The sequence below is a fragment of the Streptomyces araujoniae genome (assembly GCF_050871195.1).
Taxonomy (GTDB): Bacteria; Actinomycetota; Actinomycetes; order Streptomycetales; family Streptomycetaceae; genus Streptomyces; species Streptomyces bacillaris.
The window spans coordinates 5,914,603-5,972,273 of the sequence record NZ_CP194070.1 but is presented as its reverse complement, the minus strand read 5'-3'; the positions used below and the strand labels follow the sequence as shown (position 1 = coordinate 5,972,273).

Below are 57,671 nucleotides of genomic sequence, written 5' to 3'. Positions count from 1 at the left end.
GTAGACGTCGCCGCCACAGCGCGAGAAGTCGTCCTCCTCGATCGCGTGCACGATGGGGATGCGCACCCGGGTGGAGCTGCTGACTTCCTCGACCGTCAGACCTGCGGCGATACGAGCCTGCTGAAGGGCACGACCGATCGAAGGCCGGTCGTCTTCGGGGGAGTTGCCGATGGACACGGGGGCGCCTTTCGAGCGTGAGCCACCTGCTGGATGTTCAGTCTAGGGGGGGTACGAAAGGGAGGGGCAACCGGGAGGGACGACTTTGTACGCCATCGGGTTCGCCGGGCGGTCCGGTGGACCTCTCCGCGGGCGGAGCGGGACCGGGACCGTGCCCCTGTCGAGGACTGGGCAACCTGGAGTGGGCCGAACAGGGTAGCGGGTTACGGGCTGGGCAGGAGGGCGGTGGAGCATCGTTCCACCCCTCCCTCCAACTGGACGTATGACCGCGCGAAACGGTTGCCCACAGAACCTTTACGGATGGATTCACCTGTACGGAGTCGGCCCGCCGCTGCCGGCGGCGGGCCACCCCTGTAGAACCGGCCACCCTCAGGGAGCGGATTCCCCGCGGATGACGGCCAACACCCCGTCCAGCTCGTCGGGTTTCACCAGGACGTCGCGCGCCTTGGATCCCTCGCTGGGGCCGACGATGGAGCGCGACTCCATCAGGTCCATCAGCCGGCCCGCCTTCGCGAACCCGACCCGCAGCTTGCGCTGGAGCATCGAGGTGGACCCGAACTGGGTGGAGACGACCAGCTCGGCGGCCTGGCAGAGCAGGTCCAGGTCGTCGCCGATGTCCTCGTCGATCTCCTTCTTCTGCTTCGAGCCGACCACGACGTCGTCCCGGAAGACCGGGGCCATCTGGTCCTTGCAGTGCTGGACGACGGCCGCGACCTCGTCCTCGGTGACGAAGGCACCCTGCATACGGGTGGGTTTGTTGGCTCCCATCGGGAGGAACAGCCCGTCGCCCTTGCCGATGAGCTTCTCGGCACCGGGCTGGTCGAGGATGACCCGGCTGTCGGCGAGGGAGGAGGTGGCGAAGGCGAGCCGGGAGGGGACGTTGGCCTTGATGAGCCCGGTGACCACGTCGACCGAGGGGCGCTGGGTGGCGAGCACCAGGTGGATGCCGGCGGCGCGGGCGAGCTGGGTGATGCGGACGATGGAGTCCTCGACGTCACGCGGGGCGACCATCATCAGGTCGGCCAGCTCGTCGACGATCACCAGCAGGTACGGGTACGGCGACAGCTCCCGCTCGCTGCCCTCGGGGAGCTTGACCTTCCCTTCCCGTACGGCCTTGTTGAAGTCGTCGATGTGCCGGTAGCCGAAGGCGGCCAGGTCGTCGTAGCGCAGATCCATCTCCCGTACGACCCACTGGAGTGCCTCGGCGGCCTTCTTGGGGTTGGTGATGATCGGCGTGATCAGGTGCGGGATGCCCTCGTACGCGGTCAGCTCGACGCGCTTGGGGTCGACGAGGACCATCCGGACGTCCTCCGGGGTCGCCCGCACCATGATCGAGGTGATCAGGCAGTTGATGCAGGACGACTTTCCGGACCCGGTGGCTCCGGCCACCAGCATGTGCGGCATCTTCGCCAGGCTGTGCATGACGTAGCCGCCCTCGACGTCCTTGCCGAAGGCGACCATCATCGGGTCGTCGTCCTCGGAGAGCCGCAGCACGTCCCCCAGGTTGACCATCTCGCGGTCGCTGTTGGGGATCTCGATACCGACCGCCGACTTCCCCGGGATCGGCGAGATGATCCGTACGTCCGGACTGGCCACCGCGTAGGCGATGTTCTTGGTCAGCGCGGTGATCTTCTCGACCTTCACGGCCGGGCCCAGCTCCACCTCGTAGCGGGTGACCGTCGGCCCCCGGGTGAAGCCGGTGACCGCCGCGTCCACCTTGAACTCGGTGAAGACGGTGGTGAGCGACTCGACCACCAGGTCGTTGGCGGCGCTGCGGGTCTTGCCCGGCCCGCCGCGCTCCAGCAGGTCGAGCGAGGGGAGGGAGTAGGTGATGTCGCCGGAGAGCTGGAGCTGTTCGGCGCGGGCGGGCAGTCCGGGCGAGGCCTCGGGGGCCGGCTTGGTGAGGTCGGGCACTCCCCCGGAGCGCTCGGCCGCCTCGTCCGGCTCCGGTGCGGTCTTCCGGACGCCCGGCCTGGGCCGCTCGGCCTCCCGGGCTCCGGGCACGGGCGTGCCGGCACGCTCCCGGTCCCGGTCCACCGAGACGCCCTGGGTCAGGTCCGCGACGACCGGCGAGGGCGGCATGCCGTTGAGTACGGCCCCGTCCAGCGCGGCGGCCGCGGCGGCGGCGACGTCCACCGCGTCCAGAGGCCGGTTCATCGCGGGCTGGGCGGCGGGCCTGCGGGGCCTCCTGCGCTTGGAGAGGGCCTCCTCCTCGGCGCTGTCGTGGTCGTACACGGCATCGGGGTCCTGACGGCGGGCGGAGCCGCGCCGCGTCCCGGCGGGCAGCGCCTCGCGCCACTGCTCCTCGTACCGCTCGTCGTCGTGCTCGTCGCCCTCACCGGGCTCGTACGCCGGTTCCACGATGCCGAGCCGGACGCCGAGCTGGCGCAGCCGGCGCGGGATGGCGTTGACGGGGGTCGCGGTGACGACGAGGAGCCCGAAGACGGTGAGCAGCACGAGCAGCGGTACGGCGAGGACCTCGCCCATCATGAAGATCAGCGGTTTGGAGACGGCCCAGCCGACCAGCCCGCCCGCGTCCTGCATCGCCTCCGTGCCGTCCTCGCGGCCCGGCGAACCGCAGGCGATGTGGACCTGGCCGAGCACGCCGAGGACCAGGGCGGAGAGCCCGATGACGATCCGGCCGTTGGCCTCGGGCCGCTCCGGATACAGGATGAGCCGTACGGCCATGGCGCCGAGCAGTATCGGCGCGAGCAGGTCGAGCCGGCCGAACGCCCCAGTCACCAGCATCTCGACCAGGTCGCCGACGGGCCCCTGGAGGTTGGACCAGGTGCCGGCGGCGACGATCAGCGCGAGGCCCAGGAGCAGGAGCGCGAGGCCGTCCTTGCGGTGGGCGGGGTCAAGTCCCTTCGCACCGCGCCCTATGGAGCGGAACACCGCTCCGACGCCGTGGGCGGTGCCGAGCCAGACGGCGCGCACCAGCCGGTAGACGCCGTTGGTGGGGGACGGTGCGGGTTTGGGCGCGGGCCGCCTGGCCGCCGCCTTCTTGGCGGGCGCCTTCTTCGCGGGCGCGGCCGACTTCTTCGGGGCGGTCTTCCCGCCGGGCGCGGCTTTCTTCGCCGGCCCTGGTGTACGGCCGACGCGCTTCGCGGTGCCCGCTGTGGACTGGGAACCCTTGCCGGACGTACGTGAGGCCATGGTGCCGAGGTTACCGCTGTCCACGCCCGTGAACACGTTCGCCTACTGGTTCACCCGACCGTGTCGCCGCCCGCTGCCCGGGAACTGACAAGCCCTCATGCCGAGGTCCGCGGCCGAAGGCCCGGGGGTGTGCGCGCCCGTTGCCGGAGATCTACGGCTGGTTCTGCGCGGGCAGGATGCCGGCACCGCTGCCCGTGCCCGGCTCCAGTGCGTCGAGCGCACGGCGCAGGCCGGTCAGCTTGCGTTCGAGATGGGCCGCGGTGGCGACGGCCGCCGCGTCGGCGGACTCGTCGTCGAGCTGCTTGGAGAGGGCTTCCGCCTGCTCCTCGACCGCCGCGAGCCGCGCGGAGAGTTCGGCCAGCAGACCGGCGGGCTCCTTCTCGTGCGCCCCGCCCGCGTGGCCGTCGCCCTCCAGCTGAAGCCGCAGGAGCGCGGCCTGCTCGCGGAGCTTGCAGTTCTTCATGTACAGCTCGACGAAGACGGAGACCTTGGCGCGCAGCACCCACGGGTCGAACGGCTTGGAGATGTAGTCCACGGCACCGGCCGCGTATCCCCGGAAGGTGTGGTGCGGGCCGTGGTTGATCGCGGTGAGGAAGATGATCGGGATGTCCCGGGTCCGCTCACGCCGCTTGATGTGGGCGGCGGTCTCGAAACCGTCCATGCCCGGCATCTGGACATCCAGCAGGATGACCGCGAAGTCATCCGTGAGCAGCGCTTTGAGCGCCTCCTCCCCTGACGATGCCCGGACCAGTGTCTGATCGAGCGCAGAGAGGATGGCCTCCAGCGCCAGCAGATTCTCCGGCCGGTCATCGACCAGGAGGATCTTGGCCTTCTGCACCATGGCCCGCCCTCCTCGCCCCGGAAATGCACCGGGTGCCGCCCCAGGGGACGACTCCCTTACGCCGTCCGTCCTTGTGCCGGTCATGGTAGCCGCACCCCGCCCGTCACCACACCCTGTCACCGCGATGTCACTGTGCACATACCGCAAACGCGGTGGGAGACCAGAAGGTTCCCCGGATGCAGCGGTTTCACACCCGTTCGCGCACAGTCGGTCAGCAACTCACGCCAATTCACGATGGATCCGATCACTCTCCGTGCATCCACCGCTCCATCACCGCAAGCAGATGATCAGGGTCGACCGGCTTCGTCACATAGTCGGAAGCGCCGCAGTCGATCGCCTTCTCCCGGTCGCCCTTCATCGCCTTCGCCGTGAGCGCGACGATCGGCAGCCCGGCGAACTGCGGCATCCGCCGGATCGCGGTCGTGGTCGCGTACCCGTCCATCTCGGGCATCATGATGTCCATCAGGACGACCGTCACATCGTCGTGCTGCTCCAGGACTTCGATCCCCTCACGGCCGTTCTCGGCGTACAGCACGGAGAGTCCGTGTTGCTCCAGCACGCTGGTGAGCGCGAAGACGTTGCGGATGTCGTCGTCGACGATGAGCACCTTCTCACCGCGGAACCGGAACGTCCGCCTGGGCTCCGCAGCCTCCTCCGACGCACCCGCACCGCCCTGCACCCACTCCTCCTGCGGAACGGTCTCGCCCTGCGCCCGGCCGGCGGGCAGCGCCGGCCGCCTGGCCGCGTCCCCGAGGGCCTTGCGGCGGCGCCGGAAGACCCCCGCGGAATTGGCCGGGTCACCGAGCGGGGCGGACTCGCCGCCCTGGGGCGCCTGCCCGTTCTCGGTGCCGGCGCCCACTGCCTCGCCGGAACCGGAACCCACCTGCGGGAAGCCCTGCGGGGGCAGTTCGGCGCGGTGCAGCGGCAGGTACAGGGTGAAGGTCGACCCCCGGCCCGGCTCGCTCGCCGCGTGGATCTCGCCGCCGAGCAGCCGCGCGATTTCCCGGCTGATGGAGAGGCCGAGCCCCGTACCGCCGTACTTGCGGCTCGTCGTGCCGTCCGCCTGCTTGAACGCCTCGAAGATCACCAGCATCTTGCTGGAGGCGATCCCGATCCCGGTGTCGGTCACCGAGAACGCGATCAGATCGGCGTCCGCGTCCCGCAGCGAACCCGCCTCCAGCAGATGCTCCCGGATCGCGTTCGGCACATCGGCCCCGGCCGGCCGGATCACCAGCTCCACCGCCCCGCTGTCGGTGAACTTCACCGCGTTGGACAGCAGGTTGCGCAGCACCTGGAGGAGGCGCTGTTCGTCGGTGTGCAGGGTGGCCGGAAGCTCCGGCGAGACCCGTACGGAGAAGTCGAGCCCCTTCTCCGCGGTGAGCGGGCGGAAGGTCGCCTCCACGTAGTCGACCAGCTGCACCAGCGCGATACGGGTCGGGCTGACGTCCATCTTGCCCGCCTCGACCTTCGACAGGTCGAGGATGTCGTTGATCAGCTGGAGCAGGTCGGAACCGGCCCCGTGGATCGTCTCGGCGAACTCCACCTGCTTCGGCGAGAGATTGCCCTCGGCGTTGTCCGCCAGCAGCTTGGCCAGGATCAGCAGCGAGTTGAGCGGGGTGCGCAGCTCGTGCGACATGTTCGCCAGGAACTCGGACTTGTAGCGCATCGAGACCGCGAGCTGCTCGGCGCGCTCCTCCAGCACCTGCCGCGCCTCCTCGATCTCGGTGTTCTTCACCTCGATGTCGCGGTTCTGCTGGGCCAGCAGCTCGGCCTTCTCCTCCAGTTCGGCGTTGGACGCCTGGAGGGCCTTCTGCCGGTTCTCCAACTCCTGCGATCGGTCGCGCAGTTGCTCGGTCAGCTCCTGCGACTGCTCAAGGAGCTTCTCCGTCTTGGTGTTGACGCTGATGGTGTTCACGCTCGTCGCGATCATCTCGGCGAGCTGGTTGAGGAAGTCCCGCTGGATATGCGTGAACGGCTGGAAGGAGGCCAGCTCGATCACCCCGAGCACCTTGCCCTCGAACAGCACCGGCAGCACGATCACATGGGCGGGCGGCGCCTCCCCGAGACCGGAGGAGATCTTCAGATAGCCCGGCGGCACGTTGTCGACCTGGATCGTCCGCTTCTCCTCGGCCGCCGTCCCGATGAGCGTCTCGCCGGGGCGGAACGAGGTCGGCATCGACCCGGCGGAGTAGCCGTAACTCCCCCGCATCCGCAGCTCGTACGCACCGTCGTCGCCGTTGTCCGGACCCACCTCGTCCGAGTCGCCCGGAGACATGGCCAGGAAAAACGCGCCGTGCTGGGCGGAGACCACCGGCGTCAGCTCGCTCATGATCAGGGAGGCCACGTCGTCCAGATCGCGGCGGCCCTGCATCAGACCGGAGATACGGGCCAGGTTGCCCTTGAGCCAGTCCTGCTCCTTGTTGGCGAGCGTGGTGTCGCGCAGGTTGGCGATCATGGTGTTGATGTTGTCCTGGAGGACCTGGATCTCCCCGGCCGCGTCCACGTCGATCTTCAGGTTGAGATCGCCGCGCGTCACCGCCGTGGCGACGGCCGCGATGGCGCGCACCTGGCGGGTCAGGTTCCCGGCCATCTCGTTCACCGACTCGGTGAGGTCGCGCCAGGTCCCGTCCACGTCCCGCACCCGCGCCTGACCGCCCAGCTGCCCTTCCGTACCCACCTCACGGGCGACCCTGGTCACCTGGTCGGCGAAGGACGAGAGCTGGTCGACCATCGTGTTGATGGTGTTCTTCAGCTCCAGGATCTCGCCGCGCGCGTCGATGTCGATCTTCTTCGTCAGGTCGCCCTTGGCGATGGCCGTGGTGACCGTGGCGATCTGCCGCACCTGCCCGGTCAGGTTGGAGGCCATCGAGTTCACGGACTCCGTGAGGTCCTTCCAGGTCCCCGAGACGCCGGGCACCCGGGCCTGGCCGCCCAGCTCACCCTCCGTACCCACCTCGCGGGCCACGCGCGTGACCTCGTCCGCGAACGAGGAGAGCGTCGTCACCATGGTGTTGACGGTGTCGGCCAGCTCCGCGACCTCGCCGCGCGCCTCCACGGTGACCTTCTTCGTCAGATCGCCGTTGGCGACCGCGGAGGAGACCCGGGAGATGTTCCGCACCTGGCTGGTCAGGTTGTTGGCCATCAGGTTGACGTTGTCGCTGAGGTCCTTCCAGATGCCGGTCGCCCCGCGCACCCGCGCCTGACCGCCGAGAATCCCCTCGGTGCCCACCTCACGGGCCACCCGCGTGACCTCGTCCGCGAAGTTCAGCAGCTGGTCGACCATCGTGTTGACGGTCGTCACCAGTTCGAGGATCTCGCCCTTGGCGTCGACGGTGATCTTCTTGGAGAGATCGCCCTTGGCGACCGCGGTCGTGACCTCCGCGATGTTCCGGACCTGGAGGGTCAGGTTGTTGGCCATGCCGTTGACGGACTGGGTGAGGTCCTTCCACGTACCGGAGACGCCCTGCACCTCGGCCTGGCCGCCGAGGATCCCCTCCGTGCCCACCTCGCGGGCGACCCGCGTCACCTGCTCCGCGAAGTTCGAGAGCTGGTCCACCATCGTGTTGAGGGTGTTCTTCAGCTCCAGGATCTCGCCCCGGGCGTCCACGTCGATCTTCTGCGACAGGTCACCCCGCGCCACTGCCGTGGCGACCTGCGCGATGTTACGGACCTGAGCGGTCAGGTTCCCCGCCATCCCGTTCACCGAATCGGTGAGATCGCGCCACACTCCGGCCACACCGGGCACCTGCGCCTGGCCGCCCAGCCGCCCGTCCGTACCCACCTCACGGGCGACCCTGGTCACCTGGTCGGCGAAGGCGGAGAGCTGGTCGACCATGGTGTTGATCGTGTTCTTCAGCTCCAGGATCTCGCCCCGGGCGTCCACGTCGATCTTCTGCGACAGGTCGCCCCGCGCCACCGCCGTCGTCACCTGGACGATCTGCCGCACCTGGGAGGTGAGGTTGCCGGCCATGAAGTTGACGGAGTCCGTCAGCTCCTTCCACGTACCGGAGACACCGTCCACCCGGGCCTGACCGCCGAGACGGCCCTCGGTGCCCACGTCCCGGGCCATCCGCGTCACCTGGTCCGCGAAGCTGGAGAGCTGCGCCACCATCGTGTTGACGGTGTTCTTCAGCTCCAGCATCTCCCCGGCCACGTCCACGGTGACCTTCTGGGACAGGTCACCGTTGGCCACGGCCGTGGTGACCTGCGCGATGTCCCGCACCTGTCCGGTGAGGTTGCGGAAGGCGGTGTTCACCGAGTCGGTGAGGTCCTTCCACGTCCCCGCGGCCCCCGGCACCTCGGCCTGACCGCCGAGCCGGCCCTCGACGCCGACCTCCCGGGCCACGCGGGTCACCTCGGAACCGAACGACTGGAGCTGGTCCACCATCGTGTTGACGGTGTTCTTCAGCTCCAGCATCTCCCCGGCCACGTCGACCGTGACCTTCTGCGACATGTCACCACTGGCCACCGCCGTGGTCACCTGCGCGATGTCCCGCACCTGCGTGGTCAGGTTCCGGAAGACCGTGTTCACCGAGTCGGTGAGGTCCTTCCACGTCCCCGCGGCCCCCGGCACCTGCGCCTGACCGCCGAGGAGACCCTCACCACCGACCTCGCTCGCCACACGTGTCACTTCGTCCGCGAAGGTGCGCAGCGTCTCGGTCATCTGGTTGATCGTCTCGGCGAGCTGGGCGACCTCGCCGCGCGCGCTCACCGTGACCTTCTGCGTCAGGTCACCACTGGCGACCGCCGTCGTCACCTCGGCGATCCCGCGCACCTGGGAGGTGAGGTTGCCCGCCATCGTGTTGACGGAGTCCGTGAGGTCCTTCCACACCCCGGCCACACCCGGCACGGTCGCCTGACCGCCCAGCTCGCCTTCGGTACCCACCTCACGGGCGACGCGCGTCACCTCGGAGGAGAACGACGAGAGCTGGTCGACCATCGTGTTGACGGTGTTCTTCAGCTGGAGCATCTCACCGGCCACATGGACGGTGACCTTCCGCGACAGGTCCCCCTTGGCGACCGCCGTCGTCACCAGCGCGATGTCCCGCACCTGGGCGGTGAGCCGGTACGCCATCGTGTTGACGGAGTCCGTGAGGTCCTTCCAGGAGCCGGACATCCCGCGCACCTGGGCCTGGCCCCCGAGCTTGCCCTCGGTACCGACCTCCACGGCGACGCGCGTCACCTGCTCGGTGAAGACCGACAGCTGGTCGACGAGGTTGTTGACCGTACGGGCGACCTTCAGGAACTCGCCGCGCAGGGGCCGTACCGTCTCGTCCGTCGTGTGCGACCGCAGCTCCATCCGCTGCTCCAGGTCACCGTCGGCCACCGCCGACAGCACCCGGCCCACCTCGGAGACCGGCCGCGCGAGATCGTCGACCAGCTCGTTGGACGCGTCGATCGCGGCCGCCCAGGAGCCCTCCAGGGCCCCCGTCTCCAGCCGCTCGGTCAGCTTGCCCTCACGCCCGACCACCCGCCGCACCCGCGCCAGCTCGCCGGTGAGATGCAGATTGCGGTCCGCGACCTCGTTGAAGACCGCCGCGATCTCCGTCATCACGCCGTCGCCGGAGACGGTCAGCCGCCTGCGGAAATTGCCGTCGCGCATCGCCACGAGACCAGCCAGCAGTCTGTTCAGAGCTGCCGCGTCGACCTCGACGGTGCCATTGCGCTGCTTTTTCACGGACTGTCCGCCTTTTGTACGCGTATGAGAACCCCGCGCCGCCACGCCAGACTCCACCGTGTCCCTCCCGCAGGGGTTGACCGTTTCGCTCGGGCCTATCCGGAAGCTTGCCCAGTTCCACTTTGGCTCACCGCCACAGCACACCGTCAACGGGTGACCGGGCGGACGTCAAATCGTTGCAACGTACCAGGCCGGAACAGGTCGGCGGGCAACCTCCCCCACTCGCACCCCGTCCCTGCCACCGGGGTGCATACTCGTGCGCCCGCGCACGACCCGTACCGTCCTGTCCCGATCTCGGCCCTCGTGTACCCGGCACCCTTGACGAACGTCTAGCCTGGCAAGCGAATCGAAGCGGCGAGAAACGGGCACAGGACTCGGGGAAGCGACGAGACACCATATGGGGAGTGCTGTGATCACCGCGCGCGCGGCCGCCACCTTCGAACCGGTCGGGCGCTCTGTCGCGACCGCCCGCGCCTTCGTCCGGGACACCCTCCAGGGGTGGGGGTACAACGATGTCGTCGACGACGCCGTCGTCCTCACCAGCGAGTTGGTGACCAACGCCGTGATCCACGCGGGCACGGCGGCCGACGTCCTCTGCCTCCGCTCCGAGGACGGCGTACGTGTCGAGGTCGCCGACCACTATCCGGAGCGCGAGGTCCCGCTCCAGAGCACCGGGCTCGACTTCGGCTCCCCGGACCGTGAGAACGGCCGGGGTCTGCTGCTCTGCGCGGCCCTGGCCGCCCGCTGGGGCGTCGAGTACACCCCCACGCGCAAACATGTCTGGTTTCAGCTGGACCTCCCCGAGCGCCCGGTCGGCATCCGGTCCGCCGGACCCCTGCTGCCGACCGCGCTGCTGCCGGTGGCGGACCAGCGGGTACGGGTAGCCGTCGTCCAGATCGACCACTCCGGCTCGATCGCCGCGTGGAACGACGACGCGGCCTTCCTCTTCGGCCACGCCCCGGACCAGGTCGCCGGCAAGCAGCTCACCGACTTCGTGGCGTGGCCGCACACCCCGGGCACCAACACCGGCATCGCGGACGCGCTCCGGCTCTCCCGCTGGGAGGGCAGCTACGGCATCCGCTGCGCCGACGGCCGGACCATCCCCGTCTACGCCTCGCACCTGCGGGTCCGCGACACCGACGGCGAACCGTCCACGGTCTGTCTCCTCGTCCGCGACCACGAGCGGGCCGTCCTGCAGTCCCCGGTCCGCGCCCCGGTCTCCGACTCCTCCGCCGAGAACCGCACCACGGACCCGTTCGAGGTCTTCATCGGCTCCCCCGCCCCCGACGACCTGGACGGCCTGCTCCAGCGGACGGTCGAGCGGGCCCGCGACATGCTCGACGCGGACGCCGCGTTCCTCCTGCTGGCCACGGACGACGAGACCGAGCTGGAGGTCCGGGCCACGACCGGCCTGCCCTCCGCCCGCCAGCGCTTCGCCAGGGTGCCCGTGGAAGCCGGTACGGGCCGCTACGGTTCCGCCCGCATGCCGGCCGTCCACGAGGACCTCACGGCCGTCCCCGGCGCCGTCCCGCTCCTCACCGACACGGGGATGCGCTCGGTCGTCACGGTCCCGCTCAAGGTCGAGGGCCGGCTGACCGGCTCCCTCGGCGTCGCGGCCGAGGCCCCGGGGCGCTACTCGAACGAGGAGGCCCTGCGCCTCCAGTTCGCCGCCGACCGCATCGCCCTGGCCGTCGAGTCCGCCCGCCTCGGTGAGCTGGAACGGCTCCGCCGCGGCTCCCTCTCCTTCCTGGTCGAGGCCTCCGACCTGCTGGCCGGAACCCTGGACCGCGACCAGACGCTAGCGCTGATGGCCCAGATGACGGTCCCGACCCTGGCCACCTGGTGCGCGGTCTACACGATCGCGGACCAGTCCTCCGACCCGTACCTCTCGTACGTGCTCCACGAGGACGAGGACCTGATCGACGGCCTCAAGGCCCTGCTCTCCAAGATCTCCCCGCCCGACCCGGTCCCGACGCCGGGCGCCCGTATCTGGGCCGCCCCGTCCGAGGCCGGCCACCGCGCGGCTCTCTCCACCTCCACCCGCAGCCTGGACCACGACGCGCCGCTGAGCATGTCCACGGCCACCCGCACGATCCTGGCCACGGCCCAGGCGGTCGGCGGCGAGACGGTGGTCCTGCCGCTGGTCGCCCGGAACCGCGTGATCGGCATGCTGACGCTCGGCAAGCCCTCGGACGACCACTTCCGCCAGGAGATCCTGGAGCTGGCCGAGGACCTCTCCCGCCGGGCCGCCCTGGCCCTGGACAACGCCCGGCTGTACTCGGAGCGCATGGCCATCAGCCAGTCCCTCCAGCGCAGCCTGCTGCCTCCGGGCCTCCCCGACGTGCCGAACGTCGAGATCGAGGTCATCTACCGCGCCGCGGGCGAGGGCAACGAGGTCGGCGGCGACTTCTACGACGTCTTCCCGATCCGCGACGGCGCGTACGGCTTCGCCATCGGCGACGTCTGCGGTACGGGCCCCGAGGCGGCCGCCGTCACCGGCCTGGCCCGCCACGCCCTGCGCCTGCTGGCCCGCGAGGGCTTCCCCGGCCCGGCGGTCCTGGAGCGTCTCAACGCGGCGATCCTCGACGAGGGCGCCCGCAGCCGCTTCCTCACCCTCCTGTACGGCGAGCTGTGGCCCCAGGAGGACGGCAGCGCCCTCCTGAAGGTGGTCTGCGCCGGACACCCGCTGCCGCTGCGCCTGCGCCAGGACGGCACCGTGGAACCCGCCGCCGAACCGCAGCCCCTGCTCGGCGTCCTGGACGACCTGGAGCTGTACGAGCAGGAGGTCACCCTCGACCCGGGCGACGTCCTCCTCTGCGTCACGGACGGCGTCACCGAACGCCGCGAGGGCACCCGCATGCTCGGCGACGACGGCCTCGCGGACGTCCTGTCGACCTGTACGGGCCTGACGGCCGGAGCGGTCGCCGCACGCATCCTGCGGGCGGTGGAGCGCTTCGCGGCGGAGCCCGCCTCGGACGACATGGCCATCCTGGCGATGCGCGTCCCGGAACCGCCCCTCGCCTGAGGCCGGAACCACCCAACGACAAGAAAGGCCCCCACCGAATGGTGGGGGCCTTTCCTTTTCTCTGAGCCCCAATGCGGAATCGAACCGCAGACCTTCTCCTTACCATGGAGACGCTCTACCGACTGAGCTATTGGGGCCTTGCTGCGCTGTGGCAACGAGGTAAACCATACACGGGATCAGGGGATGTGCATAATCGCTCCCGGCCGGCTCCGAGGCACCTCTCCAGCAGCTCGCCCACCCGCTTCCCCTTCCTTCTCTCTCCCTCACCTGACCGGCAAGCGAGGGGCCTGTTCATCCCGTATCGGGTCCGGAAACGCAGAAAAGCCCCGCACCACAAGGGTGCGGGGCTTTCCCACAAAAATTGTTCGGCGGCGTCCTACTCTCCCACAGGGTCCCCCCTGCAGTACCATCGGCGCTGAAAGGCTTAGCTTCCGGGTTCGGAATGTAACCGGGCGTTTCCCTAACGCAATGACCACCGAAACACTATGAAACTATGAACACCGGGCAATATCACGGCTGTTCGTTATTTCAGAACTAACACAGTGGACGCGAGCAACTGAGGACAAGCCCTCGGCCTATTAGTACCAGTCAGCTCCACCCCTCACAGGGCTTCCACATCTGGCCTATCAACCCAGTCGTCTACTGGGAGCCTTAACCCCTCAAAGGAGGTGGGAATACTCATCTCGAAGCAGGCTTCCCGCTTAGATGCTTTCAGCGGTTATCCTTTCCGAACGTAGCCAACCAGCCATGCCCTTGGCAGAACAACTGGCACACCAGAGGTTCGTCCGTCCCGGTCCTCTCGTACTAGGGACAGCCCTTCTCAATATTCCTACGCGCACAGCGGATAGGGACCGAACTGTCTCACGACGTTCTAAACCCAGCTCGCGTACCGCTTTAATGGGCGAACAGCCCAACCCTTGGGACCGACTCCAGCCCCAGGATGCGACGAGCCGACATCGAGGTGCCAAACCATCCCGTCGATATGGACTCTTGGGGAAGATCAGCCTGTTATCCCCGGGGTACCTTTTATCCGTTGAGCGACAGCGCTTCCACAAGCCACTGCCGGATCACTAGTCCCGACTTTCGTCCCTGCTCGACCCGTCGGTCTCACAGTCAAGCTCCCTTGTGCACTTACACTCAACACCTGATTACCAACCAGGCTGAGGGAACCTTTGGGCGCCTCCGTTACCCTTTAGGAGGCAACCGCCCCAGTTAAACTACCCATCAGACACTGTCCCTGATCCGGATCACGGACCCAGGTTAGACATCCAGCACGACCAGAGTGGTATTTCAACGACGACTCCACAACCACTGGCGTGGCCGCTTCACAGTCTCCCACCTATCCTACACAAGCCGAACCGAACACCAATATCAAACTATAGTAAAGGTCCCGGGGTCTTTCCGTCCTGCTGCGCGAAACGAGCATCTTTACTCGTAGTGCAATTTCACCGGGCCTATGGTTGAGACAGTCGAGAAGTCGTTACGCCATTCGTGCAGGTCGGAACTTACCCGACAAGGAATTTCGCTACCTTAGGATGGTTATAGTTACCACCGCCGTTTACTGGCGCTTAAGTTCTCAGCTTCGCCACCCCGAAGAGCAGCTAACCGGTCCCCTTAACGTTCCAGCACCGGGCAGGCGTCAGTCCGTATACATCGCCTTACGGCTTCGCACGGACCTGTGTTTTTAGTAAACAGTCGCTTCTCGCTGGTCTCTGCGGCCACCCCCAGCTCACGGAGCAAGTCCGATCACCAGGCGTGGCCCCCCTTCTCCCGAAGTTACGGGGGCATTTTGCCGAGTTCCTTAACCATAGTTCACCCGAACGCCTCGGTATTCTCTACCTGACCACCTGAGTCGGTTTAGGGTACGGGCCGCCATGAAACTCGCTAGAGGCTTTTCTCGACAGCATAGGATCATCCACTTCACCACAATCGGCTCGGCATCAGGTCTCAGACTATATGCACGACGGATTTGCCTACCGTGCGTCCTACACCCTTACCCCGGGACAACCACCGCCCGGGCTGGACTACCTTCCTGCGTCACCCCATCGCTTACCTACTACAAGTCTGGTTCATCGGCTCCACCACTACCCTCAACTCCGAAGAGATCGGGCCGGCTTCACGGACTTAGCATCGCCTGATTCAGTACTGGGCGTTTCAAAGCGGGTACCGGAATATCAACCGGTTGTCCATCGACTACGCCTGTCGGCCTCGCCTTAGGTCCCGACTTACCCTGGGCAGATCAGCTTGACCCAGGAACCCTTAGTCAATCGGCGCACACGTTTCTCACGTGTGTATCGCTACTCATGCCTGCATTCTCACTCGTGAACCGTCCACCACTGCCTTCCGGCGCGGCTTCACCCGGCACACGACGCTCCCCTACCCATCCCAGCCCCCGTTGGGGGTACATGCTGGAATGACACGACTTCGGCGGTACGCTTGAGCCCCGCTACATTGTCGGCGCGGAATCACTTGACCAGTGAGCTATTACGCACTCTTTCAAGGGTGGCTGCTTCTAAGCCAACCTCCTGGTTGTCTCTGCGACTCCACATCCTTTCCCACTTAGCGTACGCTTAGGGGCCTTAGTCGATGCTCTGGGCTGTTTCCCTCTCGACCATGGAGCTTATCCCCCACAGTCTCACTGCCGCGCTCTCACTTACCGGCATTCGGAGTTTGGCTAAGGTCAGTAACCCGGTAGGGCCCATCGCCTATCCAGTGCTCTACCTCCGGCAAGAAACACACGACGCTGCACCTAAATGCATTTCGGGGAGAACCAGCTATCACGGAGTTTGATTGGCCTTTCACCCCTAACCACAGGTCATCCCCCAGGTTTTCAACCCTGGTGGGTTCGGTCCTCCACGAAGTCTTACCTCCGCTTCAACCTGCCCATGGCTAGATCACTCCGCTTCGGGTCTAGAGCGTGCAACTCAAACGCCCTGTTCGGACTCGCTTTCGCTACGGCTTCCCCACACGGGTTAACCTCGCTACACACCGCTAACTCGCAGGCTCATTCTTCAAAAGGCACGCAGTCACGACTGACAGCACAAGTGCTGCCAGCGACGCTCCCACGGCTTGTAGGCACACGGTTTCAGGTACTATTTCACTCCGCTCCCGCGGTACTTTTCACCATTCCCTCACGGTACTATCCGCTATCGGTCACCAGGGAATATTTAGGCTTAGCGGGTGGTCCCGCCAGATTCACACGGGATTTCTCGGGCCCCGTGCTACTTGGGTGGTTCTCAAACGAGCCGTTGATGTTTCAGCTACGGGGGTCTTACCCTCTACGCCGGACCTTTCGCATGTCCTTCGCCTACACCAACGGTTTCTGACTCGCCTCACAGCCGGCAGACTGTGAAAGAGAACTCCCACAACCCCGCATACGCAACCCCTGCCGGGTATCACACGTAAACGGTTTGGCCTCATCCAGTTTCGCTCGCCACTACTCCCGGAATCACGGTTGTTTTCTCTTCCTGAGGGTACTGAGATGTTTCACTTCCCCTCGTTCCCTCCACACTGCCTATGTGTTCAGCAGCGGGTGACAGCCCATGACGACTGCCGGGTTTCCCCATTCGGAAACCCCCGGATCAAAGCTTGGTTGACAGCTCCCCGGGGACTATCGTGGCCTCCCACGTCCTTCATCGGTTCCTGGTGCCAAGGCATCCACCGTGCGCCCTTAAAAACTTGGCCACAGATGCTCGCGTCCACTGTGCAGTTCTCAAACAACGACCAGCCACCCACCACCCCACCCCAACAGGGGCAAGTTCACTGGGACCGGATCAGAAGGCAGACCAAACGGCCGCACCCTCAGACACCCAACAACGTGCCCGACACGATCCCTCACCTCCTGTGTTCCACGCCGAAGCAGTACTGACAGAAACCGATAGACCGTGCCGAATAGTCAACGTTCCACCCATGAGCAACCAGCACCGGACACTCGCCGGTGTACTGGCCCCTGACCAGGCAAAGCCTGGTAAGAAGTGCTCCTTAGAAAGGAGGTGATCCAGCCGCACCTTCCGGTACGGCTACCTTGTTACGACTTCGTCCCAATCGCCAGTCCCACCTTCGACAGCTCCCTCCCACAAGGGGTTGGGCCACCGGCTTCGGGTGTTACCGACTTTCGTGACGTGACGGGCGGTGTGTACAAGGCCCGGGAACGTATTCACCGCAGCAATGCTGATCTGCGATTACTAGCAACTCCGACTTCATGGGGTCGAGTTGCAGACCCCAATCCGAACTGAGACCGGCTTTTTGAGATTCGCTCCGCCTCACGGCATCGCAGCTCATTGTACCGGCCATTGTAGCACGTGTGCAGCCCAAGACATAAGGGGCATGATGACTTGACGTCGTCCCCACCTTCCTCCGAGTTGACCCCGGCAGTCTCCTGTGAGTCCCCATCACCCCGAAAGGCATGCTGGCAACACAGAACAAGGGTTGCGCTCGTTGCGGGACTTAACCCAACATCTCACGACACGAGCTGACGACAGCCATGCACCACCTGTATACCGACCACAAGGGGGGCACCATCTCTGATGCTTTCCGGTATATGTCAAGCCTTGGTAAGGTTCTTCGCGTTGCGTCGAATTAAGCCACATGCTCCGCTGCTTGTGCGGGCCCCCGTCAATTCCTTTGAGTTTTAGCCTTGCGGCCGTACTCCCCAGGCGGGGAACTTAATGCGTTAGCTGCGGCACCGACGACGTGGAATGTCGCCAACACCTAGTTCCCAACGTTTACGGCGTGGACTACCAGGGTATCTAATCCTGTTCGCTCCCCACGCTTTCGCTCCTCAGCGTCAGTAATGGCCCAGAGATCCGCCTTCGCCACCGGTGTTCCTCCTGATATCTGCGCATTTCACCGCTACACCAGGAATTCCGATCTCCCCTACCACACTCTAGCTAGCCCGTATCGAATGCAGACCCGGGGTTAAGCCCCGGGCTTTCACATCCGACGTGACAAGCCGCCTACGAGCTCTTTACGCCCAATAATTCCGGACAACGCTTGCGCCCTACGTATTACCGCGGCTGCTGGCACGTAGTTAGCCGGCGCTTCTTCTGCAGGTACCGTCACTTGCGCTTCTTCCCTGCTGAAAGAGGTTTACAACCCGAAGGCCGTCATCCCTCACGCGGCGTCGCTGCATCAGGCTTTCGCCCATTGTGCAATATTCCCCACTGCTGCCTCCCGTAGGAGTCTGGGCCGTGTCTCAGTCCCAGTGTGGCCGGTCGCCCTCTCAGGCCGGCTACCCGTCGTCGCCTTGGTAGGCCATTACCCCACCAACAAGCTGATAGGCCGCGGGCTCATCCTTCACCGCCGGAGCTTTCAACCCCCACCCATGCAGGCAGAAGTATTATCCGGTATTAGACCCCGTTTCCAGGGCTTGTCCCAGAGTGAAGGGCAGATTGCCCACGTGTTACTCACCCGTTCGCCACTAATCCACCCCGAAAGGCTTCATCGTTCGACTTGCATGTGTTAAGCACGCCGCCAGCGTTCGTCCTGAGCCAGGATCAAACTCTCCGTGAATGTTTACCCGTAATCGGGTGCACACATCACGAGAGCGGAACAACAAGGTCGGAATAAGACCCGTCGTTCACAGCGTCCTCGCTGTGTATCGCCTACCACCACCACATGGTGACCGTAGGACTTTTCAAAGGAACCACCAACCTGCCGAAACAGGCCGGGGTATCAACATATCTGGCGTTGACTTTTGGCACGCTGTTGAGTTCTCAAGGAACGGACGCTTCCTTCGGTCCCGTATCACCGGGCCCCTCCGGGCGCTTCCCTTCATTCACTTCTCTGTCCTGCTGTCTTGCGTTTCCGACTCTATCAGACGCTTTCCAGTGTCCGAACCCGGTCGAAGCGGGGTGCTTTCGAGGTTCTTCGCTTTCGCGTTTTCCCTTTCCGGCGGTTCCAACTTTACCAGACTCTTTTTCGTTCCGTTTCCGGTCCGAATTCGATTTCCGGTGGCCAGTGGAGTGGCCTTGCCTTTCGGCGGATCCGACTTTATCAGAGATTCTGAGTCGGAATTCCCGCCCCGTGCAGGGTGGTCCGGGCACACAAGTGCGCGCGGTGCTTCCCGTTCAGGCGGAGACGTCAACGTACTGGAGCGGGGCTCCCCGATGCAAATCGAGGGCCCCGCTCCAGGTCAGGCGGTCGTGAGGGTCAGACCTCGACGACGACCGGAAGGATCATCGGGCGCCGGCGGTAGGTGTCGGACACCCACTTGCCGACGACCCGGCGGACCATCTGCTGGAGCTGGTGGGGCTCCAGCACACCGTCCTGGGCCGACTTGTCCAGGGCTTCCTGGATCTTCGGGGTGACGCCGGTGAAGGCGCTGTCGTCGATGCCGGAGCCCCGGGCCTGGATGTGGGGGCCGCCCACGATCTTGCCGGTGGTGCTGTCGACCACGATGAAGACCGAGATGATGCCCTCGTCACCGAGGATGCGGCGGTCCTTGAGCGAGGTCTCGGTGACATCACCGACGGAGAGGCCGTCGACGTAGACGTAACCGGCCTGGACCTTTCCGACGATCTTGGCCTTGCCGTCGATGAGGTCGACGACCACGCCGTCCTCCGCGATGACGATGTGGTCCTTGGGCACGCCGGTGAGGGCTCCCAGTTCGGCGTTGGCCCGCAAGTGGCGCCATTCGCCGTGGACCGGCATCAGGTTCTTCGGCTTGCAGATGTTGTAGAAGTACAGCAGCTCGCCGGCCGAGGCGTGGCCCGAGACGTGGACCTTGGCGTTGCCCTTGTGGACGACGTTGGCGCCCCAGCGGGTCAGGCCGTTGATCACGCGGTAGACCGCGTTCTCGTTGCCGGGGATGAGGGACGACGCCAGGATCACCGTGTCACCGGGGACGATCCGGATCTGGTGGTCGCGGTTGGCCATGCGGGAGAGGGCCGCCATCGGCTCGCCCTGCGATCCCGTGCAGACCAGCACGACCTCGTCGTCCGGGAGGTCGTCGAGGGTCTTGACGTCCACCACCAGGCCGGCCGGGACCTTCAGATAGCCGAGGTCGCGGGCGATGCCCATGTTCCGGACCATCGAGCGGCCGACGAAGGCGACCCGGCGGCCGTACTCGTGGGCGGCGTCCAGGATCTGCTGGATGCGGTGCACATGGCTGGCGAAGCTCGCCACGATGATGCGCTTCTGGGCGTTGGCGAAGACCGTGCGCAGGACGTTGGAGATGTCCCGCTCCGGCGGCACGAAGCCGGGGACCTCGGCGTTCGTGGAGTCGGAGAGGAGGAGGTCGATGCCCTCCTCGCTGAGGCGCGCGAACGCGTGCAGGTCGGTGAGCCGGCCGTCCAGCGGGAGCTGGTCCATCTTGAAGTCACCGGTGGCCACGGCCATGCCCGCGGGGGTGCGGATGGCGACGGCCAGCGCGTCCGGGATGGAGTGGTTGACCGCGATGAACTCGCAGTCGAAGACGCCGATCCGCTCACGCTGCCCTTCCTGCACCTCAAGGGTGTAGGGGCGGATGCGGTGCTCCTGGAGCTTCGCCTCGATGAGGGCCAGCGTCAGCTTGGAGCCGATGAGGGGGATGTCCGGCTTCAGTCGCAGCAGGTACGGGACGCCACCGATGTGGTCCTCGTGGCCGTGCGTGAGGACGATGCCCTCGATGTCGTCCAGGCGGTCCCGGATCGTGGTGAAGTCCGGCAGGATCAGGTCGATGCCGGGCTGCTCGTCCTCGGGGAAGAGGACACCGCAGTCGACGATGAGCAGGCGGCCGCCGTACTCGAAGACCGTCATGTTGCGGCCGATCTCGCCGAGACCGCCGAGGGGGGTGACCCTCAGGGCGCCCTTCGGGAGCTTCGGCGGGGTACCGAGTTCAGGGTGCGGATGGCTCAAAAGACTCTCCTTAACCACACGCGCCACGTACCGCTGAGGCACGTGGCGCGCATGTCATTCGTGCACTTGCTGTTGTCTTGGGGTCGTGCTCCTGCGAGGTGCCTCGCTCGTTCTTCTCATTCAGTTGTGAAGTCCGTGGTTACAGCTGTACCCCACCGGCGGCCAGGTCGATCTTGAGCTGGGCCGTCTCCTGGGCGGTGAGTTCCACCAGGGGGAGGCGCAGCGGACCGGCCGGGAGGCCCTGGAGGGTCAGGGCGGCCTTGGTGGTGATCACACCCTGCGTGCGGAACATTCCGGTGAAGACCGGCAGCAGCTTCTGGTGGATCTCGGTGGCCTTCTGCACGTCACCGTCCAGGTGGGCCTCGACCAGGGCCCGCAGGTCCGGGGTGACCACGTGGCCGACGACGGAGACGAAGCCGACCGCGCCGACGGAGAGGAGCGGGAGGTTGAGCATGTCGTCGCCCGAGTACCAGGCGAGGCCGGACTGGGCGATGGCCCAGCTGGCGCGGCCCAGGTCTCCCTTGGCGTCCTTGTTGGCGACGATCCGCGGGTGGTCCGCGAGGCGGACCAGGGTCTCGGTGTCGATCGGGACGCCGCTGCGGCCGGGGATGTCGTACAGCATGACCGGCAGGCCGGTGGAGTCGGCGATGGCCGTGAAGTGCCGCAGGAGGCCTTCCTGCGGTGGCTTGTTGTAGTACGGCGTGACGGCGAGGAGGCCGTGGGCGCCGGTGCGCTCGGCGGTGCGGGCGAGGTCGACGCTGTGCCGGGTGTCGTTGGTGCCGATGCCGGCGACGACGTGCGCCCGGTCTCCTACCGCTTCGAGCACCGCCCGTACGAGCTGGTCCTTCTCCGCGTCACTGGTGGTCGGGGACTCGCCGGTGGTGCCGTTGACGATCAGCCCGTCGTTGCCTGCGTCCACCAGATGGGCGGCGAGCCGCTGGGCGCCGTCGAGGTCGAGAGCGCCGTCCGCCGTGAAGGGCGTGACCATAGCGGTGAGGACCCGCCCGAAGGGGGTCTGCGGAGTGGAGATCGGAGCCATGGGTAACACGCTACTCGCTGCTCAGCGCGTGGTCCCCTCTAGGGGGACCGGGAAAGAGGAGCCCGGCACTGCCTGCTCGGGGGTTCAAGCAGTGCCGGGTCCGTTTGATCAGCCTAGATGAACTTCTCGAAACGCCGCAATACGGACACCGCCTATGGGGCGACTCGTCCATTTTTGTTGAAGGCCGCATGAGTGAGCGGCATGAGCCCCGCCCAGTGGGCCTCCATCTGCTCACCGACCATCTCGATCTCGCGCTGCGGGAAGGACGGGACCTTCGCCAGCTCGTGCTGGGTGCGCAGGCCGAGGAAGTGCATCAGGGAGCGCGCGTTGCAGGTGGCGTACATCGAGGAGTAGAGGCCGACGGGCAGCACCGCGCGGGCGACCTCCCGGGCCACGCCCTTGGCCAGCATCTCCTGGTAGGCCTCGTAGGAGGCCCGGTAGGACTCCTCCATGGCGCTGGTGGTGACGTCGTACTGCTCCTCGGTGCCCTCGACGAACTCGTACTTGCCGGGGCGGCCCTGCTGGACCAGCTTGCGGGAGGTCCCGGGGACGTAGAAGACCGGCTCCAGCTCCCGGTAGCGGCCCGACTCCTCGTTGTACGACCAGCCCACTCGGTGCCGCATGAACTCGCGGAACACGAAGATCGGGGCGCTGATGAAGAAGGTCATCGAGTTGTGCTCGAACGGGCTGCCGTGCCGGTCCCGCATGAGGAAGTTGATGAGCCCCTTGGAGCGCTCGGGGTCCTTGGTGACCTCTTCGAGCGACTGCTCGCCCGCGGTGGAGACCCGGGCGGCAAACAGCACGTCCGCGTCGCCCGCGTCGCTCTTCACCAGCTCGACGGTGACATCACTGCGGAAATGGGGCTTTGCGGGTTCGGGAGTGTCGGTCACCGGCAGGGGTCCTTCCAGGGGCGGCGCGGGAGACCCGGCGCGTGGCTCGGGCGGCGACCACTCTACGGGCCGGGCGGATGGCGCATGCGCGCGGCGGTGTCGGGCAGCCGTTCGTGGAGTTCCCCGAACAAGTACGGCGATTCGGGCACCGATCCGGCCGTTCGTACGTCTGACTCATTAGCAGCACCCGCCACAGAGATCAAGGAGAGTTTCCTCATGTTCCGCCGGCGTGAATCCGTCCCGTTCTCGTTCGTCGCCGAGGCCGACCGGTTCCGCAGTAATGTCGCTCCCCCTCCCGCACCCCGCGCCAGCGTTCCCGAGTTGCTGGGACGCTCGCTCGTCGGACTGACCGTGGTCGCCGGGCTCGTCGGCTCGCTGCTGCTGGGGCTTCCGGCGCTCGATTCCGAGCAGCCCGCCTCGCACGGCAGGCAGTCCGAGGCCTCCCAGGGCCGCTGACGCACACTCGTACGGACCCCCTGGGGTGGTCGGGCCGGGGGCGGCCTCGGTAGCCTCACCGGGCACAGCAATCGAGCGTGCTTGTGAGTGAGGATGAGTCGTGCCCCTGCCCTTTCTGACGGCCGACCGCGCATTCGACGCGAGCGCGGACGACGTCGCGCTGCCGTTCGACGACCACGACAGCTGGCGGCGGCCCTACCGCCCCGGCCCGTGGCGGGTCGCGGCCGCGGCCACCCTGTTGTTGCTGGCCTCGTTCGTGCTCCTCGCGGCGATGATCATCGGGTTCGCCGGAGCGCCTTCCGGGGCCACGGTCTGTCTGCTGCTGGCCGGCGCGCTGATCGGTGCGGCACTGCGGCTGCTCCGGGTCGGTGCGTGGGTCAGCCGGCACGGGGTGCGGCGGGTGGGGTTCTTCCGGACCGTCACGGTGCCGTGGGCCTCGACCGCCTCGGTCCGTACGGTCCAGCAGCCGGTGAAGTGGCTGGGTCTGCCCCGTACGGTGCAGGGCCAGGCGCTGGTCGTGACCCGGCAGGGCGGTGAGATCCTGCCGCCGCTGGTCTCCGACCACAACGCGGACTTCCTCGGGCGCGAGGAGGCGTTCGAGCGGGCCACGGATGCCGTTGAGGCCTGGGCGGATGAGTATCGGCTCGGGTGAGGCGGCTTCCGTCCGCTGTACGTGCCGTACGTGAGTGAGCCCGGGGCCCTTGTGGGGGTCCCGGGCTCACTTGCGTACAGCCTGAAAGATGTCCTCAAGCGCCGGACGGGCTTGATCTCGTCCTCAGGCGCCGGACCGGCTGGGTTTCGTCCTCAGGCGCCGGACGGGCTGGAGGGTGTGGAGGACGGGCTGGACCTGGTGTTCTCAGGCGCCGGATCAGCCGGACTCGGGGCCGATCTGTGCAGGGCGATCGCCCTCTGCATCGCCTTGCGGGCCCTCGGGGTGTCCCTGGCGTCCTGGTACGCGACCGCCAGGCGGAACCAGGCGCGCCAGTCGTCCGGGGCGTCCTCCGTCTCCTCCCGGCGCTTGGCGAAGGCCGCGTCGGCGGCTTCGCGCTCGATACGGCCGGACGGGGTGCGGGGCAGGTCGTCGACCGGGAGGCCGCCCTCCGCGTCCAGTTCGGCGGCGAGCGCGTTGGCGCGTCGGACGAACTGGGTGTTCTTCCAGAGGAACCAGACGCCGATCACCGGCAGGATCAGCACGGCGACGCCGAACGTGACCGTGAGCAGGGTGCCGTGCCGGATGAGCATCACGCCCCGGCTGCCGACCAGGACGAAGTAGAAGACCAGGACGGCGGCCGTGACGAAGTAGGTGATCTTTGCACGCATGGGGGGCCAGTCAGTTCAGGTCGAGGAAGTGTTCCAGGCCGAACGTGAGGCCGGGAGTGGTCACCACGCGGCGGACGCCGAGCAGGATGCCCGGCATGAAGCTGCTGTGGTGGAGGGAGTCGTGGCGGATGGTGAGGGTCTCGCCCTCGCCGCCGAGCAGCACTTCCTGGTGGGCCAGCAGGCCGCGCAGCCGGATCGCGTGGACCGGCACGCCGTCGACGTCCGCGCCGCGGGCGCCGTCCAGGGCGGCGGTGGTGGCGTCCGGCTGGGGGGCGCTGCCCGCCCGGGCGCGGGCCGCCGCGATGAGCTGGGCGGTGCGGGTGGCGGTGCCGGAGGGGGCGTCGACCTTGTTGGGATGGTGGAGCTCGACGACCTCGACGGACTCGAAGTAGCGGGCGGCCTGCTCCGCGAACTTCATGGTCAGGACCGCGCCGATGGAGAAGTTCGGGGCGATGAGGACGCCGGTCTCCGGGGAGTTGTCCAGCCAGCCGTTCAGCTGCGCGAGCCGTTCGTCGGTCCAGCCCGTGGTGCCGACGACGGCGTGGATGCCGTGCCGGACGCAGAAGTCGAGGTTGCCCATCACCGATGCGGGAGTGGTCAGCTCGACGGCGACCTGGGCGCCCGCCTCGGCGAGGGCCTCCAGCTTGTCGCCCCGGCTCAGGGCCGCCACCAGCTCAAGGTCCTCGGCGGCCTCGACGGCCCGTACGGCCTCGGAGCCGATCCGGCCCTGAGCGCCGAGAACGGCTACGCGCAGCTTGCTCATTGTGGTTCCTTAAGGGATTAAGGGATTAGGAGACCGCTTCGTGGAGGCGGTCCGCCTGCTTGTCCTTGAGCGGGCCGATGACCGAGAGCGAGGGGCGGTGGGTGAGGAGTTCGCCCGCCACCTCCCGTACGTCGTCGGGGGTGACCTCCGCGATGCGGGCCAGCATGTCGTCCACCGACATCTGCTCGCCCCAGCACAGTTCGCTCTTGCCGATACGGTTCATCAGCGCGCCGGTGTCCTCCAGGCCGAGGACCGTGGAGCCGGAGAGCTGGCCGATGGCGCGGGCGATCTCGTCGTCGGCCAGGCCGTGGGCGGCGACCCGGTCCAGCTCGTCCCGGCAGAGCTTGAGGACGTCGTGGACCTGGCTGGGCCGGCAGCCCGCGTAGACGCCGAAGAGGCCGCAGTCCGCGAAGCCCGAGGTGTACGAGTACACGCTGTAGGCCAGGCCGCGCTTCTCCCGGACCTCCTGGAAGAGGCGGGAGCTCATGCCGCCGCCGAGGGCCGCGTTGAGGACCCCGAGGGCCCAGCGGCGGTCGTCGGTGCGGGCGAGGCCGGGCATACCGAGGACCACGTGGGCCTGCTCGGTCCTGCGGTTGAGCAGCTCGACCTTGCCGGCGGTGCGCAGGGTGCGGGAGCCCTGGCGGGGGGCCAGGGGGACCGCGTCCGTACGGGTGAGGGCGCCGGCCTTCTCGAAGGCGCGGCGGACCTGCCGTACGACCGTGGCGTGGTCGACGTTGCCCGCGGCGGCGACGACCAGGTGCGTGGGGTCGTAGTGCTTCTTGTAGAAGCGGGCGACCTGGCCCCGGTTCAGGGCGTTGATCGTGTCGACGGTGCCGAGGACCGGGCGGCCGAGGGGGGTGTCACCGAGCATCGTGTGCGCGAACAGGTCGTGCACGCAGTCGCCCGGGTCGTCCTCCGTCATCGCGATCTCTTCGAGGATCACGCCGCGCTCGGCGTCGACGTCCTCGGGGGCGATCAGCGAGCCGGTCAGCATGTCGCAGACGACGTCGATGGCGAGCGGCAGGTCGGTGTCGAGGACCCGCGCGTAGTAGCAGGTGTACTCCTTCGCCGTGAAGGCGTTCATCTCGCCGCCGACCGCGTCGATGGCGGAGGAGATGTCGAGGGCGGTGCGCTTGGCGGTGCCCTTGAAGAGGAGGTGTTCGAGGTAGTGGGTCGCGCCGTTCAGCGCGGGCGTCTCGTCGCGGGAGCCGACGTTGGCCCAGATGCCGAAGGTGGCGGACCGGACGGAGGGCAGGGTCTCGGTGACGATCCGCAGGCCGCCGGGGAGGACGGTCCTGCGGACGGTTCCGATGCCGTTGCTGCCCGGGAGAAGCGTTTGGGTACGGGCGACGGCCCGCCCCCCGGAGGAGGGGCGGGCCGTCGTCGCGGAACTACGGGACGTCACTTGTCGGTGTCGTCCTTCTTCTCGTCCTCTTCACCCTCGATGACCGGGATGAGGGAGAGCTTGCCGCGGGAGTCGATCTCGGCGATCTCGACTTGGACCTTGGCGCCGACGCCGAGCACGTCCTCGACGTTCTCCACGCGCTTGCCACCGGCGAGCTTGCGGATCTGCGAGATGTGCAGCAGGCCGTCCTTGCCCGGCATGAGCGAGACGAACGCGCCGAAGGTGGTCGTCTTGACGACCGTACCCAGGTAGCGCTCGCCGACCTCCGGCATGGTCGGGTTGGCGATGGCGTTGATCGTGGCGCGGGCGGCCTCGGCCTGCGAGCCCTGCTGCGCACCGATGTAGATCGTGCCGTCGTCCTCGATCGTGATGTCGGCGCCGGTGTCCTCCTGGATCTGGTTGATCATCTTGCCCTTGGGGCCGATGACCTCACCGATCTTGTCCACCGGGATCTTGACGGTGATGATCCGCGGGGCGTTCGGGGACATCTCGTCCGGGACGTCGATGGCCTCGTTCATGACGTCCAGGATGTGCAGACGCGCGTCACGGGCCTGCTTCAGCGCGGCGGCCAGGACCGAGGCGGGGATGCCGTCGAGCTTGGTGTCGAGCTGGAGCGCGGTCACGAACTGCTTCGTACCGGCGACCTTGAAGTCCATGTCGCCGAAGGCGTCCTCCGCACCGAGGATGTCGGTGAGGGCGACGTAGTGGGTCTTGCCGTCGATCTCCTGCGAGATCAGACCCATGGCGATACCGGCGACGGCGGCCTTGAGGGGCACACCGGCGTTCAGCAGCGACATGGTGGAGGCGCAGACCGAGCCCATGGACGTCGAGCCGTTGGAGCCCAGCGCCTCGGAGACCTGGCGGATCGCGTACGGGAACTCCTCGCGGGTCGGGAGGACCGGCACGATGGCGCGCTCGGCGAGCGCGCCGTGGCCGATCTCGCGGCGCTTGGGCGAGCCCACGCGGCCGGTCTCACCGACGGAGTACGGCGGGAAGTTGTAGTTGTGCATGTAGCGCTTGCGGGTCACCGGGGAGAGGGTGTCCAGCTGCTGCTCCATGCGGAGCATGTTGAGGGTGGTGACGCCCAGGATCTGGGTCTCGCCACGCTCGAAGAGCGCCGAGCCGTGCACGCGCGGGATGGCCTCGACCTCGGCGGCGAGCGTACGGATGTCCGTGACCCCGCGGCCGTCGATGCGGACCTTGTCCTTGATGACGCGCTCGCGGACCAGCTTCTTGGTCAGCGCGCGGTAGGCGGCGGAGATCTCCTTCTCGCGGCCCTCGAACTCCGGGAGGAGCTTCTCGGCGGCGATCTCCTTGACGCGGTCCAGCTCGGTCTCGCGCTCCTGCTTGCCGGCGATGGTGAGCGCCTGCTTCAGCTCGGGCGTGACGGCCTTGGCCAGCGCGTCCAGGACGTCGTCCTGGTAGTCCAGGAAGACCGGGAAGTCACCGACGGGCTTGGCGGCCTTGGACGCCAGGTCCGACTGGGCCTTGCAGAGCGCCTTGATGAAGGGCTTCGCGGCTTCCAGACCGGCGGCGACGATCTCCTCGGTGGGAGCCTCGGCGCCGTCCTTGACCAGCTGGATGGTCTTCTCGGTGGCCTCGGCCTCGACCATCATGATCGCGACGTCGCCGTCCTCCAGGACGCGACCGGCCACGACCATGTCGAAGACGGCGTCCTCGAGCTCGGTGTGGGTCGGGAAGGCGACCCACTGGCCCTTGATCAGGGCGACGCGGGTGGCGCCGATCGGGCCGGAGAAGGGCAGGCCCGCGAGCTGGGTGGAGCAGGAGGCGGCGTTGATCGCGACCACGTCGTACAGGTGGTCGGGGTTGAGCGCCATGATCGTCTCGACGATCTGGATCTCGTTGCGCAGGCCCTTCTTGAAGGAGGGGCGCAGCGGGCGGTCGATCAGACGGCAGGTGAGGATCGCGTCCTCGGAGGGGCGGCCCTCCCGGCGGAAGAAGGAGCCGGGGATCTTGCCGGCGGCGTACTGCCGCTCCTCGACGTCCACCGTGAGGGGGAAGAAGTCCAGGTTGTCCTTGGGCCGCTTGGAGGCGGTGGTGGCCGACAGCACCATGGTGTCGTCGTCCAGGTACGCGACGGCGGAGCCGGCGGCCTGCTTGGCCAGGCGGCCCGTCTCGAAGCGGATGGTGCGGGTGCCGAAGGTGCCGTTGTCGATGACGGCCTCGGCGTAGTGGGTCTCGTTCTCCACTAGTGATTTCTCCATACTCGTCGTCTTTCGTCCTCCCGCCCGTGTGGCGGAGGACGGTGCGGGAGAAGCGCACCGTGTGTGCGGGCCGGTCTTCGATCGAAGCTCCCGGGCATGTTCCCGGGGGCCACTACCGAGGACCGGCGGCGGCGTCGCTGCGCCTCTCCCTGGTATTGCGTGGGTGTTGCGTGGTGTTACAGGTGTTCCGGTGTCCAGGTTACTGAGCTTGACACCGGTCGCGCACGTACGGCAAAGGGAGCGGTCCCCTCAGACTCGGGAACCGCTCCCTCTCCACGGCGTACTTACTTGGCGCCGCCGGCCGCACCACGGCGGATGCCGAGGCGGTCGACCAGCGCACGGAAGCGCTGGATGTCCTTCTTGGCGAGGTACTGCAGGAGGCGGCGACGCTGGCCGACCAGGATCAGCAGACCACGACGGGAGTGGTGGTCGTGCTTGTGCGTCTTGAGGTGCTCGGTCAGGTCCGAGATCCGGCGGGAGAGCATGGCGACCTGGACCTCGGGGGATCCGGTGTCACCCTCCTTCTGGGCGAACTCGGCCATGATCTGCTTCTTCGTAGCGGCGTCGAGCGGCACGCGTACTCCTCTTGGTGTTCGAAGCGCCCACGAGTGCCCCTGGTCTTGTTCTCAGGGGAGCTTCCGTGACTCGGAGGCGAAGGTCCGATGAGCGCAGTCCCCAGGATGATCCGGAGAGGCGTACACAAACGGCCACTGGTCAGAGTACCAGCCATTCGGGTCACCCCCGGACGGCCCACTCCGGCGGTCGGCCCCGGCCCGCCCCGGCGGGCCGCACCGGCAGTCGGCTGGTGCGGGCCCTGAGCGGGCGGCGCAGGGGCCGGGCGGGTACGGCGTCAGCTGGTCAGGGCGCGGATCGAGCGGTAGACGTCGAAGACCGCGAGGCAGAGCGGGAGGAGGGTGAGCAGGACGACCGTCTCCGCGATCTCCAGGAAACGGCCCCAGAACGGGGTGACCCCCTTGCGCGGCACGATCAGCCCGATGGCGGTGATCAGGGCGGCGACGCCCGCGACGGCGGCGGCGAGCCACACCGTACGGAGGTCGAGTCCGGCGCCGTCCCCGCGCAGCGCGTCGCGCACCAGGGTGAGCGGCGGGTTCAGGGAGAGGCCGAGGCCGAGGAGGACGAGGGAGCCGAGACCGGCGGCGAGGGCGCAGCCGACCTGGGCGGTGTAGCGGAAGAGGTGGGCGCGCATCAGCATGGCGACGCCGGTGGCCAGGGCGAGGAGCTGGCCCCAGACGTTGTCGGAGAAGCCCAGCACCGCGGCCGCCGCCACGGCCACCAGGGCGCAGCCGCCGACCAGGCCGAGGAGCAGCTCGTGGCCGCGGCGGGCCTGGGCGGCGATCCGGGCGGCGTCCACCGGGCCCTGGGGCTCCTGGTCGCCGGTGCCGTAGTCGCCGACGGCGGAGCGGGGCGGTTCGAAGCCGATGGGGAGGCGGGCGAAGCGGGTGGAGAGGCCGGGCAGGAAGGCCAGGGCGCCGACGGCGAAGGGGGCGCAGACGGCGGCCGCCTCGGTGGGCTTCAGCTCGGCGCTGATCGCGATGAAGGTGACGACGAGGCCGGTGGCGCTCGCGAAGACGAACGCGACGAACGGGCCGTCGCCGCCGGGTGCGGTGATCATGAGGATGACCGAGACCACCAGGACGGCGGCGCAGGCGAGCAGGAACTGCAGCCGTCCCACGCCCTGGCCCGCCGAGAGGGTGAGCAGCCCGGAACCGGCCACCGCCGCGTTCACCATGGCCCCGGTGCCGAGCGCGATGGCCGAGCCCCGGTCGTCGTAGACGCGGGCGCGGACGCAGGCGAGGGCGAGCAGGAGGACGGCGACGACGGCGGCCAGGACGCCGGGGAGCCCGTGCATGTCGTGGCGGGGGTCGGCGGTCCAGAGGACGAAGCCGAGCAGGCAGAGCAGGACGGAGCCGCCGAAGAGGCCGGCGCCGCGCATCAGGGAGTCGCCCCAGAGGGTGCGGTCCTTGGCGACGGCGGTGGCGACCGCGTCGGAGACGTCGTCGAAGACGGCGGGCGGCAGCGATTCGGAGAAGGGCCGCAGGGAGAGCAGCTCGCCGTCGAGGATGCGGTGGCCGGCCAGCGTACGGGAGCTGTCCAGGACGGTGCCGTCGCGGCGTACGAGGTGGTAGCCGACGGGGGCGCCGGGGGCGGGGCTCTGGCCGGAGAGGCGGAGGATCTCGGGGTAGAGGTCGGCGACGGGCACGTCCTCGGGGAGGGCCACGTCGACCCGGCTGTCGGGGGCGACGACGGTGACCCGGCAGAAGCCGGTGCCGCCGGCGGGCGCGGCGCCGTGGCTGGGGCGGCCGCTCGTGGTGGCTGCCGTCCGGTCCGTCACTGTCACCTTGCTGCTCCCCCTGTGTTCTTCGGTGCTTCGGTGCGCTGATGCTCATTGCCCGGTTGCTCATGACCCGGTTTCCGGGGCTTGTGCCGGAAACACCCTTCAGAGCCGCGCATTTCGCCCCGCGTCCCGAATGACCGTCTTCCTGCGGTAGTTAGCGTTCTTGCGGTAGTTAGCGGATGCGTATACGCATCGCGACACCCTACCGCCACCGGGTCCCCGCTCCGCCAGTAGGATCCAACGCGCGGACGGAGCCCGTCGCCACGGGGGCGCCGATAGGAACAGTTCCGTCCGGCAAGGGAATTGGTGAGCTGTGAGCCAGATCGTCGTCAAGCGCCCACCGCGGGCCCTGCCCTCCGAAGTGCCGGTCGAGCAGGTGCAGTTGCAACCTCCGCCGGAGTTGCCCCGCGGTCAGCAGGAGGGCGCGCTGATGCAGCTCCTGCCGATGCTGGGGATGGGCGGTTCGGTCGTCTTCTTCTTCATGACGCCGAACCCGATCATGCGGATCATGGGCGTGATCATGATCGCCTCGACGGTCGCCATGGCCATCGCGATGCTGGTGCGTTTCCGGCGGGGTACGCAGGGCCAGCTCGCGGACATGCGGCGGGACTATCTGAAGTACCTGACGCAGACCCGGCGGACGGTGCTGAAGACCGCGCGCAAGCAGCGGGACGCGCAGTTCTATCTGCACCCCTCCCCCGAGCAGCTGTGGGCGCTGGTCGCCGAGGGCAGCCGGGTGTGGGAGCGGCGGGTCGGTGACGGGGATTTCGCACAGGTACGGATCGGGCTCGGCAGCCAGGAGCTGGCGACGCCCCTGGTCGCCCCCGAGACGGCGCCGGTCGACGAGCTGGAGCCGCTGACGGCCGGGGCGATGCAGCAGTTCCTGACGACGCACTCCACGCTGGACGGGCTGCCGATGGCGGTGTCGCTGCGGGCGTTCTACCACCTGACGGTCAGCGGCCACGCGGACTCCGCGCGCGCCTCGGCGCGGGCGATGGTCGGCGCGCTGGCCTCGCTGCACTCCCCCGAGGACCTGGTGATCGGGGTCGCGGCGGGCGCCGACGCGGCCCCGCACTGGGAGTGGGCCAAGTGGCTCCCCCACGTACAGGACAGGTCGTCGGCCGACGGGGCCGGCAGCCGCCGGCTGATCACCGGCAGCGTCCTGGAGCTGGAGCAGCAGCTGGCGGCCCGGCTCGACGGGCGTCCCCGTTTCCAGCCCGGCGGGCCGCCGCTCCTGGAGCAGCCGCACATCGTGGTCGTCCTGGACGGCGACTCGGTGCCCCCGATGTCGGTGCTGGCCTCGGCGGAGGGGCTGCAGGGCGTGACGGTCATCGAGGTGGTGCCGGGCGAGGTGCAGGGGGCGCGCGGCGGCCTCTCCGTCGTGGTGCAGCCGAAGTCGCTCCGGCTGGAGTCGGGGCACGGGCTCGTCTACGACGGGGTGCCCGACCTGCTGAGTCACGAGGCGGCGGAGGCGCTGGCCCGGCAGCTGGCGCCGCTGCACATGGCGACGGGCGGGGACGACGACGAACCGCTGCTGGCCAACCTGGAGTTCACGGACCTGCTGAACCTGGGGGACGCGGCCTCCGTCGATGTGGGCCGGACCTGGCGGCCGCGTTCCCAGGCGGAGCGGCTGCGGGTGCCGATCGGGGTCGGCGAGGGCGGCGCTCCGGTGATGCTGGACCTCAAGGAGGCGGCGCAGGAGGGCATGGGGCCGCACGGTCTCTGCGTGGGGGCGACGGGTTCCGGCAAGTCGGAGCTGCTGCGGACGCTGGTGCTCGGCCTGGCGGTGACGCACACCTCCGAGACGCTGAACTTCGTCCTCGCGGACTTCAAGGGCGGTGCGACCTTCGCCGGGATGGCGCAGATGCCGCACGTGGCGGCGGTGATCACCAACCTGGCGGACGACCTGACGCTGGTGGACCGCATGGGCGACTCCATCCGGGGTGAGCTGAACCGGCGCCAGGAGATGCTGCGCGACGCGGGCAACTACGCCAACATCCACGACTACGAGAAGGCGCGTTCGGCCGGTGCGCCGCTCCAGCCGATCCCGTCGCTGGTCCTGGTCATCGACGAGTTCAGCGAGCTGCTGACGGCGAAGCCCGACTTCATCGACATGTTCGTGCAGATCGGGCGCATCGGCCGGTCGCTGGGCGTGCATCTGCTGCTGGCGTCGCAGCGGCTGGAGGAGGGGCGGCTGCGCGGGCTGGAGACGTACCTCTCGTACCGCGTCGGTCTGCGGACCTTCTCGGCGGCGGAGTCCCGGGCGGCCATCGGCGTACCGGACGCGTACCACCTGCCGAACGTGCCGGGTTCCGGGCTGCTCAAGTTCGGTACGGAGGAGATGGTGCGGTTCAAGGCCGCGTACGTCTCCGGGGTGTACCGGGCGGGTGACCGGCAGGCGGCCGTGGCCGGGGGGCCGCTGCCGGTGGACCGGCGGCCGGTCGCGTTCACGGCGGCGCCGGTGCCGGTGCGGTACGTGCAGCCGGACCCGTCGGCCGGGGGCGGGGTGCCGGAGCAGCGTCGGGGGGACGACGACGCGCTGGCGGACACGGTGCTGGACGTGATCGTGCGGCGGCTGGAGGGGCGCGGCGCGTCGGCCCACCAGGTGTGGCTGCCGCCGCTGGACAACCCGCCGACGCTGGACGAGATCCTGCCGGGGCTCTCGGCCGTACCGGGGCGCGGGCTGACGCAGCCCGGGTTCGAGGGGGCGGGGCGGCTGGTCGTGCCGCTGGGTGTGATCGACAAGCCGTTCGAGCAGCGGCGGGACACGTTGTACCGGGACTTCTCCGGGGCTGCGGGCCATATGCAGATCACCGGGGGCCCGCAGTCGGGCAAGTCGACCCTGCTGCGGACGCTCATCGCGGGCTTCGCGCTGACGCACACCCCGGAGGAGGTCCAGTTCTACGGGCTGGACTTCGGCGGCGGCGGTCTCTCGGCCGTCGCGGGCCTCCCGCACGTGGGCGGGGTCGCCTCGCGTCTGGACCCCGAGCGGGTGCGCCGTACGGTGGCGGAGGTGTACGGGATCATGGCGCGGCGCGAGGAGTACTTCCGCAGCGCCGGTATCGACTCCATCGCCACCTTCCGGCGGATGCGGGCGCGCGGCGAGATCTCGGTGGCGGACCAGCCGTGGGGGGATGTCTTCCTGGTCATCGACGGGTGGGGCAACTTCCGTACGGATTACGAGGCGCTGGAGAACGCCGCCGTGGACATCGCGGCGCGCGGCCTGGGCTACGGCATCCACCTGATCGTCACGGCGTCCCGCTCCCTGGAGGTCCGGGCCAGCCTCAAGGACCACCTGATGAACCGCCTGGAGCTGCGGCTCGGTGACGTGATGGACTCCGAGCTGGACCGCAAGGTCGCGGCCAATGTGCCGGCGGGGGTCCCGGGGCGCGGGCTCATCCCGGAGAAGCTGCACTTCATGGCGGCGGTGCCGCGGATCGACGGCATCAACTCCGACAGCGATCTGTCCGAGGCGACGGCGGCCATGAACGCGGAGGTCTCCCGCCACTGGACGGCGGCCCCGGCCCCGCAGGTGCGTCTCCTCCCGCGCCGTCTCCCGGCCGCGGAACTCCCGGCGGGCCACGCGGTTCCGGAGCGCGGTGTCGCCTTCGGCATCGACGAGAACAACCTCGAACCGGTCTTCCTGGACTTCGACCACGACCCGTTCTTCCTGATCTTCGGTGAGAGCGAGTCCGGCAAGTCCAACCTGCTGCGGCTGCTGATCAAACAGCTGACGGAGCGGTACGAGGGCGACGCCTGCAAGCTCTTCGTCGTGGACAACCGGCGCTCGCTGCTGGACGTGACACCGGCGTCGCATCTGGCGGAGTACATCCCCATGTCGAACAACATGGACCACCACATGGTCGCGCTCCACGACCTGATGAAGCGGCGCACCCCGTCCGCCGACGTCACGGCCCAGGAACTGCGGGACCGCAGTTGGTGGCAGGGCCCGGCGGTCTACGTGGTCATCGACGACTTCGACCTGGTCTCCACGTCGAGCGGCAACCCGCTGGCGTCCCTCACGGAACTGCTCCCGTTCGCCCGTGACGTGGGCGTCCGCTTCATCATCGCCCGCAACACGGCGGGGGCGAGCCGGGCGCTGTACGACCCGTTCCTCCAGCGCATGACGGAGCTGGGCGCGCAGGGCGTGCTGCTGTCGGGCGACCCGATGGAGGGGGACATCCTGGGCGGCGTGCGGCCGCGGCCGATGCCGGCCGGGCGGGGCGTCTTCATCACGCGGCGGCGGGGGAACCCGCTGGTGCAGACGGGGTTGGTGGAGGGGCAGTAGGCGGGCCCGTACAGCACATCAGGGTGGACACCTCCCGCGCGTGTCCACCCTGATGCGCTGTTTGTTTGCGGTCGCTTCCGGCCTGATTGCCGGCCGCTGCCTGATCGGCCACTCGGTCGGCCGGTCGGTCGGCTCCCTGATGGGCTGCCGCACCGGTTGCCGGTCGGCTCCCTGATGGGCTTGCTGCACCGACTACCGGTCAGCTCCCCGGTGGGCTACTGCACCGACTGCCGGTCAGCTCCGATCGGCTACTGGAAGTTCGCCGCGGCCCGCTTGTCACCGCCGCGGTAGGCGGCCTCCGCCTCGCGCACGGCGCGGGAGATCTGCGAGAGGTTCTCCCGGATGCCGGTCGCCTGCGTGTCCCACCGCGTCTGCGCGGAGCGGTAGGCCGTCTTGGCCTCGCCCTCCCACAGCTCGGAGACCGAGGCGATCATCGCCTTGATCGCCTTGAGGTCCTGGTCGAGCTGCTTGGCCTGGCGGTCGATGGACGCGGCCGCGAGGTCGAGGCTGGCATAAGTGACGACCGTCGTACCGTCGTTGGCGGCCATGTGGTCCTCCTTCAGTCGAGTCGGGGAATACCGGTCAGAGGTTGTTCAGATTCGAGGTCCGGGCCGTGGCCGCGGCGTCGCCCGAGTAGCCGTCGACGACGTCGACGCCCATGAGGGCCGCCTTGATCTCGTCCTCGGTGTTGCCCGAGATCGTACGGGCGGCCTTGATGGCCTCCTGGAAGCGGAGCAGCTCGTTGCCGATGCCGACCATCGCGTTGTTGATCTGGGTCTGCTTCTGGTTGAAGTGACCGGCCCCGATGCCCTTCCAGGCACCCTCCAGGCTGTCGATCGTCGCGTGCAGCTGCCGGAGCTGGCCCTTCACGGAGTCGAACCTCTCGGTGAGAGCGTTCTCGAGCCTGAGAAGGGCTTCGGCTGAGACCTTCTGGTCTGCGGACATGGCTTTCCTTTCCTGCCAGTTGATGGTGCGGGGCCGGCATGGCTCACCGGCCGGTACATGTGAGGGACCTGCGGTCAGGCCGCGCCGCGTCTGCGGACGAGGGCGAAGACCACTCCCCCGAGGACGGCCACGCCTGCGATACCGCCGAGGATGAGGCTGAGGGGGGTGCCGCCGTCATCACCGGACGCGGATGTGCTGCCGTCGCCTGCGGCGACGGTTTCGTCGGCCTCGCTGCCGTTGCCGCCGTTACCGCCGTTGCCGCTCTGGGCGGGCTGGTCGGAGGCGGGGGTGGAGGGTTGCTCGGAGGGGGCCGGGGAGCCGCCGGTACGTTCTTCGGTGAGCGGGCTGATGTTCGGGTCTCCGGGGTCGCCCTTGCCCTTGAGGATGTTCATCGCGGGGCGGATGAGGCCGTGGCCGAGGTAGGAGCTGCGGTCGCCCTTCTTCCAGTCGCGACTGGCGGTATCGAAGAGCACATTGAGGACTTGATTCGCAGTCCAGTCGGGATTGGCGGACCAGACGAGGGCTGCGGAGGCGGAGGCGATGGCGGTGGCGGCGCTGGTTCCGCCTTCTCCGTCGCAATAGCGCTGAAAGGAGTTGTCACACCATCGCGGGATTTCACTCCCGGGAGCGGCGACGTCTACCGAGTTCCCGTTCTGTGAATACTCCGAAACCTTCCCATTCTTGTCCGCCGAAGAAACCCCTACCGCTTGGGGGTACGATGCCGGATATTCATCCCTGTTACGCCCTTGGGCATCGTTCCCCACCGCAGCGAAAAGCAACTTACCCTTGTCCTGGACGTACTTGACTGCCTCACGCTCTTGCGGCGTCGAGTACGGACTGCCGAATGAAATACTGATGATTTTTGCGTCACTGTCAGCAGCAGCCCGGATAGCGTCCGCCCAGTCATGGACGTTAGAAGAGTGCTCCTTCTGGAACTCGCTGGTTCCAATACGCATCGGGATAATCTTCGCGCCTGGGGCGAGACCCTTGATTCCACCACCCTTGCCGGTGCCAGCAATCAGTTCGGCCATCGTTGTGCCGTGGCCGCTGTAGTCGTCGTTTTCGTCGCCCTCAGTCCCTGTGGCGTCGAGGCCCTTAAGCACTTGCCCCCTCAACGAAGGCGTCTCCGGGTTGACCCCTGTATCGATGACGGCGAGCTGGATACCTTCCCCTGTCGCGATCTTCCACATTTCCTCGGCCTGCATCGCCTTGAGGTACCACTGCTTGGACTGGACGTCCACAGCTGCGGCAGGCTGAGCTGCACCGACGAAGACCACGCTCCACGAGGCTGCCACCGCCAGTGCACTGAGCGCACGCCTCTGGGGCCAGCTCATTCCTGCTGTCATCCCGACTTCCGAACCTTCCCTGGGGCTACTGCTCGACCACCGGCGGCACGGCTCCGCGCCGTCCGACTGCCCATGTCTCTTCCTCTTCCGTCAGGTAGTCCGGACGCGTCGACCCGGTGTTCCCCTCGTCCTTCTGGTCAGATTTCCGCTTGCCGGCACTACCACGGACAAGACCAGTTCCGCCGGCGGTGAAGCCCTTGGCCCCTGCGCCTGACGCCCCTCGGGGCGTACTGCCATTGGCGCCGGGGGCTCCAATCACTGTCCCCCGCGGCACTCCACGAGTTCCGCCCGTCCCGGACGTACCGGAAACAGGCCGCTGCGGGGTGCCGCCCACGATCCCATTGCCGTACCCCGCACGAGAACTCCCCGGTGCGGCCGTACCGCTGTGGGCGGCAGTAGGACGACCACCCACTACCCCGGACTGGCCGGCCATGGGTGACTGCGCGCCCCCGCCGAAGCGGCCCGTTGCTGACGGTCCACTGGCCATCGGGCTCGGTCGGCCAACAGGCATGCCCGTGCCCCCACTGGTTGCGGGGCCCGCGCCCGTGGGGGAGGGCTTGCCCGGGTTCGCTCCGACCTGACCCACAGCCCGGGGCGTGCCACCCACGGGGCCCGTAACCCGTGAGGGGCTCGGCTGCACGGGGTTCCCGAAACTGGTCGGCACAGGAGGCGTCGGCCCAGGGACCGACCCTGGCGTGTTGGTGACCGGCGGCGAGGGCGACGTGCTGGTCAACGCCTGCGGTGCGGTGGGCGTCATGACGCTGTTGATCTCCGTCGACGTGCTCTTGTCCAGCACGGGTGTTGAACCAAGAACATGATCCGGAACAGGTCGGTCGGCAGAGGGTACAGCTCCGGCCTCTGCCGTACTTGCTCGCGCTGGACCACTGGGCACAGCGCCGCTACGCGAAAGTTCCTCAGTCCCTGTCGCTGACAACGTGGATGGGGCAGGACTCCTCGTAGCGCCCTCGGGCCTCGGCATGTCAATGCCAAGCCGCTGATCAAACCGCGGTGGCTCCTGCCCAGCCAGCACCTCTTCCGACACCGCGTAGTACGACGCCAGCCGGTTGATCTGGTTGATGGCCTCCTGGCGGTTCTTCTCCACCGCCATGGCCTCCGCGTACACCGGGTTGGTCTGTGTCCGGGCCGGGAAGAGGATGTCGTCCACGTCCGTCTGGATCATCCGGCGGTCGCGCGGCGGCATGGAGTTGCGTACCGACGCCAGGCCCGTGCCCGCCACCGTGATCTGCGTGCCCGCCACGTCCGCGAAGTCGCTGAGCTTCGTGGCGTGGCTGGCCAGGCCCTTGCCCCACTTACGGAAGGCCTCGCCGGACTCGCCCTGCCAGTCGACCTTGTCGATGTAGTCGCCCAGGTCCTTCGCCGCGCTCCGGATCGCGTCCCTGGCCCTCCAGAGCGCCTCGCCCGCGTTCTCCAGGTCCGCCGGGTTGGATTTCTCCACCAGGTCGATGATGGCGTTGAGGTCGTGTCCCTCGAACGAGGTACGGCCTCCGGTGCTGACGCCGCCGGGGGCGAAGAGGTTCAGGACCCTCTTGCCCAGCTCTGTGGCGTCGGTGACGACCAGTTGGGTCTTGACCCGGCCCTCGTCCTGCTTCTGCTGTTCGGTAGGGGTCAGCTCGGGCTGCTTCTCGTCGCTCACTTGGACTCCCAGCCGAGATCGGACTGCCCTCGATCGTTCTCTGTTTCGGGCTTGGCCGCGTTCTTGCGTTCCGTGTCGATCCGCGTCTGGATCTCGTGGAACCGCCGCCGCGTCTCGTCGTCCACGTTGTCGAACCCGACCGCCGCCGCGTGCACGCCCAGGCTCAGGTACTCGATCTGGTCACCGAGCGACTTGGAGAGCGAGGTCAGGGACTCCTGGACGCGGTTGTACTGGGTGTAGAGGCCGTCCGCCTCGGCGAAGCGCGCGTTGGGGCCGCTGAAGGAGGCACGGGACACCGTCTGTGCCCCCGCCTTCGACTTGCCGGCCGCCGAGCCCTCGAGGTCCGCGAGTACGGCGTCCACTCGCTTCTTGAAGGTCTCCAGCGCGCCTACGCCACGCCTGAGATCACCGCCTGGACCGGTCACAGTGCCGTCCTCCCCGTTATGCATCCCCGTTTGCTCGGACCGTTCGGCGTTGCTATCGCATCGATACGGTCTGAGCCCATCTCACCCGGCAACTCTAGTCACTGCGTGGCGCCGGGCCAATCGGGTTGGCTGCCGCGTGACTTGTCTCATGCGTCAACTGCCGCCGACCGGCCGTCTCATGCGGCGGTTCCTGTCCCGTACGGCCACTGACGCACCGGCGATGGCTGCCACCAGGACGCCGCCGCCCACGACGACGTACGTCGCCAGGCGGGCGTTGCGTTCGTCGGCCGTCTCGCCGAGGTGGAACTCGGCCGGGGTAGGGGCTTCGCCTTTGCTCATGCCTTCGCGGGCGACCGGGCGGTCGATGGGCTTGTCGTCCTCGGTCAGGGCGCGTACCGGGTCGACGACGCCCCAGCCGACGTGGCGGTCGTGGCCCGCGACCGAGCGTTCCGCCGTCTGCTGGATCTGGGCGACGATCTGACGCTGCGTCCACTTGGGGTGCTTGGCCTTGATGAGGGCGGCGACCCCGGCGACGTACGGCGCGGAGAAGCTGGTGCCGTTGTCGGCGCAGTGGCCGCCGCCGGGGACGGTGGAGATCATGTCCACGCCGGGGGCGGCGATGCCGACGAATCCGCCGCCCTGGGAGAAGTAGGCGCGTTCGTTGTTGCGGTCCGAGGAGGCGACGGCCAGGACGCCTTCGTACGAGGCCGGGTAGGTCGGCTTCACCTTGCCGTCCACCCCGTCGTTGCCCGCCGAGGCGATGACCACGATGTCCTTGGACAGGGCGTGTTCGACCGCCTGCTTCAGGAGCGGTGTCGGCGCCACGGCGTCGGCGGTGTCCTGGGAGATGTTGATGATGTCGGCCTCCGCCTTGTCGGCGGCGTAGCGGATTGCCTCGGCCAGGGTCTCGGCCGTGCCGTTGCCCTCGGCGTCGTTCTGCTGGACGGGGATGATCGTGGCGTCGGGGGCGAGGCCGGTGAAGCCCGTGCCCTTCGCCTCGCGGGCGGCGATGATGCCAGCGACCTTGGTGCCGTGGCCCACCGTGTCCGTGGTGCCGTCCTCCTTGCCGCGCTCCAGCTTTCGGCCGTCCTTCGTCTTGAGGTCCTTCCGCATCATGTTGCGGCCCGCCTTGACGTCCACGGCCGGGGTCAGCTGGGGGTTCTTCACGTCGACGCCGGTGTCGACGACCGCCACCCGTACGCCCTTGCCGGTGGACTGCTTCCACAGCTCGTCCATCAGCACGCGCTGCAGCGACCAGGGGCGGCCCGCGTACATCTTCGAGGGGAACGTGCACTGCGTCGCGTCGTCCGCCGCTGCCGTGGGGAGCGGCAGGGCCACCAGGAGGAGGCCTGTCGCCGTCGCCACCTTGAGGAGGCGGCCCGTACCCGCCGCCCTCATGAGCCCTGCGGCTGGCTAGCCGCGCCCGTCGAGAGCCTGGGGCCCGTCGGCAGGAACGTGGACCAGACGGCCGGGACCGGGGTGGGGTCGACGTCCTTGTAGCCGAGCAGGTTCTGTGCCTGCTGCGCCTCCTGGCGGCGTGCCTGCTGCTCCTTCGCCGAGCCGGAGGCGCCGATGCCGGAGTCATCCTGGCCGCTGTCGCTGTTGGACTGCATCGCGTAGCGCAGGCCGGTGTCGGTGACCAGGAAGAGGAAGCCCACGTCGGTCTTCGAGCCCTTGAACTGGCGGAAGAACTCGCCGGATCCGGGGGTGACGTAGGCGCTGGAGGAACCGGTGGGAAGCGTGGCCGGGAATCCCGTACCGACCCAGGTCGAGAGGGTGGTGGCGCCATTGTCGGCGTCGACGTCGCGCAGGACGTTGCACACGGTGTTCCGGCTTCCCTTCCCGACGTCCGGTGAGTTGACGGGCTTCGGCTCGTGGGCGGGCCAGTCCAGCTCCGCGCCGAAGGCCTGGCCCGGTGAGAAGTCGGCGGCGCTCACCGGCTTCTCCCGGCCGGCCTGGCCGAGCGTCGACAGGTCCCGGCTGCTGAGCAGGAGTTTGGCGATGAAGTCCGAGACCGGGGCGACCCTGCCGGGCAGGACGACATAGCTCTGGGTCCTGGTTCCGGCGGTGGCGGCCAGGACCATGCCGACCTTGTCGGTGGCGGCGTCCAGGGTGCCGGGGGCGTTCGCCGGGTCGCCCGGCTTGCCGTCCAGGGTGGGGAAGGTGATCCGGTCGCCGCGGTGCAGCGTGGCCAGCCAGGCGGCGGAGACCCGCTGGGGCTTGGCGTTCTGGCCGACCAGGGTGCGCAGCAGCAGTTCGTCGTCGGGGAGGGGGTAGGCCTTGCCCGCGGCGTCGACGAGATAGCGGGTCCGGTCGGGGGCGGGCCCCTCGACGTACATGACCTCGCCGCCGCGCAGCCGTGAGGCGCCCTCGGTCTTGTTCTTCTCGCGCTCGGCGAGGACGAAGGCCGCCTTCTGGATGGCCTGGCCGCCCTCCCCGGGGCGCTCGCAGACCGCCCAGCGCTTGGCGGCCCCGGCGTCCTTGGGGTCGGGCAGCCGGTCGGGGGCGTACGGGATGCCGAGGGTAGCGCCGTGCGGGATCGTGCCGTTGTCCAGCACCGATTCGTCGACGTTGACGACCGTCCCCTTGTCCTGGGCGAGCAGGAGCTTGGCGGAGGACATGTTCAGGACGGGGTGGAGCTGCTTCTTGCCGTCGGTCGTCAACACCACGTAACGGGTGGTGGACTTGCTGGCGATGATGACGTTCTCGTGCGGGGTGTCCCAGCCCTTGGGGGCCACCGGCTTGAACATGCCCCAGGCGCCGAAGCCGGCGAGGACGACGACGCCGATGATCGCTCCCGGCAGGACCGCGCGCAGCGGGCGCGGCGCGCCCTCCTCGGAGCCGGTCGGGTTGGGTTGCAGGAACTGTGCGATCAGCCTTCGCTTCGCAAAGGTGTAGGCGTTGAGCTCGTCCCGCCGTGATGCCATGTTCCGCTGCCCCTTCTCCCCGATGGTCGACCAGGGTGCCACACGCACCGTCGGCCCCCGCTGTCGCACCGGGCCCCTACTATGCCTCCAGGGGTCCGGCCTCCACTGCTCAGGTAGGGTGACCAACCGATCAACACCCGTACGGAAAACGGCGAATACGGGACACGAGGGGGCAATGCGGCAATGGGTGCAGCCACGCGCGAGCGTACTGGGCGGTCCGGTCGCCGGGCCTCCGGTTCTTCCCGGCGGCAACGCAGCAACGGTGGCGGCGGTGCTGCCGGCACACCCCCCGCCACCACGCCGGACTCCGCGTCGGGCACCCCCGCGGCCACCACCCTGCGCGCCATCGCGCGCACCGACCGGGTGCGGCCCCTGCGGCGGCAGTTGGTGATCATCGAGGCGGCGCTCGCGGTGGCCGTCGTGGGTGCGGTGCTGGGCGGTGCGTGGCTGGTGCCCGCCGGGGTGCTGACGGTGGCCCTGGTGCTGCTCGCGGTGGTACGCCGCCGGGGCCGCGCGCTCCAGGACTGGCTGTCGGGCGCCCTCACGCTGAAGGCCCGGCGGCGGGCGGCCTCGGCGGCGGGCACGGACGCCGAGCCGATGCTCGCCCCGGTCGCGGAGAACGTCCCCGGTTTCGCTCCTTATATCTATGTCGACCGGGACCACCGCACGGTGGGCATGCTCGGTGACGGCACCTTCCTGACCGCCGCGGTCCGGGTGGAGGCGAGCGGTGAGGCGTTGCGCCCCGCGTTCGGCGCCCGCTCGCTCCCGCTGTCGCTGCTGGGCGACGCCCTCCAGGTCGACGACATCGTGCTGGAGTCGGCGCAGTTGGTGCAGCAGGTACGGGCCGCTCCCGCGCCCCATCTGCCGCAGCAGTCGGTGGCCCGCCTCTCCTACGGGCCCCTTCAGGACAGGACCGGGGCGCCCGCGCTCCGGATGACCTGGGTGGCGCTCAAGCTGGACCCGGAGCTGTGCCGGGAGGCCATCGAGGCGCGCGGCGGCGGGATCGAGGGGGCCCAGCGCGCCCTGGTGCGGGCCGCGGACCATGTGGCGAGCCGGATCACGGGGGCCGGGTTCCGGGCGGTGGTGCTGGACCAGGACGAGCTGAACTCGGCCGTCGCCACGTCCGCCTGTGCCAACCCCCTGCTCTCGGGCCGCGCCGGACGCCCGGACGCAGCGCCGCAGCGGCGCACGATGGAGACCCCGCGGGTCTGGCGGTGCGACGACCGGTGGCACACCACGTACGCCGTGGACCGCTGGCCCCAGTTGGGCCGGGGAGCGACGCCGCTCCCGCAGCTGGTCGCGCTGCTGACGTCGGTCCCCGCGTACGCCACGACCTTCAGTCTGACCGTACGGCGCGGCGCCCGGCAGGGCGAGACGGGCGTCAGCGGCCATGTCCGGGTGACCGGCGGGTCGGACACCGAACTCGTCGGCGTACGCAGGACGTTGGAGCAGGCCGCCCGGCACGCCAAGGTGGGTCTGGCGCGGCTGGACCGCGAACAGCTGCCGGGCGTGCTGGCGACGCTTCCGCTGGGAGGCGCCCGGTGAGGGGCACGTCGAGGAGGGACGGTTCGGAGAGGGACGGTTCGGGCAGGGACGGTTCGGGCAGGGACGGTTCGGGGAGGGGCAGGGCAGTGGGGCGCGGACGCGGGGTCACGGAGCGGATCGGGGCCAGGCGCGGGCTGCTCGGCCCCCGCCACGCGGGCCACACCGTGCCCACCGGCCATCTGGGCGCCCTCTCGCTCCCGGTCGGTGACGACGGCGTGATCATCGGCGACGACGCGGAGGGGCGCCCGCAGTTGATCGGGTTCCACCGCCCTGTCCCGTACGACGTCACGCTCATCGGCGGCCTGTGGACGGCGCAGGTGCTGGCGCTGCGGGCCGCGGGCACCGGAGCCCGGGTGGCGGTCGAGACCGGCCGGATGCAGGCCTGGACCACGCTGGCCCGGGCGGCGGGCGCCGGTCTGGAGTGCGTCTCCCTGTACGACGTGGGGCGGGTTCCGCCGACGGGCGCCACGGTCGGCAGCCCCGTGGTGGTGATCCGGGACTGCGGTATGCGGCCGCCCCGCGGCCGGGTCGTCTCCTCCCCCTGGCAGTCCGTGCTGACGCTGCTCCCCTATCTCAGCCCGGTGGCGCCCCGGTTGATGCGCTCGTCGGCGCTCGTGGGCATCCAGCGGGTCTCGCCCGACGAAGCACAGCAGATCGGCCGCATCCTGGGGCTCGCCCCGGCCGAGAGCGAGGCGCTGCCGACGCTGGCGGACGGGGTGACGCTCTGGGTGGCGGGGCGCGAGCACCACTGGGTGATGACGAGCGCGACGGACGCGGAGACGGGTCTGCTGGGCACCGCTCGCCGGATGGACTGATTCCTCTCCGTTCGCACCTCATGGCCCCCTCCCGCCAGGGAGCATGGATCACGCAGCACCACAGGCAGTTCGACAGTTCGATCGGAAGGGACGCCGGCATGGGCACCCAGCAGGAAAAGGACGAGCTCTACGCTCTGGACATCTCGGGCGTGGAGTGGCTGTGCGCACCCGGCACCGAGCAGGAGGAGGAGCGGGTCGAGATCGCCCATCTGCCCGGTGGCGCGGTCGCCATGCGCTCCTCCCTGGACCCCGACACCGTCCTGCGGTACACGGAGGCGGAGTGGCGGGCGTTCGTCCTGGGTGCGCGCGACGGTGAGTTCGACCTCAAGTAGGCGCCGCCGGCGGTACGGGGTGGTGGCCGGACCCGGTCGCCACCCTTCGCCGTTCCTTCCCCTCCTTTCTCCGTCCCTTCCCGTCCCTTCCCGTTCCTTTCAGCTCCTTGCCGTTCCTTTCCACTCCTTGCCGTCCCCTGTCGTTCCCTGTTGCCCCTTGTCGTCCCTTGCCGTCGCTTGTCGTTCCCCGCCGTTCTTTGCCGGGCGGTACGGCCTGCCGGAGTGCCCCCGATGGCGATTAGGGTGGGTGGGGCGCGGCAGAAGAAACCTGCGAGCGGGTAGTGCGCGTCGCAAGGGGGAGAGCCGGGCGTACCGGGCCTGTGAGACCGGTCGCCCCCACCCACCACGGCACAAGGGTGCTCGACCACACCAGGAGGCACAGTGAACAGCGATCGGGACGAGATCCGCGGCGGATGGAACACGCCCGTCGACGAGTCGTCCGACGCGGAACCCGCCGAGATGACGGGTGAGTTCACCATCGACTACACCCCTCCCGCCTGGTACACGCAGAACGCGGCGGGGGATTCGTCGGGCGGCTCGGGCTCCCCTCTGGCCCCGCCTCCGCCGCCGCACGGTGCTCCCCTGTCCGTACCGGCACAGCCGTCCCCGGGCGGCTTCGACCCCAACTGGACGCCTGCTCCCCCGGCCCCGCCGGCCTCGTCGGCTCCGGATGCTCCGTCCACCCCTCCTGCGGCTCCGGCCGCGCCGGTGGCGGACGCGCCCGCCGATCCGGTCGGGCCTCTCGTTCCCGGTGCGCCCACGCCTCCTGCCACCCCGGCCGCTCCCATCGCTCCCGCTGCTCCCGCCGCCTCCGCCGAAGGGGCCGGTGACGACCCGGGCACGTTCGGGGGCGGCGATGTGGAGAGCGGTGCCACGATGCGCTTCTCCCCGGCCGCCCTGAAGCGGGAGATCGCGGAGCGCGAGGCGGCGGCGGAGGCTTCCCGTACGGAGGGTGCTGCGGACTCCTCCCGTACGGAGGCGAGTTCCCCGGCCACCGGCGGTACGGGCTCCGATCCGGCCCCCGCCGACCACGCCGCGACCGGGGACTCCGACGCGGACGCGGACTCGGACGCCGGGACCAAGGTGCCGGCCGAAGCGGACGAGCCGAAGCAGGCGGACGCCACCGACGTGGCCGCGCCCGACGGCGAGACGAACGCCTCGGCGGCCGACGACGACACCCCCGCCGAGGCCGTGCCGCAGGACGCGGCGACCGGAGACGCGGCCCCCGGAGACATGGCTCCCGAAACCGCAGTCCCCGAGGATGCCCCGCCCCCGGAGCTTCCCACCGCCCCGCCCGCCGCCCTGCCCGCACCGCAGACATCGGCCGCACCGGTGCCGTGGTCCGCGCCCGCCGACGGGAACGCGCTGCCGCCGCTGCCGCCCGCCTTCCAGCCGGCCACGCCCCAGCCCCTCGCACCGCAGCCCGCGGCCCAGTGGCCCGCGCCCGTGCCGCCCGCGGAGGCCCCCGGGGGCTACGGCTTCCCGCAGGCGCCCCAGCATCAGGAGCCCCAGCCGCCCCACTCGTTCCCCGGCCAGGGGCCGCACGGCGCACCGGCCGCTCCGGGCGGCGCCCCCCTGCCACCCCAGGCCCACCCCCAGGCTCCCCAGGGCGCGGGTGGTTACGGCTCCCCGCAAGGTGCTCCGGGGCCCGGCGGCTACGGCTTCCCGCACGGCACCCCGGGGCCGGGAGGTTACGGCTTCCCGCAGCCCCAGCCGCCCCAGGCCCCGACCCACGACGCACCCCAGCAGCACCAGCAGCACCAGCAGCACCAGCAGCACCAGCAGTCGGCCCCCCTCCCCGCCCAGGCAACGCCCAACCTGCCCGCGCCCGCCGCCCCCGCCACCCCGCAGCAGCCGGAGCCGTACCAACAGCACGGCCCTCAGCACGGCCAGCAGCCGGGACAGCCGGGGCAGCCGCCCGTCGACCCGCGTGCCGGTGGCGCCTGGCCCACCCCGGTCACGCACGACCAGCGCGAGCGTTCGGTGCCGGGTGCGCCGCTGGGCTACACGGCGGCCGTCGAACTGTCCTCCGACCGGCTCGTGCGCGGCAAGCAGAAGGCGAAGAGCAGCCGGAACCCCTCCGCCGCCTCCCGGTTCAGGCTGGGCGGCAAGAAGGAGGAGGCCGAGCGGCTGCGCAAGCTGGAGCTGATCCGTACGCCGGTGCTCTCCTGCTACCGCATCGCCGTCATCAGCCTCAAGGGCGGCGTCGGCAAGACCACCACCACGACCGCGCTGGGCTCGACCCTGGCCACCGAGCGGCAGGACAAGATCCTCGCCATCGACGCCAACCCGGACGCGGGCACGCTGGGCCGCCGGGTGCGCCGCGAGACCGGGGCGACCATCCGCGACCTGGTCCAGGCGATCCCGTACCTCAACTCGTACATGGACATCCGGCGGTTCACCTCGCAGGCGCCCTCCGGTCTGGAGATCATCGCCAACGACGTGGACCCGGCCGTCTCCACGACGTTCAACGACGAGGACTACCGGCGCGCCATCGACGTGCTCGGCAAGCAGTACCCGATCATCCTCACCGACTCGGGCACCGGCCTCCTCTACAGCGCGATGCGCGGGGTGCTGGACCTGGCCGACCAGCTGATCATCATCTCGACGCCCTCCGTCGACGGCGCCTCCAGCGCCTCCACCACGCTGGACTGGCTCTCGGCACACGGGTACGCGGAGCTGGTGCAGCGGTCGATCACCGTCATCTCGGGGGTCCGCGAGACCGGCAAGATGATCAAGGTCGACGACATCGTGCAGCACTTCGAGACGCGCTGCCGGGGTGTCGTGGTCGTCCCGTTCGACGAGCACCTGGCGGCGGGCGCCGAGGTCGACCTCGACATGATGCGGCCGAAGACCCGGGAGGCGTACTTCAACCTCTCGGCCCTCGTAGCGGAGGACTTCGCCCGCGCCCAGCAGCAGCAGGGGCTGTGGACCTCGGACGGTCAGAACCCGCCCCCTCAGTACGCCCCGCCGCTGCCCGGCCAGCAGGGATACCCGGCCCCGGGCCAGCCGATGCCGGGCCAGCAGACGCCGGGTCAGCAGATGCCGGGTCAGGTGCCGGGGCAGCCCATGCCGGGTCAGGCGCCCAGCCAGGCGCCCGGTGCGCCCGTGCCCGGCCAGGTCGCGGGCCCGCCGGCCCCCGGTCAGCAGGGGTATCCCCCACAGCACCCCGGCGTACCGCAGCAGCCCTACCCGTCCCAGCAGCCGCACCCCGGCGGGCAGCAGCCCTACCCGTCACAGCAGCAGCCGCACCCCGGCGGGCAGCAGCCCTACCCGTCACAGCAGCAGCCGGGCCCCGGCGGGCAGCAGCCGTACGCTCCCCAGCAGCCCGGCCCCGGCCAGCCCTACCAGCAGCCGCACCCCGGCCGGCCCGCTCAGCAGGGCCACCCCGGTCAGCCGATGCCGGGACACCCGGGGCAGCCCCCCTACCCCGGCCAGCCGCAGCCGCAGCCGCCGTACGGGGGATACCAGGCGGCCGGACAGCCGGGCGCACCGCAGCCCCCGCAGCAGCCCTACCCCCCGCAGCCCGGCCCGGCGGCCGGGCCGCAGAACGGCTGGCAGCCGCTCCCCCCGCAGGCCCAGCCGGGAACACCCCAGCACTCCCAGCCCGGAGCGCCCCCGCACGCCCAGCCCGCAGCGCCGAACCACCCCCACCCCGGCGCGCCGAACCACCCCGGGGACCGAACAGGTGACCCGCGGGCCCAATCGGGTGGACCGGCGCCCGCGGCCCCGCCGCAGGGGCGGCCGGGTGGCCCGGACGACCCGGAGGGCCGGGCCGGCCTGGAGGGTCCGGTGCCGCCCGGGGGCCGGCCGCAGACGCCTCCGCAGCCACCGCAGGCTCCTCACCAGTGAGGCGTTAGAGGTGTAGACCAATGAGGGCCCGTACCGCTCGCGCGGTGCGGGCCCTTTGGCCTGTTTCCGCAGCCCACACGCGGTTTGACGGACCGTTGACGAGCCTCCCGACCGCTGATAGACCTTCGCTTCACCAACTGGCGAACCAGAGATCAACCCGCCTTCTCAAGCGAGTGATGACGCGAGGTCACCGTCCATGGTCACAAGAGTCTCCTCCCGCACCCCCCGGCCCGGCAGGCGCCTGCGTACGCTGCTGGCCTCGGGCGCGGCCGCCCTGGCGCTCACCGCCGGGGCCGTCGTCCCGGGAAACCCGCTCGCACCCGCGCCCTCCGAGGCGCGTGCCGACGGCGGGAAGACGACGCTCACGGTCGCCGTCGCGCAGAGCGTCGACTCGCTGAGCCCGTTCCTCGCCCAGCGGCTGCTGAGCACGAGCATCCACCGGCTCATGTACGACTACCTGACCAACTACGACGCCAAGGACAGCCGGGCGATCCCGGGGCTCGCCACCGCCTGGGAGCCGTCCGAGGACAAGCTGACGTGGACGTACACGATCCGGTCGGACTCCAAGTGGTCCGACGGGCAGCAGGCCACCGCCGAGGACGCGGCCTGGACCTTCAACAAGATGATGACCGACGAGGGGGCGGCCACCTCCAACGGCAGCTTCGTCGGCAACTTCGAGGAGGTGACCGCGACCGGCAAGGACAAGCTGGTCATCAGGCTGAAGGAGCCGCAGGCCACGATGGCCGCGCTGGACGTGCCGATCGTCCCGAAGCACGTCTGGGAGAAGGTCGACGACTTCTCCAAGTTCAACAACGACAAGGACTTCCCCATCGTGGGGAACGGTCCGTTCATCCTGACGGACTACAAGGTCGACAGCTATGTGAAGCTCAAGGCCAACAAGGACTTCTGGCGCGGCTCGCCCAAGTTCGACGAGCTGGTCTTCCGCTACTACAAGGACCAGGACGCGGCCGTCGCCGCCCTGCGCAAGGGTGAGGTCTCCTTCGTCGCGGGCAGCCCCAGCCTGACCCCGGCCCAGTCCGCCTCGCTGGAGAACGCCCCGGACATCAAGGTGAACGACGCCCCGGGCCGCCGCTTCTTCGCGCTGGCCGTCAACCCCGGAGCCCGTACCAAGGACGGCGAGAAGTTCGGTGACGGGCACCCGGCGCTGCTGGACCAGAAGGTGCGGCACGCGCTGTTCCGTTCGGTCGACCGGAAGACGATCATCGACAAGGTCTTCCAGGGCCATGCCGTGGAGGGCGAGGGGTACATCCCGCCGCGCTTCGCGGACTACTTCTGGAAGCCGTCGGCCGAGCAGAAGCTCTCCTACGACCCGGCGGCGGCCGCCGCGCTGCTGGACGAGGCCGGGTACCGGAAGAACAGTGCGGGCAAGCGCGTCGGAAAGGACGGCAGGCCGCTGGACTTCCGTATCCTCTGCCACGCCACCGACCCCAACGACAAGGCGATCGGCAAGTACCTCCAGGAGTGGTGGGGCGATCTGGGCGTCGGGCTGAAGGTCGACTGCCTCGACAACGTCTCGGACCCCTGGTACGCGGGCGAGTACGACCTCGCCTTCGACGGCTGGTCGGTCAACCCGGACCCCGACTTCGTCCTCTCCATCCACACCTGCGCCGCGCTGCCCGCCAAGGCGAAGGAGTCGGCGGCGACCGACAACTTCATCTGCGACAAGCAGTACGACGAGCTGTACAAGAAGCAACTGGCCGAGTACGACCCCGCCAAGCGGGCGGAACTTGTCCGGCAACTGGAGTCGCGGCTGTACGACACCGGGTACATGAACGTCATGGCGTACCCGAATGCCGTCGAGGCCTACCGCACCGACCACATCGCGTCCATCACCACCATGCCGTCGGACGGGGGCAACATCTACGGCCAGGACGGCTACTGGAGCTGGTGGTCGGCGGTTCCGGCCGCGGGCGCCTCCTCGTCGGCCTCCTCCGACTCCGGTGGCTCCTCCACCGGGGTGCTCGTCGGGGTCGGGATCGCCGTCGTCGTCCTCGTCGGTGGCGGACTGCTGTTCGCCATGCGCCGCCGCTCGACCGCGGAAGACCGTGAATAGTCCATGAGCTCAGAATCCACTCCCGCGCTGGTCAAAGGCGCGGCGGGTGTGGAGAGCACCGCATCCGGCGGCCCGGCTCCGGCCGGGCCGCCGGACCGCTCCCCGCGCTCCCGCACCACGGCCGCCTACCTCCGCTACGCGGCGGGGAAGCTGGCCGGGGCGGCCGTCTCCCTCTTCGCCGTCCTCGTCACCAGCTTCTTCCTCTTCCGGCTGATCCCGGGCGACCCGGTCAAGCAGATGACCGGCGGCCGTCAGGTGTCGACCGAGCAGATCGCGGCGATGCGCCGCGAGTTCGGGCTCGACCTGCCGCTCTGGCAGCAGTTCACGCAGTACTGCGGCAAGGCCCTGACCGGCGATTTCGGTACGTCGTACCAGTTCCGGGCCCCCGTCATGGACAAGATCACCGAGGCGCTGCCCGCGACCCTCCTGCTCACCGGCACCGCGTTCGTGATCTACACGCTGCTCGGCATCTGGCTGGGTGCCCGCTCGGCCTGGCGCAACGGCTCCGCCGGGGACCGGGCCGGCACGGCGTTCGCGCTGACGCTCTACTCCGTGCCGTCGTTCTGGCTGGGCCTCCTCCTCATCGTCACCCTGTCGGTCGGCATCGGCCCGCTCCCGGGGCTCTTCCCGACCGGGGGCATGGAGTCCGGCTCCACCACCGGCTTCGACCGCGTCCTCGACATCGCCCACCACATGGTGCTGCCGGTCATCACGCTGGTCGCGGTGGAGTACGCGCGCACCCTGCTGGTGATGCGCTCATCGCTGCTGGACGAGATGGGCAGCGACTACCTCACCACGGCCCGCGCCAAGGGGCTGCGGGACGACCTCGTACGCCGGAAGCACGCCGTGCCCAACGCGATGCTGCCGACGGTGACGCTGCTCTTCGTGAACCTCGGTACGACGGTGGCCGGGGCGATCCTGGTGGAGACGGTCTTCTCGTGGCCGGGGCTCGGCGGCCTCTTCTACCAGGCGCTGAGCGTGCCGGACCTGCCGTTGGTGCAGGCGCTGTTCTTCGTCTTCGCCTCCGCGGTGATCCTGATGAACACGCTGGCCGATGTGATCTATCCGCTGCTCGATCCCCGGGTGGGCCGATGACGACGTCCATGGAGAAGCACCAGGAGCCCCCGGAGCCCGCGGAGAGGCCGTCCGGCCCGCCCGAGGCCGTCCGGGCGCAGAGCCCGCGCGCCCTCACCCGGGCCCGGCGCCGGCAGGCCGCCCTCCGCTTCTGGCAGCAGTACCGCACCCACCGCGCCGGTCTCGTCGGCCTCGCCGTGCTCGTGGTGATCGCCCTGCTGGCACTGGCCGCCCCGCTGCTGGTGGGGGCCGACTCGAAGAGCGTGACCGACGCGCCGGGCGGTCCGATGGAGGCCCCCAGCGGCCGGTTCCCGCTCGGCACCGACCAGTTCGGGCGCAGCCTGCTGGCCCTGTTGCTCTGGGGCACCCGGGTCTCGCTCACCGTCGGCCTGCTCGCCGCCTTCCTCTCCGTGGCGATCGGGACCCTGATCGGGATCACGGCGGGCCACTTCAAGGGCTGGTACGCGACGGTCGTCATGCGGATCACCGACTGGTTCCTGGTGATGCCGACGCTCGTCCTGGCCATCGCCCTGGCCACGGTGCTCTCCCGGTCGGTCTGGACGACGATCCTCGCGATCGGCGTGACGACCTGGCCGACGACCGCCCGGCTGGTCCGGGCCCAGACGCTCTCGGTCGAGTCCCGCCCGTACATCGAACGCTCGCGGGCGCTCGGCGGCGGGCACGGGCACATCATGTCCCGCCACGTCCTGCCGAACGTGATGCCGCTGGTGCTCGCCCAGACCACGCTGGTGATCTCCACCGCCATCCTCACCGAGGCCACCCTCGCCTTCCTCGGGCTGGGCGATCCGACGATCGTCTCCTGGGGCGGGCTGCTCCAGGACGCCCGGGAGGCGGGGGCGGTCAGCTCCGGCAACTGGTGGTACCTCGCACCGCCCGGCCTCGCCATCGCGGTGGTCGCGCTCGCCTTCACGCTCTGCGGCCGGGCCGTCGAGTCCGTGCTCAACCCGAAGCTGGGGGTGTCCCGTTGACGGCCACGACCACCACGACCGGCCCGGAGCCGTCCGCGTCGCCCGGCCTCCCGGAACCGGTCGGTGACCCGCCGCTGCTGGAGGTGCGGAACCTGACCGTCACGTACGGAGGAACCGTCCCGGCCGTACGGGGCGTCGATCTCCGGGTCGAGGCCGGGCAGAAGCTCGGGATCGCCGGGGAGTCCGGCTGCGGCAAGTCCACGCTGGCCCTCGCGCTGCTGCGGCTGCTGCCCGCGACGGCGAAGCTCACCGGGGAGATCCTGCTCGACGGCGAGGACGTCCTCACCATGAAGTGGGGGCGGCTGCGGGCGGTCCGCTGGGCGGGCGCGTCGATCGTCTTCCAGGGCGCGATGCACTCGCTCAACGCGGTCCACCGGGTCGGGGACCAGATCGCGGAACCGATCCTGCTGCACAGCACCAAGACCACCCCGGCCGCCGCCCGCAAGCGCGCCGGGGAGCTGCTGGAGCAGGTCGGCCTGCCCGCCGCCCGTGCCCAGGCGTATCCGCACGAGCTGTCGGGCGGTCAGCGGCAGCGCGTGATGATCGCGATGGCGCTCGCCTGCGACCCGCGCCTGATCATCGCGGACGAGCCGACGACGGCCCTGGACGTGATGATCCAGGCCCAGATCCTGCGGCTGATCGAGCAGCTGGTGGCCGACCAGGACGTGGGGCTCATCATGATCAGCCATGACCTGGCGGTGCTGGCGGACACCTGCGACCGGCTCTCGGTGATGTACGCGGGCAGGGTCGTCGAGGAGGGCCCGGCCCGGCAGGTGTACGCGGAGGCCCGCCACCCGTACGGCCGGGCGCTCTCCGCCGCCTTCCCGCGGATCGGGGACCCGGCCTCCCGGCGCGCCCCGCGCGGCCTGCCGGGCGACCCGCCGGACCCGGCGGCGCTGCCGGGCGGCTGTACGTTCCATCCGCGCTGCCCGGTGGCCCTGGACTCCTGCGCCACGGAGGACCAGGAGCTGCGGGAGGCCGGGGGCGAGCGGCGGGCGGCGTGCGTGCTGGTGAACGCCCCGGCCGCCGACGATTCAAGGAGCACGTCATGAGCACGGCCCCTCCCCTCCGCACCACCCCCCTCCTCAGCGCCGAGGCCCTGAAGGTCTCCTTCCCCGGCCGGCGCGGGGCCGCCACCGCCCGCGCGGTAGACGGCGTCGATCTCGACATCCGCCCCGGCGAGATCGTGGCGCTGGTCGGTGAGTCGGGGTGCGGCAAGACGACGCTCGCCCGCTCGCTGCTCGGCCTGGTCCCGCCCACCGCCGGCCGGGTCGCCTTCGCCGGAGCCCCGCTGGACTACGCGGGCCGGGCTCTGAAGGCGTACCGGAAGCGCGTGCAGCTGGTGCTCCAGGACCCCAGCGGCTCGCTCAACCCGCGCCACACGGTGTACGACGCGGTGGCCGAGGGGCTGCGCATCCACGGGTACGCGGGTGACGAGCGGGCGGCCGTCTCCCAGGCCCTCTCGCGGGCGGGCCTGCGTCCGCCGGAACGGTTCTTCCTGCGCTATCCGCACGAGCTGTCGGGCGGCCAGCGCCAGCGTGTGGTGATCGCCGGAGCCCTGGTCCTGGAGCCGGAGCTGATCGTGGCGGACGAACCGGTGGCGTCGCTGGACGCGTCGGTACGGGGCGAGATCCTGGCCCTCCTCCTGCGCCTCCGCGACGAACTGGGCCTCTCGGCGCTCGTCGTCACCCATGACCTGGGGCTCGCGTGGAACATCGCGGACCGGGTGGCGGTGATGTACCTCGGCCGGATCGTCGAGACGGGCCCGGTCGAGCAGTTGCTCACGGCCCCTCGGCACCCGTACACCCAGGCCCTGCTGTCCGTCCTCCCGGAGGCGGAGGGCGAACCGGTCGTCCTGACCGGCGAGCCCCCGGACCCCTCGAAGGTCCCGTCCGGCTGCCGCTTCCACGTCCGCTGCCAGGTCCTCGCCTCGGGCGAGGCGGAGCGGGCCGGGGTGGCGGAGGCGTGCCGCACGGTGGACCTGCCGGTGCTGAACGGCGGCGGGGAGGCCCAGGTGGCGTGCCACTGGGCGGCGGCGTGCGGCGGAGGGAACGGGGGCGGGTCCGCCGACGTACCGGTGGTCTGAGGCCGGTGGTCCGGGCCGCGAGGTTCGCCCCGGTGCCGAGGCCGCCCTCCGACGCCCCGTCACCGGACGAGCGGTCGGTCGTCCTCGATGCCGAAGGCTGCGCGCCATGGCCCGTCCGGTCCGTGTGCAGTTGGTCGGGCTGCTGCGGAAGCACGGCCAGTCCACGGCCACCCGGCTCGCGGAACGGCTGGGGGTGAACTCCGGGACGGCCAGCTACCACCTGCGTCAGCTCGGCGCGGCGGGCTTCGTCGAGGAGGACACGGAAGGCGGCAACGCCCGCGAGCGCTGGTGGCGTTCGGTGCACCGGCCGACGTGGTTCGACGCCCCGGAGCCGGCCGAGCGGGAACCGGAGGCCGCCCTCTCCTACCAGCAGTCCGTCGCCTCCCCCTACGCGCTGCGCACCCGGCAGACAGGCGGCAGTTTGACGACAGTCCCTAACGAGCTCGTGCACGGTAGGCGGTGAGGCGTCCGGCGCCTGATCGTCGATCATGGTCGTGTGGTGGGGAACGCGTCTCGTGTAGCGATCATCAGCGATCGGAGGATTACCGGCCTGTCGGCTGACGTGATCGCCGAACTCGTCGCTGAGGTGGGGCCGCTGTGGCACGACCGGCATCAGGCCAAGCTCGCGTCCAGGCCGCGGAAGCGGGCTGTGGGCGCGGGTGCGAAGCACCGGCTGGTGTTCGTCGACCGGCTCCTGGCGACGCTCGTGCATCTGCGCCATGCCGTCACTCATGACGTGCTGGCCTGCTGGTTCGGTGTGGACCGCTCCACCATCACCCGGGCCATCGGCGAGGTGCGGCCCCTGCTCGCCGAGCGGGGGTGCACCATCGGCCCGGGTGTGCGGCTGCGGACACTGGCCGAGGTCCTCGACCACCTCGGAGCCAGCGGGAAGACCGGCATCATCGACGGAACCGAGATCCGCGTCAGGCGCCCGGCCGCCGGGCGCAAGGACCGGGACAAGTTCATCTCCGGCAAGAGCAAGCAGAACGCGGTCAAGACCATGGTCGTCACGGACGGCGACAGCCGCGTCCTCTTCTGCAGCCCGGCTCAGCACGGCAGCTGCGCAGACATCACCCACGCCCGCCAATTAGGGCTGGTCAAGCTCCTGGACGGCGGACCAGCATTGGAGATCCTCGCGGATGCCGGCTACCAGGGTCTGGGCGCCCAGACTGGCGGGCGCGTGGTGACGCCACCGCACCGCAAGTTCAAGAAGAACGCCCCGGACTGGTACGAAGAGATGCACGAGCGCCAGCGCAAGGCGCACTCCTCACGACGCATCCGCGTCGAGCACGGCATCGCCCATCTGAAGAACTGGCGGGCACTGGCCCGCCACCTCGGCCGCCGCGAGCACATCAGTGACACCATGCAAGCCGTCGCCGCCCTACTTTCCCACCAACAGACCGCTGACCAGACTCCGGCATGCACCATGTGAAACATCAGGCCCCGCCGAGGGCCCACGACGCCTCACCGCCTACCGCGCACGAGCTCGTAAAGGTTGTTGCACAACGGCGATCACGCCCGGATCCGGCCACCCCGGGCATGATCAACTGCCCGTTTGTGCACCGTTTTCCACCGGCCTGGCCGACGCCCGGAGGCTGAATCTGAAGATCGTTCGGGCCTTGTGCAACAACCTTTAAAGGTTGTTGCAGAAGGGTGGGTGTGGGCAGGCCAAAGTGGTGTTTGACCTGCTGGTTCAGCCGGTCATGGCGAGGTTGTGCATGGTGGCGATGGCTTGGACGGCGTGGTGGAGTCCGTCTCCTTTCTGGCGGCAGTCGCGGAGGATTTTCCAGTTCTTCATGCGGGCGAAGGTGTGCTCGACGCGGGCGCGGACGCGCCGGTGTTCGGCGTTGTCCTCCTCCTGGCCGCGCAGGAGTGGGCGTCCGGATCTCTTGCGGTGCGGGACGATCAGTCCGGTGCCCAGGTAGGCGCCGTCGGCGATGACCGTTGTCCCGGCCGCGATGGCGGGAAGGTCCGATTCCCGCCAGGCGTGGGCGTCGGCCTTGTTGCCGGGGACGGGGCGGGCTGAGGCGATCACCAGGCGGCTGTCCGCATCAATGATGACCTGCACATTCGCCGAGAACCGGTAGTTGCGGGAGGACGCGGCGACCGTACGGTCACGGACCGGGACGAGGGTTCCGTCCACGATCCACAAC

The 57,671-nt window shown here is 69.2% G+C and carries 35 protein-coding genes, 1 tRNA gene, 3 rRNA genes and 1 pseudogene (2 of these 40 only partly in view); 15 read left to right on the top strand and 25 right to left on the bottom strand.

Annotated features, from left to right (window positions below; all coding sequences use genetic code 11):
- The 4 genes from ACQ9ZG_RS25830 to ACQ9ZG_RS25815 all read right to left on the bottom strand — a co-directional run.
- A protein-coding gene (locus tag ACQ9ZG_RS25830) for a helix-turn-helix domain-containing protein (RefSeq protein WP_028419019.1) crosses the window boundary here: on the bottom strand, positions 1-177 show its 5' end (the start). 627 nt of this gene lie to the left of the window's left edge; only the first 177 of its 804 coding nucleotides appear in the window; the start codon lies at positions 175-177; the stop codon falls past the left edge of the window.
- 369 nt (positions 178-546) lie between these two features.
- The gene (locus tag ACQ9ZG_RS25825; RefSeq protein ID WP_499281268.1) at positions 547-3,333 is read right to left on the bottom strand and encodes a DNA translocase FtsK; all 2,787 of its coding nucleotides are present in this window, start codon (positions 3,331-3,333) and stop codon (positions 547-549) included.
- 151 nt (positions 3,334-3,484) lie between these two features.
- On the bottom strand, positions 3,485-4,174 hold the full coding sequence (locus ACQ9ZG_RS25820) for a response regulator (RefSeq protein WP_109914304.1): 690 nt from the start codon (positions 4,172-4,174) through the stop codon (positions 3,485-3,487).
- Positions 4,175-4,418: 244 nt separating this feature from the next.
- Positions 4,419-9,851: a HAMP domain-containing protein gene (locus ACQ9ZG_RS25815; protein ID WP_499281267.1), complete on the bottom strand. Its 5,433-nt coding sequence runs from the start codon at positions 9,849-9,851 to the stop codon at positions 4,419-4,421.
- A 397-nt stretch (positions 9,852-10,248) separates the two neighbouring features.
- Between ACQ9ZG_RS25815 and ACQ9ZG_RS25810 the strand changes: the two genes are divergently transcribed.
- Complete coding sequence (locus tag ACQ9ZG_RS25810; protein ID WP_032756274.1) at positions 10,249-12,876, top strand: SpoIIE family protein phosphatase; 2,628 nt, start codon at positions 10,249-10,251, stop codon at positions 12,874-12,876.
- A gap of 64 nt (positions 12,877-12,940) precedes the next feature.
- Here ACQ9ZG_RS25810 and ACQ9ZG_RS25805 read toward each other — a convergent pair.
- From ACQ9ZG_RS25805 to thyX, 7 genes are all read right to left on the bottom strand, one after another.
- Positions 12,941-13,013 (bottom strand) — tRNA-Thr (locus ACQ9ZG_RS25805).
- Positions 13,014-13,239: 226 nt separating this feature from the next.
- A 5S ribosomal RNA gene (gene rrf / locus ACQ9ZG_RS25800) occupies positions 13,240-13,356 on the bottom strand.
- A gap of 78 nt (positions 13,357-13,434) precedes the next feature.
- A 23S ribosomal RNA gene (locus ACQ9ZG_RS25795) occupies positions 13,435-16,560 on the bottom strand.
- A gap of 301 nt (positions 16,561-16,861) precedes the next feature.
- A 16S ribosomal RNA gene (locus ACQ9ZG_RS25790) occupies positions 16,862-18,387 on the bottom strand.
- Together the 16S, 23S and 5S rRNA genes with 1 tRNA gene alongside form the textbook arrangement of a ribosomal RNA operon.
- 639 nt (positions 18,388-19,026) lie before the next feature.
- Positions 19,027-20,712, bottom strand: a complete 1,686-nt coding sequence (locus ACQ9ZG_RS25785) for a ribonuclease J (protein ID WP_018488804.1) — start codon at positions 20,710-20,712, stop codon at positions 19,027-19,029.
- A gap of 139 nt (positions 20,713-20,851) precedes the next feature.
- The gene (dapA, locus tag ACQ9ZG_RS25780; protein ID WP_028419396.1) at positions 20,852-21,751 is read right to left on the bottom strand and encodes a 4-hydroxy-tetrahydrodipicolinate synthase; all 900 of its coding nucleotides are present in this window, start codon (positions 21,749-21,751) and stop codon (positions 20,852-20,854) included.
- 152 nt (positions 21,752-21,903) lie between these two features.
- Positions 21,904-22,641 (bottom strand): FAD-dependent thymidylate synthase, encoded by a 738-nt coding sequence (thyX, locus tag ACQ9ZG_RS25775; RefSeq protein ID WP_028419397.1) that lies wholly within the window; start codon positions 22,639-22,641, stop codon positions 21,904-21,906.
- Positions 22,642-22,857: 216 nt separating this feature from the next.
- Between thyX and ACQ9ZG_RS25770 the strand changes: the two genes are divergently transcribed.
- On the top strand, positions 22,858-23,097 hold the full coding sequence (locus tag ACQ9ZG_RS25770) for a hypothetical protein (RefSeq protein ID WP_109915972.1): 240 nt from the start codon (positions 22,858-22,860) through the stop codon (positions 23,095-23,097).
- Positions 23,098-23,197: 100 nt separating this feature from the next.
- Positions 23,198-23,749, top strand: a complete 552-nt coding sequence (locus ACQ9ZG_RS25765) for an SCO5741 family PH domain-containing membrane protein (RefSeq protein ID WP_109915970.1) — start codon at positions 23,198-23,200, stop codon at positions 23,747-23,749.
- A 152-nt stretch (positions 23,750-23,901) separates the two neighbouring features.
- On the opposite strand, the gene ACQ9ZG_RS25760 is transcribed toward ACQ9ZG_RS25765, so the two are convergent.
- From ACQ9ZG_RS25760 to eccD, 6 genes are all read right to left on the bottom strand, one after another.
- Positions 23,902-24,417 carry a tetratricopeptide repeat protein gene (locus ACQ9ZG_RS25760; protein ID WP_109915968.1) on the bottom strand — a complete coding sequence of 172 codons (516 nt, stop codon included), beginning with the start codon at positions 24,415-24,417 and terminating at the stop codon, positions 23,902-23,904.
- A gap of 10 nt (positions 24,418-24,427) precedes the next feature.
- A complete protein-coding gene (gene dapB, locus ACQ9ZG_RS25755) occupies positions 24,428-25,180 on the bottom strand; it encodes a 4-hydroxy-tetrahydrodipicolinate reductase (protein ID WP_499281266.1) in 753 nt (250 codons plus the stop codon).
- A gap of 25 nt (positions 25,181-25,205) precedes the next feature.
- On the bottom strand, positions 25,206-26,585 hold the full coding sequence (locus ACQ9ZG_RS25750) for a M16 family metallopeptidase (RefSeq protein ID WP_109916405.1): 1,380 nt from the start codon (positions 26,583-26,585) through the stop codon (positions 25,206-25,208).
- Positions 26,582-28,795, bottom strand: a complete 2,214-nt coding sequence (locus ACQ9ZG_RS25745) for a polyribonucleotide nucleotidyltransferase (protein WP_018488796.1) — start codon at positions 28,793-28,795, stop codon at positions 26,582-26,584. The genes ACQ9ZG_RS25750 and ACQ9ZG_RS25745 overlap by 4 nt, the downstream gene beginning before the upstream one ends.
- Positions 28,796-29,094: 299 nt before the next feature.
- A complete protein-coding gene (gene rpsO, locus ACQ9ZG_RS25740) occupies positions 29,095-29,385 on the bottom strand; it encodes a 30S ribosomal protein S15 (RefSeq protein WP_014048684.1) in 291 nt (96 codons plus the stop codon).
- Positions 29,386-29,660: 275 nt separating this feature from the next.
- Positions 29,661-31,163: a type VII secretion integral membrane protein EccD gene (eccD, locus tag ACQ9ZG_RS25735; protein ID WP_028419403.1), complete on the bottom strand. Its 1,503-nt coding sequence runs from the start codon at positions 31,161-31,163 to the stop codon at positions 29,661-29,663.
- Positions 31,164-31,479: 316 nt separating this feature from the next.
- On the opposite strand from eccD, the gene eccCa reads away from it, so the two are divergent.
- Complete coding sequence (gene eccCa / locus ACQ9ZG_RS25730) at positions 31,480-35,454, top strand: type VII secretion protein EccCa (RefSeq protein ID WP_499281265.1); 3,975 nt, start codon at positions 31,480-31,482, stop codon at positions 35,452-35,454.
- 248 nt (positions 35,455-35,702) lie between these two features.
- On the opposite strand, the gene ACQ9ZG_RS25725 is transcribed toward eccCa, so the two are convergent.
- The 7 genes from ACQ9ZG_RS25725 to eccB all read right to left on the bottom strand — a co-directional run bounded on the left by ACQ9ZG_RS25725 (position 35,703) and on the right by eccB (position 42,751).
- Complete coding sequence (locus ACQ9ZG_RS25725) at positions 35,703-36,002, bottom strand: WXG100 family type VII secretion target (protein ID WP_028419405.1); 300 nt, start codon at positions 36,000-36,002, stop codon at positions 35,703-35,705.
- A 34-nt stretch (positions 36,003-36,036) separates the two neighbouring features.
- On the bottom strand, positions 36,037-36,399 hold the full coding sequence (locus tag ACQ9ZG_RS25720; protein WP_018488792.1) for a WXG100 family type VII secretion target: 363 nt from the start codon (positions 36,397-36,399) through the stop codon (positions 36,037-36,039).
- 74 nt (positions 36,400-36,473) lie between these two features.
- Entirely contained in the window at positions 36,474-37,745 is a 1,272-nt protein-coding gene (locus tag ACQ9ZG_RS25715) for a S8 family serine peptidase (protein ID WP_109914840.1), read from the bottom strand.
- Between the two features lie 25 nt (positions 37,746-37,770).
- Positions 37,771-39,399 (bottom strand): WXG100 family type VII secretion target, encoded by a 1,629-nt coding sequence (locus tag ACQ9ZG_RS25710; RefSeq protein ID WP_109914839.1) that lies wholly within the window; start codon positions 39,397-39,399, stop codon positions 37,771-37,773.
- A complete protein-coding gene (locus tag ACQ9ZG_RS25705; RefSeq protein ID WP_109914838.1) occupies positions 39,396-39,848 on the bottom strand; it encodes a DUF2563 family protein in 453 nt (150 codons plus the stop codon). Before ACQ9ZG_RS25705 ends, ACQ9ZG_RS25710 begins: the two co-directional genes overlap by 4 nt.
- Positions 39,849-39,977: 129 nt before the next feature.
- Positions 39,978-41,222 (bottom strand): type VII secretion-associated serine protease mycosin, encoded by a 1,245-nt coding sequence (mycP, locus tag ACQ9ZG_RS25700; protein ID WP_109914837.1) that lies wholly within the window; start codon positions 41,220-41,222, stop codon positions 39,978-39,980.
- Positions 41,219-42,751 carry a type VII secretion protein EccB gene (eccB, locus tag ACQ9ZG_RS25695; RefSeq protein WP_109914842.1) on the bottom strand — a complete coding sequence of 511 codons (1,533 nt, stop codon included), beginning with the start codon at positions 42,749-42,751 and terminating at the stop codon, positions 41,219-41,221. The genes mycP and eccB overlap by 4 nt, the downstream gene beginning before the upstream one ends.
- A gap of 183 nt (positions 42,752-42,934) precedes the next feature.
- Here eccB and eccE point away from each other — a divergent pair, with 183 nt between their 5' ends.
- The 11 genes and pseudogenes from eccE (at position 42,935) to ACQ9ZG_RS25640 (ending at position 56,950) form a co-directional block, all read left to right on the top strand.
- Positions 42,935-44,296 (top strand): type VII secretion protein EccE, encoded by a 1,362-nt coding sequence (eccE, locus tag ACQ9ZG_RS25690; protein WP_499281264.1) that lies wholly within the window; start codon positions 42,935-42,937, stop codon positions 44,294-44,296.
- A gap of 86 nt (positions 44,297-44,382) precedes the next feature.
- Positions 44,383-45,111 (top strand): hypothetical protein, encoded by a 729-nt coding sequence (locus tag ACQ9ZG_RS25685; RefSeq protein ID WP_050451702.1) that lies wholly within the window; start codon positions 44,383-44,385, stop codon positions 45,109-45,111.
- A 98-nt stretch (positions 45,112-45,209) separates the two neighbouring features.
- Positions 45,210-45,443 carry a DUF397 domain-containing protein gene (locus ACQ9ZG_RS25680; protein WP_026237653.1) on the top strand — a complete coding sequence of 78 codons (234 nt, stop codon included), beginning with the start codon at positions 45,210-45,212 and terminating at the stop codon, positions 45,441-45,443.
- Positions 45,444-45,824: 381 nt separating this feature from the next.
- Complete coding sequence (locus ACQ9ZG_RS25675; RefSeq protein ID WP_499281263.1) at positions 45,825-49,295, top strand: SCO5717 family growth-regulating ATPase; 3,471 nt, start codon at positions 45,825-45,827, stop codon at positions 49,293-49,295.
- 196 nt (positions 49,296-49,491) lie between these two features.
- Positions 49,492-51,369 (top strand): ABC transporter substrate-binding protein, encoded by a 1,878-nt coding sequence (locus ACQ9ZG_RS25670; protein WP_099219148.1) that lies wholly within the window; start codon positions 49,492-49,494, stop codon positions 51,367-51,369.
- Positions 51,370-51,372: 3 nt separating this feature from the next.
- Positions 51,373-52,464 (top strand): ABC transporter permease, encoded by a 1,092-nt coding sequence (locus tag ACQ9ZG_RS25665; RefSeq protein WP_028419414.1) that lies wholly within the window; start codon positions 51,373-51,375, stop codon positions 52,462-52,464.
- On the top strand, positions 52,461-53,432 hold the full coding sequence (locus ACQ9ZG_RS25660; protein WP_187330534.1) for an ABC transporter permease: 972 nt from the start codon (positions 52,461-52,463) through the stop codon (positions 53,430-53,432). Before ACQ9ZG_RS25665 ends, ACQ9ZG_RS25660 begins: the two co-directional genes overlap by 4 nt.
- A complete protein-coding gene (locus tag ACQ9ZG_RS25655) occupies positions 53,429-54,484 on the top strand; it encodes an ABC transporter ATP-binding protein (RefSeq protein WP_386698524.1) in 1,056 nt (351 codons plus the stop codon). The genes ACQ9ZG_RS25660 and ACQ9ZG_RS25655 overlap by 4 nt, the downstream gene beginning before the upstream one ends.
- Positions 54,481-55,518: an oligopeptide/dipeptide ABC transporter ATP-binding protein gene (locus ACQ9ZG_RS25650; RefSeq protein ID WP_109914318.1), complete on the top strand. Its 1,038-nt coding sequence runs from the start codon at positions 54,481-54,483 to the stop codon at positions 55,516-55,518. The genes ACQ9ZG_RS25655 and ACQ9ZG_RS25650 overlap by 4 nt, the downstream gene beginning before the upstream one ends.
- A 32-nt stretch (positions 55,519-55,550) precedes the next feature.
- A pseudogene (locus ACQ9ZG_RS25645) lies at positions 55,551-55,954 on the top strand (ArsR/SmtB family transcription factor); the annotation flags it as partial.
- A gap of 213 nt (positions 55,955-56,167) precedes the next feature.
- Positions 56,168-56,950 (top strand): transposase family protein, encoded by a 783-nt coding sequence (locus ACQ9ZG_RS25640; protein WP_258312029.1) that lies wholly within the window; start codon positions 56,168-56,170, stop codon positions 56,948-56,950.
- A 261-nt stretch (positions 56,951-57,211) separates the two neighbouring features.
- Here the strand turns inward: ACQ9ZG_RS25640 and ACQ9ZG_RS25635 are convergent, their stop codons facing one another.
- On the bottom strand, positions 57,212-57,671 hold the 3' portion of the coding sequence (locus tag ACQ9ZG_RS25635; RefSeq protein WP_109914620.1) for a transposase. 311 nt of this gene lie beyond the right edge of the window; 460 of the gene's 771 nt are visible here — the last part of the coding sequence; its start codon lies beyond the right edge, outside the window; the stop codon is at positions 57,212-57,214.

Excerpts from the sequence above, each read along its gene's own strand:
- ACQ9ZG_RS25825 (WP_499281268.1), bottom strand. The coding sequence starts at position 3,333 with ATGGCCTCACGTACGTCCGGCAAGGGTTCCCAGTCCACAGCGGGCACC.
- ACQ9ZG_RS25820 (WP_109914304.1), bottom strand. The coding sequence starts at position 4,174 with ATGGTGCAGAAGGCCAAGATCCTCCTGGTCGATGACCGGCCGGAGAAT.
- ACQ9ZG_RS25810 (WP_032756274.1), top strand. The coding sequence starts at position 10,249 with ATGGGGAGTGCTGTGATCACCGCGCGCGCGGCCGCCACCTTCGAACCG.
- dapA (WP_028419396.1), bottom strand. The coding sequence starts at position 21,751 with ATGGCTCCGATCTCCACTCCGCAGACCCCCTTCGGGCGGGTCCTCACC.
- ACQ9ZG_RS25770 (WP_109915972.1), top strand. The coding sequence starts at position 22,858 with ATGTTCCGCCGGCGTGAATCCGTCCCGTTCTCGTTCGTCGCCGAGGCC.
- ACQ9ZG_RS25760 (WP_109915968.1), bottom strand. The coding sequence starts at position 24,417 with ATGCGTGCAAAGATCACCTACTTCGTCACGGCCGCCGTCCTGGTCTTC.
- dapB (WP_499281266.1), bottom strand. The coding sequence starts at position 25,180 with ATGAGCAAGCTGCGCGTAGCCGTTCTCGGCGCTCAGGGCCGGATCGGC.
- ACQ9ZG_RS25725 (WP_028419405.1), bottom strand. The coding sequence starts at position 36,002 with ATGGCCGCCAACGACGGTACGACGGTCGTCACTTATGCCAGCCTCGAC.
- ACQ9ZG_RS25720 (WP_018488792.1), bottom strand. The coding sequence starts at position 36,399 with ATGTCCGCAGACCAGAAGGTCTCAGCCGAAGCCCTTCTCAGGCTCGAG.
- ACQ9ZG_RS25715 (WP_109914840.1), bottom strand. The coding sequence starts at position 37,745 with ATGACAGCAGGAATGAGCTGGCCCCAGAGGCGTGCGCTCAGTGCACTG.
- ACQ9ZG_RS25705 (WP_109914838.1), bottom strand. The coding sequence starts at position 39,848 with ATGCATAACGGGGAGGACGGCACTGTGACCGGTCCAGGCGGTGATCTC.
- mycP (WP_109914837.1), bottom strand. The coding sequence starts at position 41,222 with ATGAGGGCGGCGGGTACGGGCCGCCTCCTCAAGGTGGCGACGGCGACA.
- eccB (WP_109914842.1), bottom strand. The coding sequence starts at position 42,751 with ATGGCATCACGGCGGGACGAGCTCAACGCCTACACCTTTGCGAAGCGA.
- eccE (WP_499281264.1), top strand. The coding sequence starts at position 42,935 with ATGGGTGCAGCCACGCGCGAGCGTACTGGGCGGTCCGGTCGCCGGGCC.
- ACQ9ZG_RS25680 (WP_026237653.1), top strand. The coding sequence starts at position 45,210 with ATGGGCACCCAGCAGGAAAAGGACGAGCTCTACGCTCTGGACATCTCG.
- ACQ9ZG_RS25670 (WP_099219148.1), top strand. The coding sequence starts at position 49,492 with ATGGTCACAAGAGTCTCCTCCCGCACCCCCCGGCCCGGCAGGCGCCTG.
- ACQ9ZG_RS25665 (WP_028419414.1), top strand. The coding sequence starts at position 51,373 with ATGAGCTCAGAATCCACTCCCGCGCTGGTCAAAGGCGCGGCGGGTGTG.
- ACQ9ZG_RS25660 (WP_187330534.1), top strand. The coding sequence starts at position 52,461 with ATGACGACGTCCATGGAGAAGCACCAGGAGCCCCCGGAGCCCGCGGAG.
- ACQ9ZG_RS25650 (WP_109914318.1), top strand. The coding sequence starts at position 54,481 with ATGAGCACGGCCCCTCCCCTCCGCACCACCCCCCTCCTCAGCGCCGAG.